The organism is Actinomyces sp. ICM47 (assembly GCF_905369875.1).
Lineage (GTDB): Bacteria > Actinomycetota > Actinomycetes > Actinomycetales > Actinomycetaceae > Pauljensenia.
In genome coordinates, this window is record NZ_CAJPJE010000015.1 from 1 (window position 1) to 41,947 (window position 41,947).

A 41,947-nucleotide genomic window follows, 5' to 3' on the forward strand; every position below is an offset into this window, starting at 1 on the left:
GCGAGTTGCGCGCGAACAGGGGCAGGAGCCGCACGCCCAGGTAGGTGCCCAGCGCGTTCGTGATGACGTCGTCGATGTCGACGACGCGGTACGTGCAGGGCACGAGGCCGAACAGGCCCGTGTACTGCGTAAACTCGATGAGGCACGAGAGCAGCGTGCCGATCAAGAGCCACACGAGCACTCGTTGCGTGGGAATCGCACGCGTCAAGCGCCCGCCGTCATCGGGCAGGCTCTCGGAGGCCTTGCGGGAGCGGCGAATCCGCCAGGCCATCTCGGCAAGAGCGCCGAGCGGCATGAACAGGGCAATATTGAGCACGATTGAGAGTGCATACAGGGTACCGCGCAGGGTCTCGCCATCGCGGAGTTGGTCGGCGACGGCGTTCAGCGATCCGAAGGGCATGTAGTTGTCCCAGTGCAGGATCGCAGCGCATGCGGCCTGCGGGTCCGAGGGGATCGGCAGCAGGACAAAAATGAGCAGGCCCGCCAGGTAGAGGATCCACGCGAGCGGAAGGGCGCGCGGCAGCCTCCACATGGACGAGGCCGTGGCTGAGACAACGGGGATCTCCGCCGTCCTGGGGGTGTCGGGATTCTCCTCACGCTCGAGGAGAGCACCGGTGTCCCGTGAGCGGCGGTAGATGAGGGGCAGCGCTTTAGACACAGTCAGGTGCGAGTGGTCCTGGCCAGACGCCGATGCCGCGTCCGTGGCGGCACGCATGACGTGCGTGCGTGCTTGCAGCCACTTGCGGTCGGCGCGGCGCCCTAGGATCCACCACAGAGTGCACGTGAGCGCGCTGAAGCCCGCGTAGAACCCCAGGTCCATCGCCCAGTTGATTGCTGTGTACATGTCACCTCATTCCTTGAGGCGAACATTACCGGCATTGTTCGGGAACGTGCAGCACGTTGCGGGGTGTTCCACATCGGATGGACACATTCTGAGAAATTGTCTGGGATTCTCCTTGAAATCACTTAGTCAGACGCGCGCACCTGGCATTTGCATGCATGTGTCTATCACGCACATGCAACACTTCTAACAGGCTGACAGTTTCGGACTATCAATCACCCCGAACAGGTCGCCAGCTGGGTCGCCATCGCATCCTGCTCGGACTCGGTGACGCTCAGACCATAGGAGTATTTCACCGCGATCTGCCGTTTCACGTAGTCGCAGCGGAAGCCGGCGTTGGGCGGTAGCCACTGGTCGGCCGACGAAGCGGACTTGTCCCGATTGGCCGCTCCATCGACCGCCAGCAGGTTCTCGGGATCGTTAGCAAACTCCTGACGGCTCTGCTCATCCCACTGCCAGGCACCCGAGCGCCAGGCGTCCGCCAGGGCGACGACGTGGTCGATCTGGACCAGCGACGAGGTCTTGTCCCCCCTCTCAAACTGGATTGTCTTTCCCGTGTAGGGTTCGGCGAGCGTGCCCGTGAGGACGATGCAGTCGTGCGTGCCCGGCTTGAAGGTGGGCCGCGCCAGGTCGCGGGCCAGGATGTCATTGCGGGTGTCGCAGCCATTGTGGTCGACGTCCGCCCATGCCTGTCCGAAGTCCTCGCGGTTGTAATCCGGTATACCGGAGGAATCGTCTGAGGAACGAACGGTAAGCTCTCGCAGCTGGCGGGCCGCCGCGCTGTCCGGCAGGGTGGACAGGGCCTGTCCGCTGCGCGTCGGCGGCCACCCCAGTCGCGAGCGCAGGTCCAGCAGATCCCAGCCGACGCCGGGCGCGAACGCCCACACGAGGGCCACGAGAATCAGTGAGAGAACGATCTGATCTCCGATATTTTTACGGCGACGCCGTCTGCGTGCCATGAGGCCTCCTTCTGCCACGTGCAAGCCCATCCGTCCCATACGGATGGGGGCACCCCGACGCGTCGTCGGGGTGCCCCCATCATGGACCAAGCCGCCTCCATCTGCGTACTCGGCGGCGAATCCATGCGGAACTGTTACTTCCTCGGGCTCACGAGCTGTCGCACGAAGTAGATGCACACGATGATGAGTGTCAGCGCGCCCATCGACACCAGCTGGGCCCGGCCCTCAGCGCTCGTGAGCATGAGGACGGCGATACCAGCCAGGCCCACCAGGACGACCCACGGCAGCCACGGCCATCCGGGCATACGGATCACGAGGGAACCCGAACGCTCCAGCGAGGGATGCAGGCGCATGAGCGAGATGATGATGAAGGTCCACACGATCAGCAGCACCATGCCAATCGCGTTGATGAGTATCGTCAGAATCGAGCCGGGCAGGTACCAGTTGCCCAGGACTGCCAGGAGTGCCAGCACGACAACCAAGCCGACCGCGAACTTCGGGGTGCGACCAGCCGCAATGTCACCCTCCAGCTCGGCGGCCAAGACGGCTTCATCATCCTCGAGGGCGGCTTCGACGACGGCACGCGCGTGCGCCTTCTCAGCGGACGGCGCGCCCAGGAGCCAACGCGGACCCATATCGCGGGCGGCCAACGAGTAGGCCATGCGCGAGGAGGCGTAGATGTTCGCGGAGAACGCGGAGACCAGCGCCATGAAAATGATGACGTTCATGAGCGTGCCGACGGCCGGAACGCCCGCCATCTCAAGGATGGCGGCAAAGGCGTTGCTGCTCATTGCCTCGCTGTCCCACGGCAGCAGAGCGGTCAGGAGGACGACGGAGCCGACGTAGAACACGAGAATGCGGGTGACGACCGAGCGGATCGCGCTCACCATGGCCGCGCGAGGGTCCTCGGCCTCGGCCGCGGCAATCGTCACGATCTCCAGGCCACCGAAGGACGTGATGACGGCCAGGAGCGCCACGGCGATGCCTGACAGGCCGTTGGGTGCCAGGCCGTTGTGTCCCATGACGTTCTGCAGGACACCCTCATGGCCGGGCAGAGGACCCACGATCACAGTGCGCGCCACCAGGAAGACGCCCACGCACAGGAACGCAATGATGGCAACGATCTTCACCATCGACAGCCAGGCCTCGATCTCACCGTACTGCCCGGCAGCCAACAGGTTAATTCCGCCAATTACAACGACAATAACGAGGGCAACAACCCACTGGGGCACCTCCGGGAACCAGCCGACGAAAAACTTCGCCGCGCCCGTGACCTCCAAGCCCGAGACCATGATGAGCATGACCCAATAGAGCCACCCGATCGTAAAGCCGGCCCACCGGCCGATCCCGGCCTCGGCGTAGGACGAGAAGGAACCCGTCGTCGGCAGCGACGACGCCAGTTCCGCCAGCGCCAGCATGACCGACACAACGATGACGGCAGCGACCGCGTAGGACACGAGGACCGCGGGACCCGCCTGGGCAATCGCGGAGCCGGTCCCCAGGAAGAAGCCTGCACCGATCGCGAGGCCCAGGGCCATCATGGACAGGTGCCACGTCTTGAAGTGCTTGCGCGCGGAGATGCCGGGCGTCGACGCAGCGGAGGACGCGGATGGAGGTGTTGCTTTGGGATTCACACGGCCATACTAACGCCTCGTTCTGCGAAGAGCTTTCAACTGCGAATATGTGAGAGTGATGGTCCACTCACGGGTCTGCGGGAGCCTCCACCGACGCCAGTGCGCCATGCCTGTAAAGACCAAACCCACGACGATGGATGCGCCCATGCCAAGAACCGGCTGGCCCATGTACCAAAAGACGACCGTCACGACCGAGCAGGCGAACGCCGGGGTCGCGTACAGGTTGTTGCCGCCGAAGACTCGTGGCACGAGGCCGGCCGAAATATCGCGGATCATGCCACCTCCGACGGCCGTCATGATGCCCAGCAGGATCGCGGGCATGATCGAGAATCCCGCGTCAAGGGTCTTGATCGCACCAGTCGCGCTCCAGCAGCCCAGCACCATGCCGTCCGCGATCACCAGGAGCACCGACCACGCGCGCGAGTCCATGCGGAAGGCCATCGCGACGACCGCGCCAATAATTGCGAACCACAAATAATAGGGGTCGGTGATCGCCACGGGAGCGCCCGTGCGCGTGGTCAGGAGCATGTCGCGGACCATGCCACCCGCGAGCGCCGTCATGATCGCGAGAATACAGAAGCCCACGGCGTCGAAGTTGCGTTCTCGCGCAACCTTTCCGCCAAGAATGCCATTGAGGAGCACGCCCATGAGGTCGATGGCTCGGAAGACCTCAGGCAGTGATTCGTTCAGCGCGTCAAGCAAGTGCATGGCAGTCCGAAACGTCGGTGAGTGTGGGTCGCCCTCATGGTACCGCGTCGCTTCGCTCGGGTGCGCGCAGGTGGACGGGGGCGGCCTCGTCCCGGCACGCTCTATCCCGGCGTGCTCACGTCAGCCTGGCCCCGGCCTCGTCCCGGCGTGCCTACGCCAGCCCCACCGCGTCCCGGCGCGCCTCGCCCACCCGCCCGGGGTGCGACAATGTCCTCATGACCGCTCTCTTTGCCGGGCTGACGACCCTGGATGTGCTGCACCGACTCGACCACGTGCCGGACCCGGGGCTAAAGGTGACGTCCACGGACTTCACGATGGCGGCGGGAGGCCCCGCGACGAACGCGGCGGTCACCTACGCGGCGCTTGAGGCGGCCGCACGCTCGCTCTCCGCCGACGAGGCCGTGGCCAACTCCCCGGATCCCACAACCCGGGCGGACGCTCCGTTACTGCTGACGGCGCTTGGCGAGGGGCCGGTGGCTGCATTCCTGGCGGCCGACCTGGCGGCCGCTGGCGTGAGAGTCCTCGATGCGACGACCCCAGCCCCGGCTATGTCCGACACTCCTGGCCTTCCCGCTTCGGCCGCGTCCTCGCCCGCTGAAGCCGCTGCCCCAGCCGCCCACCCGACCCCGGCCGACGAGCGCGACGCGGCCACGGCCTCGGCCCCGCGCGAGCCGGCCGTGTCCTCGATCATTGAGCATCCAAGCGGTCGCATGGTTGCCTCCACGAACGCGCGGCTGGACGCCGACCCTGAACGCGTCGCGGCGGACCTGCCCGAGCGCGTCGGCGTCGTCCTCATCGACGGGCATAACCCGACGCTGGCGCAGGCGGCGCTGGCGCTGGGCGTGCCCGAGGTGGGCGGGGAGGATCCTTTCGCCCAGCTCGAGGCTCGCCCGCCGCACCTGCGCGTGCTCGACGGGGGGTCGTGGAAGGACTGGCTGACGCCCCTGCTGGGTTTTGTCGACGTCGCCGTCGTGTCGGAGGATTTTGCGCCGCCGCTCCTCGCGTGCGCCGACGGCGAGCAGGTCGCGGGCTTCCTGCGCGGCTTCGGCATCACGCGGGTGGTGCGCACGCGCGGCGAGCGGCCCGTGCAGTACTGGTGGGACAGTGCACACGGCGAGGTTCCCGTGCACGAGGTTCCCAACGCCTCGACGATGGGCGCGGGCGACGCGTTTCACGGGGCGTTCGTGTGGGCGCTCGAGCGCGCGGGGGCCACTGATCCGGAGCGCCTCATCCGTTTCGCGTCGGCGGTGGCGGGGGTGTCGGTATCGTCCTTCGGCACGAGGCAGTGGCTGACGTCCCCGGTCCTGGCTGAGCTGGTGCGAGCCTGGTAGGAGCCTGCGGAAGCCAGCCACCGCCACGAGCCTACGAGCGGACCTAGCTGGGCCACCAGCAGCACCCGGTGCCATCCAAAACCCGACAACGGTGCCCGCTACCTCCCGACGGGCACCCAGCGGGTAGCCCACTGGGTGGCCACGTCGGGCAGGGAAGGAAGGTTGGCGGCCGACGCGGAGGAGGACGCGTGCGCGACGCGTTCCACGGCCTCGTCGCTGACGGGCACGCCCTCGATGGGCGTGTATTCGACGGCGATGCCGACGGGCGGCGCGGTCATGTCGAGGACGGACCCATCGGGCAGCAGGTGGAAGGCGTCGCGGGTGCGGTCAAGCAGCCCGGTTTCCTCGTCGAAGGCGTCGTGCGTGATGAGGACGGGCACGCTCACGCCGCGTAGCACCTTCTCGCTGGAAACCATGGACATGTCGGCGAGGGTTCCCTTGTTGATGGTGAAGTGGCGCCGCACGGACTCGGAGTCGTCGGGCACGGTGGTGGTGCCGTGACGCTCGAGGTCGGAGAGCTGCACGTCGGAGAACACCATGTCCCAGTCGTAGGAGAGGGGGCCGAGCACCGGGGAGACCAGCACGTAGGTCTGCACGGCGGGCGAGTGGGCGCGCAGGACGACGGTAGCGCCGAATTCGTGACCCACGCAGACTTGGCGCGTGAAGCCTTGGTCGGCCAGCCAGCCGGAGGCTGCCCGGAAGTCTTCGATGAGCGGGTCGAAGGTGATGATTTCGTCGCCGGAGCTGCCGTGGCCGGAGTAGTCGAAAGCGAGGGTCGCATACCCGGCGCGGCGCAGCACGCGCCCGAGTGAGTCGAACATGCCCGATGCGTGACGGTCCGACAAAAAGGTGTGAGAAAAGATCACCGCGGCATCGTAGGAATCCACCGGGCGCGTGAATGTTCCGGAGATGGACACTCCCCGAGGGGTCTGAATCGTTATCTGGCTCACGTGTTAAACATAGCGCGTTTGGCACCTCAAAGGAAAGGGGGTGCCCACAGTGTGCGCATGTGTGACAGGGACGAGGCCTGGGCTGGGTCCCGAGAGATATCTCCAGTGGGTGACAGGGGCGTGCGAGCCAGGCCGGGCGACCACTAAGATAAGGGTGAGTATGCGCCGGTGAGAATGCCTGCGCGAGGGCGCCCGTTCTGCCTGCGCGGGCGGCGTCCGGCCCACGCGGGCACCCCACGCAGCGAGAGAAGGACAGTTATGGGTACCAAGAGCGGTCTCCTCATTGGAGTTTGCATCGGATACGTGCTGGGCGCGCGCGCCGGGCGCGAGCGTTACGACCAGATCCGCGCCGCCGCGGCGAAGGTTCGTCGCTTCCCGGTTGTTGCTCGTCCGCTGGATGCGGCCGGCCAGAAGGTATCCGACATCGTGCGCGCGGGCGGCGAGCAGGTAACCGATAAGGTTGCCGACGCCGTCAAGGAGCGCCTGTTCGGTGCCCCCGCCTCGAAGCCCGCCACCGTTGACGGGGAGCTAGCCACGGCACCAACCCAGCATTGAACGCGGTGGGAAACGAGGCCTCGGCAATGAACGCGGATCAGGTGGCCTCCGACCGGGAGCCGACGCGCGCGCAGATTAAGCGCTGGCGCAAGCACTTGGCGGAGGAACGCATGGAGGCACGCACCTACCGCGACCTGTCGGAGCGTCGCACGGGTGAGGAGCGCGCGGTCCTCCTCCAGTTGGAGGAGGCGGAGCGTCGCCACGAGGAGTATTGGCTGGCGCGTCTGGGCGAGAACGCTTTGCCTGCGCCGAAGCCACCGTTGCGTACGCGCACGGCGTCGCTATTGGCGCACCTCTTTGGCACGATTTTCATTCTGGCGATGGCTCAGCGCGCGGAGCAGCGGTCTTCGCGCGACGTGGATGACGATGTGCCGGCACACATGCAGGCGGATGAGCATATTCACGCCGAGGTCATCCGGTCCCTGGCTGCGAAGTCCCGCGAGACCCTGGCGGGCACGTTCCGCGCGGCGGTTTTCGGGGCGAACGACGGCCTCGTGTCGAACTTGGCTCTCGTGCTGGGCGTCGCGGCGTCGGGTATGGAGCCCCACGCCGTTCTCCTGACGGGTGTATCGGGCCTGCTGGCGGGGGCACTGTCGATGGGGGCCGGCGAGTGGGTGAGTGTACACAGTCAGCGTGAGCTGCTGGACGCCTCGATTCCGGACCCGGACGCACATCAGGCAGTCACGGACTTGGACGTGAACGCCAACGAGCTGGCCCTGGTGTTCCGCGCGCGTGGCGAGAGCGAGGAGGAGGCCGAGGCGCACGCCGCGCAGGTTTTCGCAAAGCTCGCCAAGCCCGCGACCGGCGAGTCCGGCGCGATTGCCGTGCGCGCCGCGCTGAGCGGCCAGGAGTCGGACGGCGCGGGCGAGCAGGTGGGTACGCCCATGAACGCGGCCCTGTCGTCATTCTGCTTCTTCGCGACGGGCGCGTTTTTCCCGCTGGTTCCCTACATTCTGGGATTGACTGGCCTGACCGCAATCATTGTCGCGGCCGCGATTGTCGGAGTCGCCCTGCTGTTCACGGGCGGCGTGGTCGGTATCCTGTCGGGCCAGCCTCCGATGCCTCGCGCACTGCGTCAGCTCCTGGTTGGCTTTGGCGCAGCGGGCGTGACCTACCTGCTGGGCTTGCTATTCGGCACGTCGGTGTCCTGACGCTCCGGCTGGGACGGGACGGGACGAGGCCGGGGCCGCCTCGCGCTTCCCCTGACCTCAGAGGATGCGCAAGGCGGCCCAGACCAGCATTCCCGTATCGTCACGCGGTCATATTGGCGCGACTGGTTGTCGCGCGAGAGCGCGTAGGGTGCCGTGTCACCACGGCCAGTAACGCTGATTTTGTGTCGGCCTGGGCTCTACCCTGTGCCCGTGTTCGCCGATGACTTGATCGAAGATGTCGCCGGAGTCGACGATGTCAAATTGCCATCCAATACGACGCCCGTGACCGTCATCGGCATCTGGCTCGAACGTCTCTTCCCACGTGTCCGGCTTGATACGGAAGAGGGCACGCGTGACGCCACGATAGGCGGCAACAACGTACTCAATGCCCTTTTGCTGAATCGAATCCTCACTTAATTTCCACCACGAGCAAGTAGACTCACCGATTTCTCGGTAGTGCTGTTTGCGCACGGAGGACTCGAGCCACTCCCGTTTGTAGCCGTATCCCTGACGGGTTCCTCCTCCTGGAATGTCAGACTCATCGTCCACCCAGTCCCCTAGCGTAATAATGAGCAGCGGCTCATCGTATTCGAGCACGGGAATAGCTTCCTCATCGGCAACCTGTCGAAGAACATCGGGGGATATCTCATCTTTTGTCACGGACATCATTGTTCACCTCTTTCTCTAGGGGAATAGGAGCACTTACAATTTTACAGGTAGGCTACAACCTCCGCTGTGTAAATCGGTGCCGTTTGCGAGGCGGGCAACGCAAGCATGGACCCAGGTGCGTGCGGCCTGTGGCACACTGTGGGCATGGTAGATTTTCTTTCTCGCGCGCGCGGTGCACTGGTGGGCCTGGCGGTTGGCGACGCGCTGGGCACGACGAACGAGTTTCAACCTGCGGGTTCCTTCGAGCCGATCACGGGCATGGTCGGCGGAGGCGTCTTCGGCCTCGAACCATGCCAGTGGACGGACGACACGTCGATGGCGCTGTGCCTGGCGGATTCGCTGCTGGCGCAGGGCCGTTACGATTCGTTTGACGTGATGGAACGCTACGAGCGCTGGCACTCGGAGGGCTACCGCTCGTCGACGGGCGTGTGTTTCGATATCGGCAACCAGGTGTCGCGCGCCCTGTGGGACTTCCGCGCAAACCCGCGCGTGCCCGTGGATGCGGTGCGCACGACCAGCGCGGGCAACGGCGCGATCATGCGCCTGGCACCCGTCGTCATCGCCGGATTCGAGGCGCGCGACCCCCGCGAGATTGTTGCGACCGCTGGCTTGAGCGCCCGCGAGACGCATTTTTCTGCCGAGGCCGAGGCCGCCACCGAGGTCTTCGCCGCCCTCCTCGTGGGCGCGCTACTGGGCTGGGCGCCTGAGCGGATCGTGGACGTCGCGTGGGCCTCAACGGGAGCGGCGTTCGACGACGTGGCCGCGCGTGTGATCAGCGCGGACCCGACCGAGCGCGCCTCGTGGGAGGCACACACCAGCGGTTATATCATTCACGGCTTGCGCCTCGCGGTGCATGGCCTGCTCGATGTCGGTTCTTTCGATGAGGCCGTCCTGGCCATCGCGAACCTGGGTGGGGACGCGGATACGAACGCCGCAATCTACGGGCAGCTCGGCGGCGCGTACTGTGGGGTCGAGGCCATCCCGGCCTCGTGGAGAAACGCCCTGTATGAGGGTGAGCAGATCGACGCGCTGGCTCGCGCGCTGGTGGAATTGCGCCTGGAGGCACCGCTCACGCGCTTCGACGAGGACCTGCAGGACGAGGTCCCCTCCATCTGACCGGCATCCTCCACGGAGCGACGGGCGGGCGCTGGGTGCCGCTCGGCATCCGCCTCTGGCCAGCGACTAGACTGGCACTATCATGCCTGACTCTCGCCCCATGCCTCCGTCCGAGTCCAACGCGCGCGGCCCTCACGCGCACAACGCGGGTCGCCCCTCCAACGGGCGCGACGGCACGCGTCGACGCCAGGGCGGCGCGCGCGGTTCCGAGAAGCGGGCATCCGACGAGCACGCGCAGGGTTCGCGTCAGGCGGGCCGAGGCCTCGGCAGGACCACCGGCAAGAACCGCGCGGACCGTGAGGGCCGGGGCCAGGAGCGCCGGGGCAACAGCCGCGAAACCCGCAGCCGCGAGAGCCGCCGCCGCCCGCAGCGTGAGCACGCGCGCCCCTTCAAGCCCTTCACGCCGGAGCAGCTAGCCGAGCGTGCCGCAGCGATCCCGGTCATCGAATTCCCGGACCTGCCGGTGAGCGCCTGGCGCGACGAGATCGCGCGCGCTATCCGCGACCATCAGGTGGTCATCGTGTCGGGCGAGACCGGCTCGGGTAAGACAACGCAGCTGCCGAAGATCTGCATGCAGCTGGGCCGCGGCGTGGCTGGCATGATCGGGCACACCCAACCGCGCAGGCTCGCGGCGCGTTCGGTCGCGGACCGCATCGCCAACGAGCTGGGACAGACCGTAGGCTGCGAACCCTGCCAGGTGGTCGGCTACCAGGTGCGTTTCACGGACGAGGTCGGCCCCACGACCCTGGTCAAGCTGATGACGGACGGCATCTTGCTGGCGGAGATCCAGTCGGATCCGATGCTGCGCCGCTACGACACGCTCATCATCGACGAGGCCCACGAACGCAGCCTAAACATCGACTTCATCCTGGGGTACGTGGCGCGCCTGCTTCCCGCACGCCCGGACCTGAAGGTCATCATCACGTCGGCGACGATCGATTCGGACCGTTTCGCGCGCCATTTCGGCACGTGGGAGGGCACACCCGGCTCGGGTCGCCTGATCGAGCCGGCGCCGGTCATCGAGGTCTCGGGCCGCACATACCCGGTCGAGATCCGCTACCGCCCCCTCGGCCCGACGACACCCTCGTCATACACGTCCGAGGCCTCGTCAAAGCAGGCGGACGAGGTCATCGAGACCACTGACGTCACCGAGTCCGGCCCCATGCAGCTAGTCCTGGAGGACCCAGACGACGAGCTGGCGACGCTCGGCTACGGCATGGGCGAGGACATCGACGTGGAGACCGCGATCTGCCACGCGGTGGACGAGCTGAGCGCGGAGGGCGACGGCGACATCCTGGTTTTCCTGCCCGGTGAGCGCGACATCCGCGACACGGAGGCGGCCCTCCTCGATCACCTGAAGGGACGAGGCTGGCGCGCGGGAGACGACAAGGGCGCACACCCCGGGGACATCGAGATCCTGCCCCTGTACGCGCGGCTAACAGCAGCTGAGCAGCATCGCGTCTTCGAGCCGCACCGGCTGCGCCGCGTGGTCCTGGCGACGAATGTCGCGGAGACGTCGCTGACAGTGCCGGGCATCCGCTACGTCATCGACCCGGGTTTGGCGCGCATTTCCCGCTATTCCAACAAGACGAAGGTGCAGCGCCTGCCGATCGAGCCGGTCAGCCAGGCCAGCGCGAACCAGCGCGCGGGCCGATGCGGCCGCGTCGCCGAGGGCGTGGCGATCCGCCTGTTCTCCCAGGCCGACTATGTTTCACGCCCGCGTTTCACGGAACCCGAGATCCTGCGCACGTCGCTGGCCAGCGTCATCTTGCAGATGGCGTCCCTGGGCCTGGGCGCGGTCGAGGACTTCCCGTTCCTGGATGCTCCGGATCGGCGGGCGGTGCGCGATGGCGTGGCCCTCCTCGTGGAGATCGGCGCGCTCGCGCAGGACAGCGGTGCTGAGGACGCTGCCCCGGCCTCGTCCCAGTACAGGCTCACCGGCATCGGCCGAGACCTGGCACGCCTGCCGATCGACCCGCGCCTGGGGCGCATGCTGCTGGAGGCCGAGCGCTTGGGCTGCGCGTCCGAGGTCCTCGTCATCGTGGCGGCCCTGTCGATCCAGGACGTGCGCGAGCGCCCGGCCGAGCACCAGGGCACGGCGGACGCCTCGCACGCGCGCCTGGCGGACCCGCATTCGGACTTCATCACCTACCTGAACCTGTGGCGCTACCTGGCGGTGCAGGCGTGCGACCTGTCGGAGTCGGCGTTCCGGCGCTTGTGCCGCGCAGAGTTCTTCCACTACCTGCGCTGGCGCGAGTGGCGCGACGTCGTCGGCCAGCTGCGCCAGATGGCCCGCGCGCTCGGAATCGGCGTGGGGCCTGTGGGCGAGCCGTCGACGGGCGACGTCGTGGAGGCCGCCCGCTTCGGCGGCGCGCAGGATGCGGCTGTGCGCGCGGTTCTGACCTACGGGCAGGGCCCGGCGAGCGTGGACGCGGACCAGGTGCACCGCTCGCTGCTGGTCGGCCTGCTGTCCTACCTGGGGTCGTGGGACGAGACGAAGCGCGACTACGAGGGCGCGCGCGGCACGCACTTCACGATCTGGCCGGGCTCGGGCGTGAGCGGTCACCCCGCCTGGGTGATGACCGCGGAACTCGTGGAGACCTCGCGCCTGTTCGCCCGCACGGTGGCCCGCATCCGCCCGGAGTGGGTGGAGCCGGCGGCGCGCGGCCTACTCAAGCGCTCGTATTCGGAGCCGTTCTGGTCGGTCGGCAAGGGCGCGGCGATGGTCCGCGAGCGCGTGACCCTCTACGGGCTGACGCTGGCGGCGGACCGCGAGGTGCTGCTGGGTCGCTTGGGTGACCTCGTCATCGACGAGGCCGTGGCCGCCTCGCGCTCTCACGCTCCGCGCGCGGGGTCGCTGGAGGCGCTGGCGGCCGGCTTGGTGTCGGCGTCGAAGGACCCCCTGTCGTCCGGGTCGTTTGAGCCGCGTCATTTCGAGGAGCTGGCGGCCGCACGCGAGGGGACGACGGCGCGCGAGCTGGCCCGCGAGATGTTCATTCGCAACGCCCTGGTGGATGGCCAGTGGAGGGAGAGGCACGGTTTCCAGCGCCGAAACGAGGCCCTGGTGGAGCAAGCGCGCGAGGTTGAGCGCCGCAGCCGCACCCACGGCCTCGTCGCGGACGAGCAGGCTCGCTTCCGTTTCTTCGACGACCTGATCCCCGAGCACGTCACCAGCGCGGCGGCATTCAACCGCTGGTGGAAGGACGAGCGCCGCTCTCATCCTGATCTACTCATTTACCCGGCGTCCCTGCTGATGCCGCGCGAGGCGACCTCCGGCGACGGCTTCCCGGATCGGTGGCAGTGCGGCGACCTGTCTCTGACGCTGAGCTACGAGTTCGCGCCGGGCAGCCCGCGCGACGGCGTGTCGATGCACATCCCAATCGAGGTGCTCGAACGCGTCAGCGATAAGGGCACGGACTGGCTGGTGCCGGGCATGCGCGAGGACCTGCTGACCGAGGCGATCCGCGCCCTGCCCAAGGGCGTGCGCCGCCTGCTGGCCCCCGCGCCGGACGTGGCCGCGTCGGTCGCGCGCTGGATCGAGCAGGCGGGCGACGAGCCGATCGAGGCCGTGGCGGCGTCAGCGGACGACCCCGCAGGTCCAGCCCGAACGGGTACCGGGGCGAGCGGCGGGAAGAAGACCGCCCAGTCCGACGAGCCGGACCCGCTGAGCCTGGACGCAGCAATGGGCCGCCTGGCCGCGTGGGGCGCGACGTCGGGCAAGCTGTCGACGCGCAACTCGCCGAAGAAGAACGCCACGAAGGGCGCCAAGAAACAGGCCTCGGCATCCGCGAGCGCGGGCGACGCGACCAGTGCAGGCCCGAGGGGCGCGGCTGCGCAGCCAGGCACGAACCCGGCGACCGCGCCCAACCCGGTCGCCAGCCCTGCGAGTCACGCGGGAGCCGCAGCTTCCGGCGCGACCGGTGCGGATGCCACATCTACCAATGCCCCCGGCACCGCTACCGCAGCTGCCCCCACGCGCCGCGCGCTCACCGACGGCCCCGTCCTGGATGCCCTCGCCCACGCGATGCGCGTCCTGCGCGGCGTGGACCTGAGCGAAGCGGACCTCGCCCACGCGCGCGCCCACCTGCCCGATCACCTGCGCATGACCTTCGTCGTCACCGACGCGTCGGGCAAGGAGCTGGGCGCGGGCAAGGACCTGGCCTACCTGCAGCGTTCCCTCGCACACGATGCGAACAAGGCGGTGCGCACAGCCGTGCGCGCAGCCCTCGAGGAGGCCAGCGAGAAGCAGGCGCACAGAAACAAGCGTGAACGCGGAGGCAAGCGCTCCGCAACCACTGGCACGAACAGCACCACGAGTGGAGCGTCCTCCCCCACCGACAGTTCCGCGGGATCACACAGTGGGGAGAATCCCTCCACCTCGACGAGCGGCACGACCGCGACGGGCAACGGACCCCGCGACGCGGCCCAGGCCTCGTCCCCGGACCCCACCTTCCACGCGGACGCCATCACCGAGATGCCAACCCTGCCTCGCTCGATCACCCAGACCTCGTCCGCGATGACGCTGCGGGCGTTCCCCGCGCTGGTCCCCCAGGGCAGCGCCGCGGCCCCGGCGGCGGGCGTGCGCGTCATGGCCAGCGCCGCCGAGGCCGACCGTGAGCACCGCGCCGGCCTCGCCCGCCTGCTGCTTACCCGCGTCGCCTTGGCGACGAACCGCGTGACCACGCGCTGGACGGGCCGCGAGGCCCTCATGCTGGCGGCCTCCCCCTACGCGGACACGGCGGCCCTGGTCGCGGACGCGCAGCTGGCCTCGGCCCTATCCCTCGTCGACGAGCTAAGCACCCCCGCCGACGTGCGCGACCCCGAGGCCTTCGAGACCCTCGTGGCGGCCGCGCGCGACGCGCACGAGGACCGCGTCTACCAGATCCTCTCCCACGTCGTGCGAGCCCTGGAAGCCAGCGCCGAGGCCGACGCCGCCGTGCGCTCCCACCCCCAGGCGTCGCTGGAAGAAACGACGCGCGACGTCGCTCGCCACGGAAAGACACTGCTCTACGAGGGCTTCGTGTCGGCCACTCCCGCCTTCGCGCTCCCGCACCTGGCCCGCTACCTGCGCGCCGGGGCCGTGCGCATCGAGCGCGCCGCCTCCTCGCCGGGGGCGCTGGGTCGCGACCTGGAGGACATGGACCGCATCCACCAGGCCGAGGCCGACATCGCCGCCGCGCGGCAGGCCCTGGAGCGTCGCCCCTACAAGGCCCGCGCCGCCACCGCGCTCACGCAGGCGCGGTGGATGGCCGAGGAGCTGCGCGTCTCCATGTTCGCCCAGACCCTGGGAACACCCAACAAGGTCTCCATGAAGCGCCTCCTCGGCGTGCTCGCAGGAGCACGATGAAACGGGAGGACGCACGCGCCCTCGCGCGCACCCTGATGGACGCCGCGGGGCTGACCGGCTGGCGTTTCCGTTTCGACAACGCGAGGCGGCGGGCCGGAGCCTGCACGCACGGCGCGCGCACGATCAGCCTGTCCGGGCCGCTCACCGACCTGTATGACGAGGACACGATCCGGGGGGTGATCCTGCACGAGATCGCCCATGCCCTGGTCGGTCCCGCCCACGGGCATGACGCCGCGTGGAAGCGGGCAGCCCGAGCCCTTGGCGCGCCGGATTCCGCTCGACTGTCCTCATCCCTACCCGCACCGGACGCGCCCTGGGTTGGCACGTGCCCGCGCTGCGGGGCCAAGCGCCACCTCTACCGGGCACCTCGCCGCGTCTCCTCGTGCGGGTTGTGTTCGCGCTTTTTCGACCCCGCGCTGATCCTCACGTGGGAGCATCACGGGACCCCGGCCTCGCCCGGGCGCGCCTACGAGCGAGAACTCGCCTCGATCAGCGGCGTGCATCTGCCCACGTCATAGGCCCACGCGCGCGCAAGCGCGCACACACACGCCCGACGGCGATACCCTTGTTCCCAACAACTCCCGAGAGAAGGAAGCCATGGGTACAATCGCCAGCCCCGACGCCACAACCGCTCCCGACCGCGAGGTCCTCACCTGGGAAGGCTTCGGTGGCGCTTCCCGTGAGCTCGCCCAGCAGATCGTCGAATCCGGCTGGATCCCGGACCTGATCGTCGCCATCGCCCGCGGCGGCCTGATCCCTGCGGGCGCGATTGCCTACGCGATGGACGTCAAGGCCATCGGCACGATGAACGTCGAATTCTACTCCGGCATCGGCGAAACCCTCACCGAACCCGTCCTTCTCCCCCCGCTCATGGACGTCTCCGCGATGGACGGCAAGCGCGTCCTCGTTGTCGACGACGTCGCCGACTCCGGCAAGACCCTGAAGATGGTTATGGACCTCATCGACGAGCACGGCCTGTCTCTGGACGGCTCCGCCTCAGTCCGCGTGGAGGCCCGCAGCGCCGTCATCTACAAGAAGCCGGTCTCCATCATCGAGCCGGACTACGTGTGGGCGCACACCGACAAGTGGATTAACTTCCCCTGGTCGACTCTGCCCGTCATTAAGCCGTGAGCGAGGCGCAAGTGGGCACGCAGGCTTCGTCGATCACGACGCGCATCGTCGAGGCCGTGGCTGAGCGCGCTCGCAGCGACGACCCCGTGCGCGTGCTGGGATTGACTGGCCCGCCTGGGACTGGGAAGAGCACGATTGCGGCGCAGCTGGCGGTCGCCCTGCCCGAGGCGGGCATTGCGGTTGCAGGCCTGGTGCCGATGGATGGCTTCCATATGTCGAACGCGCTGCTGGCTGAGCGCGGACTGGCCGACCATAAGGGCGCACCCGATACCTTTGACGTGGGCGGATACGTGGCAATGCTTGGGCGTGTGCGCCGCGCGGACGGCATCGTTCTGGCCCCCGATTACCGGCGCGACCTGCACGAGCCCGTCGCCGCATCCCTGGCCATTGAGGTCGACGGCGTTGTGATTACGGAGGGGAACTACCTGGGGTTGGAGTTGCCCGGGTGGGCGGACGTGCGTGGGCTTGTTGATATGCTCGTCTACATTGATACGCCGTTTGAGGAGTTGGCCTCTCGCCTCATTGATCGGCACATGAGTTTTGGGCGCGACCGCGCGGATGCGGCGCACTGGGTGCGAACGGTGGACGCGGCGAACATGGCGCTCGTGGAGCGCACGAAGGCCCGCGCGGACCTGGTGCTGTCCCTGTAATGTAACGCGCAATTCCCCTGGGGGTGTGCAACAACCCCTCACAATCCGCATGATGTCAACGATCTTGTTTGAGCGTTCGACATGCGCGTGGGGAATTGCATGCGACGTGTGGTATCGAGTCATCACATCTGACGTGTCCATGCGTGTAGCCGTCACGTCGCGCGCTTTTCTCACCTATACCAAGTAAGGTGAACCTATGTTCCTCTTGCTTGGTCTTCTTGGCGGCCTCGTCACGGGTATTTCCCCGTGCATCCTGCCTGTCCTACCCGTTTTGTTCCTCGGTGCCGCGGGTGGCAAGGATTCCGCGGATGCTACCACGGCCTCGTCCTCTGAGAACACGACCAACGCCGTCGATCCCGGCCTCTTCCGCGTCGCGCCCGGCGTGAGCCTGGGCGGGGGCGGCTCCTCCCCCGCTGTCACCGCGAAGAAGGTCGATGACTCCCCGAGTGTCGCTCGCCGTCCCCTCCTGATCGTCGTCGGCCTCGTCACGTCGTTCATGCTGATCACGGTCGCGGGTTCGGCGCTGCTGAGCCTGCTGCACCTGCCGCAGACGGCGATCCGCTGGGCGGGTATCGTGCTGCTCGTGGCCGTAGGCATCGGCATGATCATCCCGAAGGTTATGGAGATCCTCGAGCGGCCCTTCGCGCGCCTGGCACCCCGTACGACGGGCGACAGCGCAGGATTCGGCCTGGGCCTGGTGCTCGGCGCAGCGTTCGTCCCCTGCGCGGGGCCGGTACTGGCCTCAGTCATCGTCGCCTCGAACACGGGCCAGGTGACGTGGCGCATCATCGGTCTGGCGGTCTCCTTCGCGGTCGGCCTGTCGATCCCACTGCTCGCCGTGGCCCTGGCGGGGTCGGGCGTGGCCGCGAGCCTGAAGTCCCGCCAGCGCCCCCTGCGCATCGCCGCCGGCGTCGCCATGATCGCCCTGGCGATCGGCATCGCGACCGACGCGCCGGCCGCCCTGCAGCGCATGATCCCGGACTACACGGCGTCCCTCCAGGCGGATGCGGGCGAAGCGTGCGAGACCGGTGCCTGCGACCCCGAGACCGAGGTCGAGGCCCGCGGCGACTTCGCCCAGTGCGCCCGCGGCACCAGCAAGGACTGCGGTACTCTGCCCGAGATCAACGCCTCCGAGTGGATGAACTCCCTCGGCCAGCCCACCGGCACGGTGACACTCGTGGACTTCTGGTCGAGTTCGTGCACAAACTGCCAGCGTGAAATCCCCGAGCTTGAGCGTATCTATGAGAAGTACAAGAACTACGGCCTGGTCGTGGTCGGGGTCCACTCGCCGCAGCAGCCCCACGACCGTGACCCCTCCGTGGTGAGCGGCGCGATCGAGAAGCTGGGCATCACGTACCCTGTCGCGCTGGACCCGGATTTGGCGGCGTTCCAAACCTACGGCGCGACCGCCTGGCCCACGCACTACATTGCGGGTGCCGACGGCCAGCTGCGCGAGGTCGGCCGCGGCACCAAAGGCGTCGAAGACCAGATCCGCGCCCTCCTCGCCGAGGCCGGGGCAGCTCTTCCGGACTGAACAGTCCTATCGGGGCGTTGCAGTAAGCGGCGCAGCGAACAGCTCACCAGCATCCACGTGGGCGGCTACCGAGGGGTGGCCGCCCGCGTGCTGCACCCTACCGCCGCGACGCGACGCGGATAGGTGACGCGCTTGCGGATAGGTTATTAGCCTATCCGCGTGCCCACAACCTATCCGCGAACACATGCCGACAAGCACAGCCACGGCCTCGCGCACGCAGCTCATGACGCAGGACTCCCGCGCCCGCCGCCGCTCAGCGAGCCAGGGCGATGATCGTCGGCGTGACCCGCTCGATGACCTCAAGAGTGTCCAGGAAGTCCTGGTGCCCGCCGTACCACGGGTCGGGCACGTCGCCGCTGCCCGCGGGATCCAGGTCGCGGTACAGGCAGATGCGTGGCCCCGCGCCCAGGTCCTCCGCAGACGCAGGTGCGCCCTCGTGTTCGACCCCCGCGCGATCAGCGAGGCGCTCCAGGACGCTCAGGTGCCGCGAAGTCATGGCGAGGATCAGGTCCCACTCCCCCAGCTCGGCGGCACGGATCTGGCGCGCGCGGTGGTCAGGCACGGCGTACCCGGCGTCGCGCAGGACGCGGGCGGCGCGACGGTCGATGGGGTTGCCCTGCTCTTCGTCGGAGACGCCAGCGCTGTCGACGACGATGTCCACGCCGACGCGCGCGGCTTCCTGCTGGAGGATCGCGTGCGCCATCGTCGAGCGGCAGATGTTGCCGGTGCACACCATGAGGACGCGGGCGGGTCGGGGCTGGGTCATGGTCGGTTTCCTTCTGGGGCGGGTGGTGGGACGAGGCCTGGGCGCGGCCGCCCGTCCCCGTTTCCTTGCGGCGGTGGGAAGCCCGCAAGCCCTCTTTACAACAGCGTCAGGTAGGCGCGCACGGCTTCGGCGCTGTGGCCGGCGGCGCGCTGCCCGTCCATGTGGAAGGCCTGGTTGGCGCCGGGTCCGCACAGGTCGGAGACAGCGCGCAGGCTGATCCAGTCGACGCTGGAGGACCAGCAGACTTGGGCCATGGCACAGGTTTCCATGTCGGCGCCGATGGCGTCGGGGAAGCGTTCGCGCATGGGGTCGGCGACTTGCTCGGTGCAGAAGGAGTCGGAGGAGACGATGCGGCCTTCGCGCACGGCGTGGGTGATCAGCGCGGGTAGCTCGGCCAGGCGTGCGACGGCGGCGTCGGAGGTGGTGTAGTCAACGGGCATTTGGGGGACTTGGCCCATGGCGTAGCCGAAGGCGGTGGCGTCGGCTTGCCCGTAGATGGCGGTGGTGCCGGCGGCGATGTCGCCGACGTTGATGTCGCGGGCGAGTCCGCCGGTGGTGCCGGCGGCGATGACGATGGGTGCGTCGACGAGGGTGAGGGCGCGCGCGGTGGCGGAGGCGGCGTTGGCCAGGCCGATGCCGGAGGTGACGACGAGGACGGTTTTCCCGTCGAGTTCGCCGAGCGCGTAGCGCTGCGTCTTGTGAGTGCCGGCCAGCAGGGCCTGCGGGGTTTCGTCGTCGCCGATGGGCGTGAGTGCGTGCAGGAGGGGCGCGGCCTCCATGTCCATGGCGGCTTGGATGATGGCGTCGATGCGGATGCGCTCGGGGAAGCTGAGGTTCATGCGTCCATGGTAGGCGACGAGGCATCCTCGGGTCTCGCTCGCCTCGCCCGTGGGGTGCTCCTTGGGGTGTGGGTGGGACGAGGTCGGGGCCTGCTCCTCGCACTCAGTGCGGGGCTGGCGCGGGGCAGGTTCTGTGCGTAGGCTTCAGGTCATTTCACAGTTACTGAATGGCTTGAATGTAGATACGCGCAAGCGCGCGGGTGAGCTTGGTCGCTCACACTCGCGCGCTTACGCATCTTGCGCGGCCCGTGGGACGCCGCGAAAGGAGGGTTCCTCGCTGCGTGGAGGAGTGGGCCATGTGTCCCCTCAGGGTCACCTGACCGGCCCTGAGAGAGAAGGCAGTCCCTTATTCTCGGCCGCGTTCCTCCAGCATCTTGCGCAGGGCCGCAGTGCGCCCCGCGTTGATCTCGTCGTCGGTGATCTGGTCGGCGGAGGTCAGCAGGTCGGGCACGGCGGCGGGAGCCCGACCAGCCGAGGCAGCCCCACCAACCGAAGCAACGCCCGAGGCATCCCCACCAACCGAAGCGGCACCCGCAGCATTGCCCGCTGCACCCGTGCCAGCCACGGCCTCGTCGATCTGCGCGGGTTCTTCGGTGCGGCGCTTGCGCGAGCGCGCCCAGACGATGGCGGAGACTAGGAGGATGATGGCGACGGCGATGAGGATAGCAATCATCCACGGGCGCAGGACGGTTCCCTTGACCTGAGCTGATTCGGCGGCGACGGTTTCTTCGTCCATGGGGACACGCTCTCCGGTGACCAGGAGGCGGTGGGTGTTGACGCCGTAGGGCGTGCAGGTGATGAGGGTGGCCAGGTCCTTGCCTGCGACCTTGTTGAGGGTTTCGGTCTCGTTGGGCAGGACGACGCGGATGTCGTTGATTTGGTATTTGAGGTGACGGCCGGGGACTTCGATGTAGAAGACGTCGCCTTCTTTGAGGCTCGTGAGCTGGTCGAACATGGTGGCGGTGCCCAGGCCTGTGTGTCCGGTGAGGACGGTGTGCGTGGACTCGCCGCCAACGGGCAGGGCGGTGCCGAAGAGGTGGCCGATGCCCTTGTCGAGGGTCGCGCTTTCGGTGCCGTGATAGATGGGCAGGTTGACGTTGATGGCGGGGATCTTGACGGTGGCCATGACGTCGTTGATGTTGAGTTGACTCAGGTATTCCTGGTAGGCCTCGGTGCCAGGGCGCTGCGCGTCCAGCCAGGGGTCGAGGATCGGTGACTCGGCAGCGTTGGCGTTGTACTCGTCGGCGCGGCGCAGGTTTTCGGCGACGGCGTCGGGGCCGGCATCTTCGGCGACGGCGCTGAATTGGGAGGCGATGGATTCCTGGCGATAGTTGTTGTACTGGGTCGCGAAGACCGGGTACAGGAGGACCAGGATGCCGGCGAGCAGCAGGATGGGGGGCGCGATGGTCAGGAGACGCCGCTTGAGGGGTACCTTCTTCTTGTCGGGCGCTTGGGTGCTCACGCTTTCTCCGTTCATTGCCGAGGCCGGGGCAGTTTGTCTGGTTACAGGGTAGTACCGCTGTGGGCGGGTTGCGGGCAACGCGAGGGGGGTGCGGACCTGCGGGTCCACACCCCCCTGTGTGTCGCTAGCTAGCGAGGATCAGGCGTCGGCCTGCTCCTTGCGGCGCTTGTTGGCCAGCGCGATCGCACCGGAGCCGCCCACGAGGAGGGCACCAGCACCGATCAGGACGCCGACGCCGGCAGCACCGGTCAGCGGCAGGTTGAAGCCACCGTTCGTGGGGACGTCCTTGACGGTCGTCGCGAGGGTGTATTCGTTGTCAGCGGTGGAGTTGGTCTGCAGGACCTGGAAGGCGATCGGGCGGGTCTGGAGCTCGAAGCCCTCGGGGGCCTTGGTCTCGACGAGGCAGTACCAGCCGGGGTTGGTGACGGCTTCGTTGTTCTCCCAGTCGTTGTTGCGCAGGCCGTCGATGGTGACCTCACCATTGGCGTCGGTCGTGTAGGTGGTCGTGCCGGCGGGGCTCAGCTTCTTGTCGAGGGTGGCGTCGACGGACTCGAAGTTCGCGGTCGGGGTGGACTGAGGCGTGCACTGGTAGACCTCGAACTCGGCACCCTGAAGCTTGGCGGCGGTGTCCTTGGCGGAGACCTTGGTGATCTTCACCTTGCCGAACTTGGAGACGACCTCGGAGTTCGGGTAGTCCGGCGGGGGAACGGTGCCGGAGCCGGGGGTCCAGCCGTTGGAGGGGGCGTTGGGGAGCAGGATGGCCTTGTTCTTGAACAGACCGTCGTTCTCCACCTTGTCCTTGACAGTGCCGACCAGGTCCATCTGGACCTTGGTGGTGTCGTCCTTACGGTTGTCGAGCAGCTTCTGGCGGCCGGCCGCGGTGAACTCGGCGGTCCAGAACTTGGTCTTGCCGTCGGTGCCGTCGGCGGAGATCAGCTTGTAGTCGGTGTCCTTGACCAGGGCGACCTCGCCGGTCTTGCCGTCGACGATCTTCAGGGTGACGCCGGCTTCGGGCAGCTCGACGCGCTTGTCGTACTGGTCGACGACATCGTAGTAGTCGAGGGCCTCAGCGGCGGGCACGTCGGACTTCAGGGTGTAGGAGATCTCGGAGCCGATGGCCGGGGTGGTATCGTCCTTGACGGTCTTGTCGATGTTAGCCTTCGAGTTCTTCGGGTAGGCGTGGACGTCGTAGACCCACTTGTTGAGGTCGGTCGGGTGCGTCATGGGCACCGTGATGATGAAGGGCTTGGAGCCGACGTAGCCGGGAGGCGTCGCGGTCTCGGTCACGAGGTAGGCACCGACGGTGAGGCCGTCGAAGACAGCCAGGCCGCCACCGGCGGTGGTCTTCGTGATGGCCGCGTCGGTGCCGTCAGCCTTCGCGGTGTCAACGTTGCCGTTGTAGCCAGCGAGCTTCTCCCAGCCGGCCTGCGTGGTGAGGTCGACGTTGGTCAGCTTCTCGACGGTGAAGGTCGCGCCGTCCAGGGGCGTGCCGGTGGCGGTGGCGTCCTCGAGGCCGTTGCCAGCGGTCGTGCCGTTGGTGTCGTCCTTCACCAGCTTGTGGATGGTGATAGAACCGGTCCTGGTGGCGTCGAGGTCGACCAGCGAGGGGGCGCGCTCGGTCGTGGCAGCGAGGCCGAAGGCGGGGGCGGCCTGCGTCGCGGAGGTGGCGGCGGGCAGGGCCAGCGCGCCAGCGGCGACGGCGAAGGCTGCGAGCAGGCTCAGGCTGCGGCGGGTCTTCGTGGTGCTCATAGGTTTTCTTTCTCCTGTGTGTGTGATTTCGGGAGTTTTTTCTGATGGTGGGTCGCCGTGGTCACGGGACCTCATGGGTGGCTCAGGCGTATGCCTTGCGCCTCTTGGTGGTGACCACGGTCATCACCATCGCCCCGCACATGAGCGCCGTTGCGACGCCGATGTAGGGGAAGATTCCGGTGCTGCCGGCCTTGGGCAGCTCGCCAACCTCGGTGTCCTTGACGACCAGGGTGGCCTTGTTGGTGCCGTCGATGACGAAGCCCTGCTCCACGGAGTCAGTGTTCAGTTCGGAGGAGAAGGCCTGGGCGGCACCCTTTGCCCACTTGGCCGAGTCGGTTGCGTCGGCCGCGAGTTCAACCGTCGTTCCGGAGCCGTCGGCTCGGGCGGTCGTCAGCTTGAACTCGAGGGGCTGGGGCAGGAGGGAGTGTCCTGCGGGGGCCTTGGTTTCGACCAGCCAGTAGGGGGTGTCGATATTGAGGTCGCCCACGCTCCAGTAGTATCCGTCGGTCGCGGTGGCCTGGGTCAGGGTCTTGACCGCGGTGGCGTTGGCGTCCGTGTTGGGGTTGGCGTTGTAGATCGCGAACTCTGCGCCCTTGAGGGGGTACATCGCGTCGTTGTTGTCGCCGTAGGTGTACTGGTTCGTCGGGTCGGTGAACGTGGTGCCCGTGTTCTGGGTGCCGGCCTTGAGCACGACGAAGTCGTGGGGGACGGTCGGGCCACAATCCTTGTTGTTGTAGTCGCCGTCGCTGTCCTTACGGTCGTCGACCAAAACCTCGTTGAAGAGGCCCTTGCCGGGGACGCGTACACCATTTCCATCGACGGAACAGGCCAGGTCGGCCTCGTTGTAGCCGGTTGCCGCGGGGTTACGGGTGACCGCGAAGCGGATCCAGTATTCCTTGGAGGCTCCGGCAGCCAGCTCGACGCCGTCCGTCAGCGTGTAGACGCCGTTCGTGGCGGTGGCGTCGGACGCGGTGTCCAGGCCCGCCTGGGTCTCGGCGATCTTCGCGGACTGGATCTCCAGGCCCTTCGCGAAGTCGGGCTTGTCGGTGAGCTTGCCGGTGTTGGCGGCGAGCGTGCCGTCGTTGGTGGCAACGATCTTGTAGTCCACGGTGAAGCTCGTGGCGCCATTCGCACCGCCGTTCGCCTCGATGGTCTTCGCGACGCGCAAGTCGGGGGACTGATACTCGTTGACGAACGTACAGGTGATGGGGGCTGCCTCGTTGGACGCTGCGCCGCCGACGTTCTTGAAGTTGATGCCGCGCTCGGTCTTGGTCACGGCGACGTCTTCACCGATGCCGTTGACACATTGGATGTCCTTGAGGTTCCACTTGTCCTCGCCGCCGGTGCTGATGTCCTTCTCCGTGATGGTGAAGTCGGAGTTACCGACTTCGAAGGGGATGAAGGTCGAGTCGTACTTTGCGTTTGCCGCACCGAAGCCGGTGGGGGTCAGGCTCGCGACCGGGTCGGTTGCGGAGATGTACGAGGTCTTGGCCGGGGCGGACGAGGCCGTGGGCTTCGTGACGGTCACGGTGCCGGTCGTCGCCGGGGTGCGGTCAGTGTTGTCCGCCCAGGTGGAGCCCGTGGTCACCGTGAAGTTAGCGGCGGGGATCGTTGGGTACATGTTCGAGGGGTCCTCGACGGACTTCACGATGCGCACGCTTCGTTCCTCGGTGATGACGCCGTAGAGGCAGCCGTAGTTGACCGAGAGTTCCTGCGCGACGAAGGTGTTCGTACGCGGGGTATCCTCGGGGACACTCGTTGGACATGTTGCCGACGGAACGTTATTGATGTTGTCCGAGGTGACCAGCGTCGATCCATTCGGGACGAAACCCCAAATGCTCAGGCGGTAGGTTCGACCGTTCTTTTCGAAAGTACGAGTGGAAACCGTCTTGTTCAGCTTGATCGTGTCGGCCACGTAGGGTGCCTGGTTGACATTGCCCTTGGCGCCGGGCCACTCGCGCGGGAGAATCGCAGGAGCGTTGGGGTTCAGCGTGCTATAGGGCTGACCCGCGCCAGCATTGTAGTACTGGCTGTATAGGTCGTAGTCGCCGTTACCCTCACCCACGTACTTGACGCAGTACATGCGTCCGGACGAACTTTCAGACTTATTGACGTAGCCCTTTGAGGGATCGCTCGCATCGACGAGGTCCGGCTCGTAGGCGGGACCAATGAACTCGCCATTGGCCGTGTACTTGGGCACACCATACGACCCATCGAGGACTAGGTCACGAGGCCACTTTCCGTTGAGTTGCTGATTCGCAGGCCAGCCGTTAATGCCGAAGTATGTCGAGCACGTACCCGTGCCACGCTGCGCCTCAGTCTTCACGTAGGCACCACCCTTGCGGTACAGGATCGTGGTCGCCAGGGTGTTCGAGGTTTCCTCGTTGACGAAGGGGTACTCCTCGCCCTGATCGTTGGGGAACAGGTTGAGGAACTGAAGCCACAGCGACGAGTGCAGGAAGTGCTGCACCGGGCTCATACCCTGGATAGGCAGGTTGTTGTGGCGGATCTCGCCGATCAGGAAGGTCTCGCCCGGCTGAACGGTGCCCGGGTTGTTCGGCTTGAAGCCGATGGCCGACTGGCCATCCACCCAGATCGTCTTATCTCCGCCGTTCTTCCACAGGTCGTAGTGCTGCTGCATCCAGTCCTTGGAAGCCTGCGTATCACCGGTGCCAGTGTTGTTCGTCTGATCATCCCACTTCCACGGGGCACCACGGGCGATGTAGGTCCACGCGTCATTCGCAGTCGCGTAGTTGCCGCCAAGCCACGTACCGAGCATGTTGTCGTCGCTCTTGATACGGTTCCTCGACATGCCCGTCACGATGCCGTAGCGGATGAAGTTGTTGTACGCAGGGGTCGTCGATGTCGCCGTGTCGTTGGTGACACCCTTTCCCATCTTGACGTAGACCTGGCCAACCTCGATACCGGCGGCAGCGGGCTCCTGGGCGGCCTGGGCCGCCTCGGGGGTGGTGACCTGGGTGGCGACAATCGTTCCGGCGGCGGTAGCAGCGACGGCCAGCGCGGCCAGTGCGCGGGTCAGGAACCCTGTTCGCGTGTGCCGCGCGTGTCCTGCGCGCGCTCGACTCGTTCCCATTGATCATTCTCCTCAGGTCCCTTGCTTCGCTGTGGTGCCGGTGGGATGTTCGGTTCAGTTTTTCCACAACCTTGATGACACCCAGCCTACGACGCGGTTACTGAAAAATGCAACCCGATTTTCACTACCTTCCTCGTGGCTTACGTTACAGAATAACAGTCAAGGTCTATTTCCGCAGGAGTTTGCCGTTTTACCAGATGGTATCAATTTAAATCGGCGCGATATACGTCGTTGCTTTGCCATTTTTAACGGCTGGCAACAAATCAAAATGCGGAACTAGATGCAACTTGACACCCTCGCACAAACAGTGCCGCACGCCCCGTCACCCCACTCCCGAAGGCCCTGGATGCCCACACTGCATCGCACATACACCGCCCTCCACCTCCCACTCACTGCCCCTCCACCTCCCACTCACTACCTTCTCACTCTCCCCACCCCGGCCTCGTCACGCACGAAGAGCCGAGCACCTGCACAATAGGGCGCATGGATCTTCGCCCCGTCGCGCTTGGCGCGCCCGTTACCGCTTACGACCCGTCGCGTCCCACGCCCGCCGCTATCGTCTCGGGTGAGGTCGCCGCGCACGATGCGCCGCACCCGCTGTCGGTGTTCGACATGTTCCGCATCGGTATCGGGCCATCGTCGTCGCATACGGTGGGGCCGATGCGCGCGGGACTGGCGTTCACGACGGAGCTGACGGCGCTGACGCCGCCGTCGCACATCACGATTGACCTGTTCGGCTCGCTGGGCGCAACGGGCCGAGGCCACTCAACGGACCGCGCGGTCCTCCTGGGTTTGGCGGGTTATGACCCGGAGACGGTGGATATCGACACGGTGGAGGCGATTCTGCCGACACTGGCGCGCACGGGTACACTCACACTGCCGAGCGGCACGCGCATTCCCCTGAACATCGCCGAAGACATCCGCTTCGTCCCACGCACGGTCCTCCCCTATCACGTGAACGCGCTGACGCTCACGGCCACCGGCCAGGACGGCGACGTCATCCTCCAGCGCACCTATTACTCGGTAGGCGGTGGCTTCGTCATGCTGCAGACGAACGACGACCCGCAGAATCCCGAGGTCTCCTCTCTCGCCTCCAGCCAGGCCGGCGTCGGCATCGACATTCCGGCACCGCACCCCTTCGCGTCGGCGGCGCAGCTGCTCGCCCAGTGCGACGAGGCTGGCCTGAGCATCGCGGACCTCGTACGCACGAATGAGGAGGCGGTGCGTCCGCGCGACACGCTCAACGCCTACCTGGATCGCATTGCGGACACGATGTTCGACTGCGTGGACGCGGGCACGTCGGCGGCAGGCATCCTCCCGGGCGGCTTGGATGTGCCGCGCCGCGCCCGCGCGCTCGCCGGAAAACTCGCCCAGCGCTTGACGGGCATCCCCGCATCGCCCGTGGAGTCGATGGACGAGGCCGGGGCCGACTCAAGCGCTCGCCGCGCGGCGGGCGCTGCGTGGGCGTCGACGACGGCGGATCCCATGCGAGCGATGGATTGGGTCAACCTGTTCGCCTTGGCTGTGAACGAGGAGAATGCGGCCGGCCACCGCGTGGTGACGGCACCAACGAACGGTGCGGCGGGCGTGATCCCGGCGGTCTTGGGTTACCTGGTGACGCACTGCCCGGAGACGGGTTCGGTGCCTGGCGTGGCGGCGGGTCCTGCCACGGAGGACGGGGCGGTCCAGCCGCTGCGCCACATTCGCATGACGCCCAGTCCTTCTGCCGACTCGCTGGCGGGGTGCACGGATTCCGGCGACGAGGCCACGGCCTCGTCCGTGGAGGAGTGCGCGGCGCGCCGCCGAGCCCTCGTGCACGAGTTCCTGCTGGCCGCCACGGCTATCGGCGCGCTGATCAAGACGAACGCGTCCATCGCGGGTGCCGAGGTCGGCTGCCAGGGCGAGGTCGGGTCGGCCTCGGCGATGGCGGCGGCCGGCCTGGCCCAGGCGCTGGGCGGCACCCCGCAGCAGGTGGAGAACGCGGCCGAGATCGCGATGGAGCACTCGCTGGGGCTGACCTGTGACCCGGTGGCGGGCCTCGTGCAGGTGCCGTGCATCGAGCGCAACGCGATCGCGGCCGTCAAGGCGATCAACGCCGCGCGCATGGCGCTGTGGGGCGACGGGCGACACATGGTGAGCCTGGACGTCGTCATCGAGACGATGCGCCAGACCGGCAACGACATGCTCTCGAAGTACAAGGAGACCTCGGAGGGCGGCCTGGCCGTCAACGTCGTCGAGTGCTAGCCGACCGACCAGGCTCGAGGGTCACAAGCACTACTGACAAGCCTCCAACACTCCCCCGATGGGATGCTGAGCACTCCACATGTCAAACATGTAACACATCCCACAAACGCATAGAAATAGCCCGATAATACTGGTTTTACTGCGACTCCTGACTATCCGATTACTCCAAAAACCACCCTGCTGTGACAAATGTTTGCAGGTGCCCACCGGCACAGATAGCATTGTCATCAGTTAGTTTGGCGATAACCAGCGGGCACAATGACCCGCCGCGACGGAGTAGGCATGGAACTGACAGATACACACGACCGAAACGCCTCGCGGGGCACCACCCCCACGGCGGGCACCCCGGCAGGGAACGATGCCGGTACCCACGTACACCACCGCGCGCCGCGATTCCTGCGCGTCATGGCCGGAACGTGCGCGGCGGTGATGGCGGTGGGAGGCCTCGCGGTCACGACCCCCACCGCGCAGCCCGCACAGGCAGCCCAGGAACCCGAGGGTGCAGCGACCTTCACGATCACGAACGTGGCCTCGATTTTCACGGATTCGGTCGTCAATAATTCTCCGACGGAGCGCACGTACCCGTTCATTGACCCCAGTGACGAGCCGGGCGTGTGGGACTACAACTTCCGCCGCCTGGTCTACTACGGCACGGTCGAAGACACACGCAACCAGGTGGACCGATACGCCTACATGGAGACGAACCGCCCAAACATGTGGTCGCGCGACGGCTGGGTGAAACCCCTGGACCAGTGGGGGCCGTGGCCAGGCGGCTCGCTGCAGGACGGGACGGGCTGGAAGCGGGCCCAGTGGCTGGAATCCTCCCTGGCGTCTCAGGGGTACTGGAGCTACACCACGCGCTCGCTGCCGTGGGGTGAAAACCCGGAGGAGAACGGCATCATTTTCTACAACAACGAGACGACAGTCCAGGGCAAGATCGCGCCGTGGAAGCAGACGGCGATGGGCTTCCAGCCGGCCTCGCCGGGCACGGTCGCGGCCGGACAGCCATTCCTGCTGGGCACGCTGCGCAACAACAACCTGCCGATTTTCAACAACTTGGAACGAGGCACGGGCAGGAACCAGAAAACGCTGACCGATATTGGCCAGCAGCGGTATTTCCACGGGGACCTGAACCTGCGCATCCAGGGCGACGGTTTCGCCATGCAGGGGGCGATCCCGTGGGACATCGAGGAGTCCCAGGACGACACGGAGACGACGGTCGTGCCGCGCGCGGGCGGTGCCTACACCATCGTCGCCAACAGCGTGTGCGACACGAACCCTGACGGATCGGTGGCCGCGAACGGTAGCCGCCGCAAGATCAGGGGCAAGTTCACGGGTCCGGCACGCCTCTACAACCCGGAGGGCCGCAATACCGACCAGTGGCTGACAGGTAAGACCGTGTGCGCCCAGCACGTCGGCGCTGGCAACGGCACGCACGACCTGTACAACAAGGGACAGAAGGGCCACATCAACCAGACCGCGGGCTGGGCGAAAGCGCAGCGCGCGGAGAACGACTGGCCGGACGCCGTCGATATCTCCCTGCGCACCCCGGCCTCAAACGACACGGTCTCCATCTCCACCTCCACACTGCCCGACACGGTGTGGGAGAAGGACGGGATCCGCTACCGCATGACGATCTGGGGCTTCACGGACAACGGCCGCAGCGCCTCGTGCCCGGCCGCTCCCCCGGAGGGCGCGCAGCCCGTCACGTCCATGAGCACACCGGAACTCAACATGAGCTTCGCGTGCCTGTACGCCTCGATCACGCAAGAGCGCTACGTGCGCATCCACAAGGTCATCACCACGGACGGCGGCCGCACGTACGCGACCCAGCCGTCGGCGACCTTCACCTCCACGGCGACCCGGGACGCGGTTGACGCGCCGGCCGGTGCCACGGCCTCGTCGACGACACCGGACGGCACGGCGGTGTCCGGCTGGGTCCAGGACGGCTCCTTCAACCAGACCATCACCCCCACCGGGGTCGGCGCAGACAAGAAGGGGTCCATGGCCTCGTACCAGGCGTTCCTGGTGGGGCACTCGGACTTCACGATCACGGAAAGCGGCGTGACCAGCCCGGACGCGCCGGACGACGAGTGGACGCTTGAGTCGATCTCGTGCGTGAATGGCGCGGGCGAGGACGTGGCAGCGACCGTGGACACCGACACGAAGAGCGTGAATTTCGCGCGCGTCGGGGCGGTGGCGAGCGCGGCCGCGCAGACGATTGACTGCACGTTCACGAACCACGCGAAGAGCGCGGACGTGAGCGTCAAACAGGAACTCGTGGCGAACGGAGGCGAGAACGGGTCCGTGACCTTCGACGTGGATTACAAGGTGACGGCCACGAACAGCGGATCGCTGGACTCGGACACGGGGGCCTTGCAGGTCGCGCCGGGCTTCCCCTCGGGTCTGACCATCAACTCGGTGCGCGTGGCCGCCACACAGGACGGCCTGGACGCCGCGACCGAGCTGAGCGGCGCGGGCGGGCGTTACCAGATTACCGGCGGCGACCCGCTGCCCGCGAACTCGTCGCGCGAGTACTGGGTGCGCATAAACGTGACGCGCTCGGAGGCACCGACCGTCGACGAGTCGCGCTTCTCGTGCCGCTACCTGGGGGCTCCACGCTCGGGGTACGGCCTCTACAGCGAGGTGATCGCCGCGTCGGATCGCGATTCGGACGGCTCAGATAACAACAAGGTGTGCGGCCCGGTCCGCGTGCGCACGGTCATCATCGCGAAGGCCGGCCGCCAGTTCACGAACCTCCAGTGGCCCGAGATCGCCAACGAGTACATGGACGCGCAGGGCTACTCCTACTACCCGCTCGCCGGGTCCGAGTTCGCAATCTACGACGTGGACCCACGCGTCAACGGGTCGGCCACCCCGGTCCTGACGCTGAATGCGTCGAACACCGGCGACTTCCCGTACTACTGGAAGGTGACGACGCTGGCGACGGATAAGAAGTACTGGCTGGTCGAGACGAAGGCCCCCGACGGCCACCTGCTCCTGCCCCAGCCAATCGGCTTCACGCTGAGCGCGCAGTTGGCCGACGGAACAGGCACGAACGTCATGCCCGACACCGAGATCTTCGACCAGAACAAGTGGACGAAGGCCTCCGTCCAGGTCTACAACTCCGGCTACAACGACCTGACGTTGGACGTGCAGGGCATGATCATCGACGGCAAGTTCACGGCCACGATCATGGTCGCCGACAGGGAGGCCCCGACCCTGCCTTATTCGGGTGGGCCGGGACTGTACCCGTACCTGGCTGCCTCGGCGGCCCTGATCGCCTCCGCGCTGGCGACCCGCGCGGCCCGCAGGAGGATCACACGCTGACGCGAAGCGCACGCTGACGCGGGCGGGGCGCTGTGGATCATACCCACAGCGCCCCACCCGTCATTCAACCGGCACTCACTCGGTCGCCAGTGCCTCGGAGGGACTAACCTTCGCGGCCCGACGTCCCGGCAGCCACGAGGCGACCAGAGCGGAGACAATCGCTACGGCGCACACGCCGACCAGCTGCAGCCACGGCACACTCATCACGGGCGTCGCCCCGACGATGGGCAGGCTCATGATGCCGACCCACCCGAAGGCGATGCCCAGGCCAACACCGATCAACGCACCGGTCAGGGACAGGAACAGCGCCTCAAGGGCGAGGAGGCTCTTCATCTGGCGTCGCGTCAGGCCCAGCGCGCGCAGCAGACCGTTCTCGCGGGTGCGTTCGGCCACCGACAGGGACAGGGTGTTGGCGACGCCGACCAGGGACACGACGACGGACACACCGAGCAGTCCGACGAGGACCATCATCATCTGGTCAATGACCTTCGTGTACATCTGGCGCTCCAGGGCGGAGCCGTTGATGCTGAGCTGCGAGTCCTTGAGCAGCGCGCTCTGGACAGCCTCGACGTCGGCCTCATCGGCCAGCTTAATAATGAGCGCCTGCCGCGCGGGTGAAGTCACGATGGACCGCAGGGTCTTCTCGGAGACCCGGGTATCCCCGGCGCTGAGGTCCTTGTCGTACGCGGCGCTCAGGTCCGTGCATGTGTCAGCACACAGGCGCAGCATCTGCCCGGCCAGGGCCTTGTCGCCGACGCGCACCTCATCATCGCCCATCTGAGTGACGGTCGAGTGAGTGACGCCCGTGTAGTCGGGTTCACCGGTGATCATGACGGGCAACGTCATGCCAGGGTCCACCGCGCCGCTACCCTCTGCGGGTTCGAAGGCGGAGGCGCTCGGCGTCAGGGTCAGGACGCCGGGGGCGGCGTACTGGGCAACGGTGGCGGCGACGCCGTCGGTGGACGCGATGGCGGCCTGCTGATCGTCGGTGAGTTCCCCGGTCGTGGACACAGCAATGAGATCGAAGGGACGGGCGTCATTCACGGCATTCGTCAGGGTAGTGCGCACGGAGGCCGCACCCACCATGATGGTGACGACGAGGGTCACACCGATGAGGATCGCCGAGCCAGTCGCGGAGGTGCGACCGGGGTTGCGCATCGTGTTCTCACGGGCCATGGCGGACAGCATGCCAGGGAAGACCACGCCGAACGCCCGAGTAAGAGCGGGCAGCAGGACGGAGACCGCAACCACCGCACCGAGAAGGGCCACGAGCGCTCCGCCGAAGGACAGCATGAACTTCTGGCTGGCACTATCCAAGCGCCACGCGTACGCAACGAGCGCGCTACCCGACGCAGCGACAAGGACTCCGAGGATGAAGCGCAGGGTGTGCTTCTTCCGGGACCCAGCCCCGGCCTCGTTCACGGGCGCGAGGGCCGCGATGGGGGCGACGCGGGAGGCCGCGCGCGCCGGGAAGACACCAACCAGAGTCGTGAACAGGGTCGCACCCAGCCACGTGAGGGCAAGCTGCCAGACGGAGACCCCGACCAAGACCTCGGAGAGGCTAGTGCCCAGGCCGCTTTCCACCACCGCGAGCGCGCCAATCAGCCAGCCGACCACGACGCCAATCGCCGACGAGATCGCTCCGATCGCGAAGGCCTCGCGGGTCACGAGCGAGCGGACCTGACGCCTGGTCGCCCCAAGCGTGCGCAGCAGCGCCAGCTCGCGGGTGCGCTGCGTGAGCACGACGCGGAAGGTCGAGGAGACGACGATAGAGGCCACGAGCGCCGCGATCGCCGGGAAGATCAGCATGATCCCCGTCGTCACCGATGCCCCCAGGCGCGCCTGATCCAGGTCCTTCGTGATCGCCGCGCGCACGCTGGTCACGCTCACGCCCGAAATGTCGCTGAGCGCGGAGTTCGCCTTCGCCACCCACTCGTCCTGGGTGGCCTCCGGAGGGTTTTCGTTGCTGTCCGCATCCGCTCCACTGGTCGCGACAATGAACTGCCCAGACGCGGTGCTCCCAAAGATCGCGGAGAAACCGCCGTCGGTCACGTAGCTGGCGGGAATGCCCATGCTGATCGTGTTCGAGCGCGTGGTGCCGACAATGGTGAGGGTGCGGTAATCGCCCTCGGTGAATCCAGAGCGCACTTTCAGAGTGTCGCCGACCTTCAGCGAGAGGGACGAGGCCGTGGACTCGGGGATGATGATCTGGTCGTCGGCGGTCGGGGCCGTTCCGGCGCTCAGAACCGGCTCGGCGAAGGGTTTGGGGGCGAGCGGCGAGACGTAGAGGCCCCCGCGCGTCGTGTCGGTCTGAGCGACGACGGGCCACTGGGCCATGTGCTTGATGGCAGTGACGCCGTTGGTGTCCTTCAGCGCTTTTTCGGCGCTCTCGATGGCACCCTCAGGCGCATCGTTGTCTTGGGAGACGACGATCGTGCCGCCTTGATACTGGCTGTAGACGCCGGAGGTCAGGCTCGACGTCATCGCCGCCATGACGATAAGGGTGATGACGATGAAGGCTGTGGAAATAGCGACGGCCAGGCCCGTCGAGATGTAACGGCGGCCGTGGGAGCGCAGGTTGGCGCTCAGAAGTGAGTTTGTTGCAGACATGAGGTGAGCCTTGGGAACAGTGTGGGGACGCGTTCAGCGCAGCGCCGCGGTCAGAGTATCGGCGGTGACGTCGCGCAGGTCGGAGACGATGCGGCCGTCGCGGCACACGAGGACGCGGTCCGCGTAGGCGGCGGTGCCAGTGTCGTGGGTGACCATGATGACGCTCTGGCCGAGGTCGTCGACGGCGCGGCGCAGCAGGTCCATGACCTCTGTGGTGGAGTGCGAGTCGAGGTTGCCGGTGGGTTCGTCCGCGACGATGACGGCGGGTCGGCTCATGAGGGCTCGGGCGACGGCGACGCGCTGCTGCTGGCCGCCGGACATTTCAGAGGGGCGGTGATTCAGACGGTCTGCGATGCCCAGGGAGTTGACGATCAGGTCGAACCAGTCCTTGTCGGGGGTCTTTCCTGCGAGGCGCATGGGCAGGAGGATGTTGGATCGGGCATCCAGTGTCGGCACCAGGTTGAAGGACTGGAACACGAAACCGATGCGGTCGCGGCGCAGCTTGGTCAGCGCGGTGTCTTTCAGGGCGGTGATGTCGGTGTCTTCGACGAAGACGTGCCCGGAGGTGGGGGCGTCGAGGCCAGCGAGGATGTGCATCATCGTGGACTTGCCAGAGCCGGAGGGACCCATGATGGCGGTGAATTCGCCGGCACCGAAGCCGACGCTCACGTCGTCGAGGGCGCGCACCTGGGCGTCGCCGCTTCCGTAAATCTTGGAGACGCCCTGGAGTCGGACGATGGACGAGGCCGGGGCCTCTTGGGTGGCCGCGGGGGCCTGCGCGATTGTCGTGTTCGTGTTCATGTATACATACTGCATGGTCAGCTTATGTCTTCGCTACGGAGGATTCCCCTGATTGATCCCCGAGACCACCCGGGGTATCTTCGGGGCATTCCGGGAGCCGGGGCCGACGTGTCCTCCAGGCACGGTGTGAGTCCCACGTTATTCGAGCGCCGTTCAGCGCGACGGAACGAGACTCAGGATCGGTCTACACATACGACACTCCCCCAGAAAAGTCGCGCGTAACTTCCCGTGGCCAGTTTTCATCAACCTCCACAAACGTTGTCATTCCAACGATTCCACCTCAATATTCAAAAGGTTTACGTGAGAATTACATGCGGCATTTGTGGGAAACCATGTCGGGGTCAGGGGACTCAGGGACAGGGACGAAACCAACGCCCTGTCACATCCACACCCACCCCACGACCAGCCACACCCCTCACGCCCAACAGGCACCCCGGCCTCGTCCCCGTCTGTTCTGCCCACATTCACCAATCTGCACGCAACCCACGGGTACACCAAGCTGCCCGGCCCCCACCAGACGCCTCAGCCTCGTCCCCCATCCGATCTACCCAAATCGCCAAAACCCACCGAGGCACATACCAGCCAAACGAACCCAACCGGCCCAGCCACATCCACCCCTACCCCCACGGGCACACCAAGCTGCCCGGCCCCCACCAGACGCCCCGGCCTCGCATCCGCACCACTCATGCGCTCAAAACGCAGACCACCTCGCCCAAAACACTCCAAATTCACTCAATTTCACCGAAGTGGTCTGCACTTTGGGCGCACACCGTACAATTGGAAGCACGTCGAAGGAGACACAATGGATGCGCATACGATCTACACCATTGCGGCGCACGCACACTCCACCACAGGTGCGAACAACACTGAGCGCCGTCGACTCGCTCGGCGTGCTCAGCTGGGCGAGCTGGTGAGGATCGCTCCCGGCTACTACCTCGACACCGAAGCTATCACCGCGCATTCCGAGCCACCCGTCATCGTCGCACTTGCACGGCTGCTCGCCCTGCAGCACAAGCATCCCCACCTCATCGTGTCCGGCCCGACCGCCGCATGGCTCAGGGACCTGCCACTTCTGCACCAGCACCCACTCCACGTCACCACGGTTTCCGACCAGCACCCGCGCCCAATCCCACTTCCGGAGATTCACTCGGGTCCACTCCATATCCCGGCGGTCACGGTGCGCCCACACCGGCCGCGAGGAGGACGATCACCGGCGATGAATCGCTACGACGGGGACATCATGGGCGCGACGCTCGAGGATACGATCATTGACTGCGCGCTAGCACTCGACCGGGAGGAGGCATTTGTCGTCGCATGCGCGGGCTTGCACGAACTGGCGCGATACAGGCGCTTCTACCGGGACGATTCTCGGCAACGCGAGGAGCACAACCGCATGCGCCTGCTGCACATGATCGCGCCCTCAGGTCAGGGGACGAAGCATGTGACTTCCGCGCGCTGGGTGCTCACTCACGCGGACGCGGGGTGCGACAGTGCTGGGGAATCGCGTCTGCTCTACCTGCTGGTGCAAAGCGGCCTGCAGGGTTTGGAAACTCAATACCCAGTGTTGGCCTCGAACAAGTGGTACTTCATCGACGTAGCCATTCCGGAGCACCGGATCGGCATCGAATTTGACGGTCGAGGCAAGTACGGCTCCGACATTGACTCCGTCCACCGCTCCATCGAGGCCGAGGAGCGCCGTCAGCGACTGCTCGAAGCGCAGGGCTGGCGGATCCGCCGTTTCCGATGGGAGGCACTGGCCCACCCCGAGGAAGTCGTCGCGCAGATCCGGGCGCTGCTCGAACACAGCTAGTTCGAGTCGCGCAAGGCTACGTCTCATACTGGCTTCGGGGCTTTGGGGCTTCGGGCGAGGTTACCGAACGTAACCGGGGACGGGATCCGACCCACATCTGTACATCGTCCGTTCTCCCCCGACTTGAAGGTCCCCACAGGTGTCCACCGTTGCCCCGTTCGTCGCAGTCTCAACCACAGTGCGCCCAAATCGCAGACCACCTCGCCCAAAACACCCCAAATTCACTCAATTTCACCGAAGTGGTCTGCACTTTGGGCGCATCCATCCCCAACACCGCCAATATGGAGACAGCAGCAAGGCCTACGGGGATTGCCACAGTGTCCGTGGGCGACGGAGCCTGGCCAGACATCGGAAACGACGCACCGAACCACACGTCAACAACCTGCTCCACCGGCATGGAGGACACCGAAGGACCCGGATGGCCTGGCTACGGTGCCGGTGGGCGGTGGCAGGGCCTGGCCGGGCTTCGAGACGACGCGCCGAGCGACGCTCGCAGCGCGGACGGCTCGCGGGCGGGCCGCCGCCCACGGGCACAGGCACACCAAGCAGCCCGGCTCAGCAAGCGGGCGGGCCGATCCGCATCAATCACCACGACCCCACAGGTGTGGAGGGCACCGGAGGGCACGGGCGGGCTTCGAGGCTCGGCACCGAGCGAAGCGAGGTCGCCTAGCCTCGCGGGCGGCCGGTCCCTCCGGTGCTCGGAACACCCGTGGGGCCTGAAGCGACTACGACTCGGAAACCTCAGTGCTCGCTTCGCCCGCAACGCCCTCGCCGCGCGCTTCGCGCAGGGCCAGGCCGCGGTAGCGGTTGATGACCGCACCCACGTCGATGAGGCGCGGGCGCGCCAGGAACGCCGGGTAGGAGCGGGCGCCGAACTTGCAGACGGCGTCCAGGCCCTCGGAGGCGAGGCGTCGGCCGAGCTTGGCCATGAGGTCGGGCATCGACTGTTTGCCGGCCATTTCTTCGAGGACGCCGCGCACGCACCAGGCGATAGCCTCGGCCTGCCCGGGGTCGACGACGGCGGCGACGTCGGAGATGTCGATGGTTGATCGGTCGATGGTCAGCACGGACGTGCCCGAGGCCTTGGTGCGCGGGCGGTCCACGCGGGCTTTCGCGGCGGGCACGCGGGGTGCTGCCTCCCAGCTGGTGGGGGCGTCGGTGCGGGGACGTGGCAGGTTGGCGACGACCGTGCGTGCGCGGGAGGTGACGTCGAGGCAGTGGTAGTTGTCCATCATGAGGACCCGGTCGGCGGCGTCGAGGAACGCGCCGGAGCCGCCGACGACCATGATGAGGGAGATCCCGGCCTCGGTGAGGGAGGTGACGCGGTCGACGAGGGGCGTGATGGGTTCTTTGTCGGCGGCGACGAGGTCGCGCATGCGGGTGTCGCGGATGAGGAGGTTGGTGGCGGAGGTGTCTTCGTCGATGAGGAGTGTGCGTGCGCCCAGCTCGAGGGATTCGATGATGGAGGCGGCCTGCGAGGTGGACCCGGATGCGTTTTCGGTGGAGAAGGACGTGGTGTCGGCACCGCCGGGCAGGTGGGTGATGAAGGGTGAGATGTCGACGCCGGTGACGGCTCGGCCGTCGGCGGCGCGCACCTTCGTGGCGGTGGGGTCGGTGGCGACGAGTTCGCGTCCGTCGCCGGGCACGTGCGCGTACACGCCTTGGGCGATGGCCTCGAGGAGCGTGGATTTGCCGTGGTAGCCGCCGCCCACGACGAGAGTGAGGCCCGGGGGGATCGCCATGCCGGAAACCTCGCCGGCGTGCGGCAGGGTGACGGTGGCGCGCAGGGACTCGGGGGCGGCAAAGGCGACGACGCCGTCCCCGGCCAGGGGTGCCTCGGAGACGCCGGAGCGTCGCGCGAGCATGGCCTCGTCGGCGACGAAGGACACCCAGCCGCGGTCCTCGAGGATGCCCTGGAGCGCGCGGTAGTCCTCGTAGGCGGCGACGTGGCCGAGGAGGCGCGAGCGCTTGCGGGTCGTGGCCGGGTCTTCGGACACGAAGTCGAAGCAGTCCATGACGATGTTGGGCACGTCCACGTCGAAGAGGCGTGCGGCGCTCTTGCCGAGGATCGTGCGTCCGCGCGCGGGGAGTTTGACCTGGAATCGGACTTCGACGCGGTCGGGCAGGACGGTCGCGTAGGAGCGTTGGAGGATGAGGGCACCGGCGCGGGCGATGGACACGTCGCGCGCTCCGCGGGCGCGGATGGCCTCGTCGAAGGCACGGGCGATGAAGTCCCCGGCGGCGAGGCGCGCGTCGGGCGAGGCCAGGGCGGCCTCGGGCAGGCCCATGGCCTCGGGTCGGGTCCAGGCGCGCAGGGATGAGGGCGGGGCGTAGGGGTCGGCCTGCACGTGGTCGATGGCGAGGGTGAAGTCGCCGTAATCCCAGGCACCGAGGGCGTTCTTGTAGAACCCGTAGGGTCTCCCGTCCGCGTATCGGAGCTGATCGAGCAGGTCAGCGTCGGTTCCGGAAATCGAGCGCGAGGGGGCTTCGTATCGGGGAGTCATACGTCAAGTTTACAGGCGCAGTCCCACGCGCCGGGGTTCGCGCGCGGTAGCCGGGTCATGAGGTTCGGGGACGAGGCCGGGGTGCGGGTTCTTCGGGGACGAGGCCGGGGCTGGTGTGCGCGGTCAGCCGACCAGCCAGACAATGAAGGCGATGAGGGCAGCTAGGTCAACGACGAAGCACGCGAGCACAACATAGAAGGTGGTCCGGGCGAGCTTGATGGCGGACTCGGGGACGCGGTAGTCGACTGCGGCGCGTACCTGCGCCCACGCGGCTGGCAGGCATGCGCCGGACAGGATGATGAAGCAGAAAAAGATACTCAGCAGCGAGATGGTGATCAGGATGACGGAGGAGGTTCGGACCTGGGCATCGTAGGAGTCCCTGACTTGTTCCACCAGTATCTGGCCGTAGGTGACCGGACATCCGTGGCGTGAGGCATGCGCCGGGAGGTGTGGGGGCCGCGAGAACGGGGGATTCCCCGGGGACTGTACTGGAACAGCCGTGTGATCCCAGGCGTGCGCTGAAGTGAGTGTCTGCGCGGCTTTGGGCTGGCGCGCGAAGACGTTGTTGATGTTACTCATGCGCTGCTCCAGATGTGGTTGCCTTCAGATCGCTGCTGCATCCTATCGCAGACACCTGAGGAACAAAACGGGCGGGCCCAGGAACATTCCTGGACCCGCCCGCACAAGGTCATGATTGTGACGCAAGGGCCATCCAAAAGACCACGATGAACAAGACGAAGCTGCTAATTTGCAGGATCGAAATGATCATCGCGGCGAGCCAGCCCGCGCGCGCACGGTCCACAACGTCCTGTGGAGCGCCAATCGACCGTGCCTTCGAGACAAGCGAGTGCCCCCATACCCAGGCGGAAACAGACAGAATAAGCGGGGCAATGAAGAAGCTGATGCCGGCCATGCACATGACGATCATTGCGCTGGAGCGAATCGATTCGTACTCGTAGTTGGCTGGCGACGCATACAGGGGCTGACCATACACGGGCTGGCTGTATCCCGCCTGACCGTAGGGCCCCTGCTGGCCGTATCCCGCTTGACCGTATCCCGCCTGGCCGTAGAGACCCTGCTGACCGTAAGGTGCCTGGCTGTATCCCGCCTGACCGTAAGGACTCTGCTGACCATACGCGACCTGCTGACCGTATCCCGCCTGACCGTACGCTTCCTGCTGGCTATAGGGATCCTGCTGACCGCTCTTCCCTTGCCGTTCGAGGGCCATGTAGTCGTCGGACACCTGCTGCGCAAAGATATTCTCGGGATCGCTCATCCATTACTCCCAGTGACTGTCTCTCATGAATCTGCGACTCATGGTATCGCAGACCGCTGTCGACACTGTAGGCGGACCCAGATACCCACTGGGAATCACTGATCGCTCCGCCACCGCTGCTATAGGTGCCTCTTGTTCCGGGGACAGACCTCGGGAGCCGCGTGGCGCAACGCTCATCAGCGCGAGATCGACACCAACAAGAATCCCCACACCGCCACGATGGCGATGAGGATCACCAGGGCAACGCCGAGGACCACAAGATGAATGATCGAGCACATCTTGGCGGCTGATCGGGCGCTCGCAAGTTCGTTCATAATAGGCATCGGCACGCCCGCGAGTCGGGCTTCCTCGATCAGTTTGTCGGACCAGATCCACATCGCGCCCGACAGCATGAGGCCGCCGAACAGAAAACTCAGGAAGGACAAGATGCGGACCGTCGACGCGTTCGACTGGGCGCGCTGCACCGCGAAAGGCGAAGCCTGGTAGCCGGGGAACCCCTGCGGCCCGTAGCCCGGCCCGTAGCCTGCATCCCCCTGGCCGTAAGGTACCTGCTGCGCGTAGGGGTTGATGGGATCGCTCATGCGTCACTCCACAATCGTTGTCCGGCAGATGCTCGACCGATCCTAACTCGCCAGATGCAAAGCGGCGAGGCCTGGGCTGGCTCAGCCCTCATGCGCGGCCCCGCCACGGACTCGTCCCACGCACGCTACCCGGCCTCGTCCCACACCCACAGCGCACCCAGCTTGCCGCGCCCACGAAGCCCCGCCCCCGCCTCCTCCGCGCCCAAAAAACGGCGCGGGGACCGGTTTCACGACCCCCGCGCCACCCAACGAAGCATCACAGCATGCAGGCCACGCAGCCCTCAACCGCCGTGCCCCCCCAGGCC

Annotated in this window: 29 protein-coding genes; 12 read left to right on the forward strand and 17 right to left on the reverse strand. The window is 66.7% G+C overall.

Annotated features, from left to right (window positions below):
* The 4 genes from QZ149_RS04665 to QZ149_RS04680 form a co-directional block, all read right to left on the reverse strand.
* On the reverse strand, positions 1–844 hold an 844-nt coding region (locus QZ149_RS04665), incomplete at its 3' end, for a VanZ family protein (protein WP_291450107.1).
* Between the two features lie 212 nt (positions 845–1,056).
* Positions 1,057–1,800, reverse strand: coding sequence for an HNH endonuclease family protein (locus tag QZ149_RS04670; RefSeq protein WP_291450108.1), 744 nt, complete (start codon positions 1,798–1,800; stop codon positions 1,057–1,059).
* 134 nt (positions 1,801–1,934) lie between these two features.
* Positions 1,935–3,434 carry an amino acid permease gene (locus tag QZ149_RS04675; RefSeq protein WP_291450109.1) on the reverse strand — a complete coding sequence of 500 codons (1,500 nt, stop codon included), beginning with the start codon at positions 3,432–3,434 and terminating at the stop codon, positions 1,935–1,937.
* A gap of 9 nt (positions 3,435–3,443) precedes the next feature.
* Positions 3,444–4,142: a TRIC cation channel family protein gene (locus tag QZ149_RS04680; protein ID WP_291450110.1), complete on the reverse strand. Its 699-nt coding sequence runs from the start codon at positions 4,140–4,142 to the stop codon at positions 3,444–3,446.
* A 215-nt stretch (positions 4,143–4,357) separates the two neighbouring features.
* On the opposite strand from QZ149_RS04680, the gene QZ149_RS04685 reads away from it, so the two are divergent.
* Complete coding sequence (locus QZ149_RS04685) at positions 4,358–5,473, forward strand: PfkB family carbohydrate kinase (RefSeq protein ID WP_291450111.1); 1,116 nt, start codon at positions 4,358–4,360, stop codon at positions 5,471–5,473.
* 98 nt (positions 5,474–5,571) lie between these two features.
* Here the strand turns inward: QZ149_RS04685 and QZ149_RS04690 are convergent, their stop codons facing one another.
* The gene (locus QZ149_RS04690; RefSeq protein WP_291450112.1) at positions 5,572–6,339 is read right to left on the reverse strand and encodes an alpha/beta fold hydrolase; all 768 of its coding nucleotides are present in this window, start codon (positions 6,337–6,339) and stop codon (positions 5,572–5,574) included.
* Between the two features lie 342 nt (positions 6,340–6,681).
* Between QZ149_RS04690 and QZ149_RS04695 the strand changes: the two genes are divergently transcribed.
* Positions 6,682–6,978 (forward strand): YtxH domain-containing protein, encoded by a 297-nt coding sequence (locus QZ149_RS04695; RefSeq protein WP_291450113.1) that lies wholly within the window; start codon positions 6,682–6,684, stop codon positions 6,976–6,978.
* Between the two features lie 26 nt (positions 6,979–7,004).
* Positions 7,005–8,129: a VIT1/CCC1 transporter family protein gene (locus QZ149_RS04700; protein ID WP_291450114.1), complete on the forward strand. Its 1,125-nt coding sequence runs from the start codon at positions 7,005–7,007 to the stop codon at positions 8,127–8,129.
* Between the two features lie 156 nt (positions 8,130–8,285).
* On the opposite strand, the gene QZ149_RS04705 is transcribed toward QZ149_RS04700, so the two are convergent.
* On the reverse strand, positions 8,286–8,789 hold the full coding sequence (locus QZ149_RS04705; protein ID WP_291450115.1) for a hypothetical protein: 504 nt from the start codon (positions 8,787–8,789) through the stop codon (positions 8,286–8,288).
* A 153-nt stretch (positions 8,790–8,942) separates the two neighbouring features.
* On the opposite strand from QZ149_RS04705, the gene QZ149_RS04710 reads away from it, so the two are divergent.
* The 6 genes from QZ149_RS04710 (at position 8,943) to QZ149_RS04735 (ending at position 18,576) form a co-directional block, all read left to right on the forward strand.
* On the forward strand, positions 8,943–9,914 hold the full coding sequence (locus QZ149_RS04710; RefSeq protein ID WP_291450116.1) for an ADP-ribosylglycohydrolase family protein: 972 nt from the start codon (positions 8,943–8,945) through the stop codon (positions 9,912–9,914).
* An 82-nt stretch (positions 9,915–9,996) separates the two neighbouring features.
* Complete coding sequence (locus QZ149_RS04715) at positions 9,997–15,261, forward strand: DUF3418 domain-containing protein (protein WP_291450117.1); 5,265 nt, start codon at positions 9,997–9,999, stop codon at positions 15,259–15,261.
* Positions 15,258–15,779, forward strand: a complete 522-nt coding sequence (locus QZ149_RS04720; protein WP_291450118.1) for a SprT-like domain-containing protein — start codon at positions 15,258–15,260, stop codon at positions 15,777–15,779. Before QZ149_RS04715 ends, QZ149_RS04720 begins: the two co-directional genes overlap by 4 nt.
* A 79-nt stretch (positions 15,780–15,858) precedes the next feature.
* Positions 15,859–16,392, forward strand: coding sequence for a phosphoribosyltransferase (locus tag QZ149_RS04725; protein ID WP_291450119.1), 534 nt, complete (start codon positions 15,859–15,861; stop codon positions 16,390–16,392).
* Entirely contained in the window at positions 16,389–17,042 is a 654-nt protein-coding gene (locus QZ149_RS04730) for a phosphoribulokinase (protein WP_291450120.1), read from the forward strand. The genes QZ149_RS04725 and QZ149_RS04730 overlap by 4 nt, the downstream gene beginning before the upstream one ends.
* Before the next feature lie 196 nt (positions 17,043–17,238).
* A complete protein-coding gene (locus QZ149_RS04735; protein WP_291450121.1) occupies positions 17,239–18,576 on the forward strand; it encodes a cytochrome c biogenesis protein/redoxin in 1,338 nt (445 codons plus the stop codon).
* A 253-nt stretch (positions 18,577–18,829) separates the two neighbouring features.
* Here QZ149_RS04735 and QZ149_RS04740 read toward each other — a convergent pair whose 3' ends face one another.
* The 5 genes from QZ149_RS04740 to QZ149_RS04760 form a co-directional block, all read right to left on the reverse strand.
* Positions 18,830–19,342 carry a low molecular weight protein-tyrosine-phosphatase gene (locus QZ149_RS04740; RefSeq protein WP_291450122.1) on the reverse strand — a complete coding sequence of 171 codons (513 nt, stop codon included), beginning with the start codon at positions 19,340–19,342 and terminating at the stop codon, positions 18,830–18,832.
* A 95-nt stretch (positions 19,343–19,437) separates the two neighbouring features.
* A complete protein-coding gene (mtnN, locus tag QZ149_RS04745) occupies positions 19,438–20,181 on the reverse strand; it encodes a 5'-methylthioadenosine/S-adenosylhomocysteine nucleosidase (protein ID WP_291450123.1) in 744 nt (247 codons plus the stop codon).
* 346 nt (positions 20,182–20,527) lie between these two features.
* On the reverse strand, positions 20,528–21,643 hold the full coding sequence (locus QZ149_RS04750) for a class C sortase (RefSeq protein WP_291450124.1): 1,116 nt from the start codon (positions 21,641–21,643) through the stop codon (positions 20,528–20,530).
* A 138-nt stretch (positions 21,644–21,781) separates the two neighbouring features.
* Entirely contained in the window at positions 21,782–23,392 is a 1,611-nt protein-coding gene (locus QZ149_RS04755) for a SpaH/EbpB family LPXTG-anchored major pilin (protein ID WP_291450125.1), read from the reverse strand.
* Between the two features lie 82 nt (positions 23,393–23,474).
* Entirely contained in the window at positions 23,475–26,486 is a 3,012-nt protein-coding gene (locus tag QZ149_RS04760; RefSeq protein WP_291450126.1) for a prealbumin-like fold domain-containing protein, read from the reverse strand.
* A 483-nt stretch (positions 26,487–26,969) separates the two neighbouring features.
* Between QZ149_RS04760 and QZ149_RS04765 the strand changes: the two genes are divergently transcribed.
* Together QZ149_RS04765 and QZ149_RS04770 are read left to right on the forward strand one after the other, a co-directional pair.
* Positions 26,970–28,730 (forward strand): L-serine ammonia-lyase, iron-sulfur-dependent, subunit alpha, encoded by a 1,761-nt coding sequence (locus QZ149_RS04765; protein WP_291450127.1) that lies wholly within the window; start codon positions 26,970–26,972, stop codon positions 28,728–28,730.
* A gap of 282 nt (positions 28,731–29,012) precedes the next feature.
* The gene (locus QZ149_RS04770; RefSeq protein ID WP_291450128.1) at positions 29,013–32,060 is read left to right on the forward strand and encodes a prealbumin-like fold domain-containing protein; all 3,048 of its coding nucleotides are present in this window, start codon (positions 29,013–29,015) and stop codon (positions 32,058–32,060) included.
* 75 nt (positions 32,061–32,135) lie between these two features.
* Here QZ149_RS04770 and QZ149_RS04775 read toward each other — a convergent pair whose 3' ends face one another.
* Entirely contained in the window at positions 32,136–34,670 is a 2,535-nt protein-coding gene (locus QZ149_RS04775) for an FtsX-like permease family protein (RefSeq protein WP_291450129.1), read from the reverse strand.
* Between the two features lie 33 nt (positions 34,671–34,703).
* Positions 34,704–35,471, reverse strand: a complete 768-nt coding sequence (locus QZ149_RS04780; RefSeq protein ID WP_291450130.1) for an ABC transporter ATP-binding protein — start codon at positions 35,469–35,471, stop codon at positions 34,704–34,706.
* Between the two features lie 802 nt (positions 35,472–36,273).
* On the opposite strand from QZ149_RS04780, the gene QZ149_RS04785 reads away from it, so the two are divergent.
* Positions 36,274–37,281 carry a DUF559 domain-containing protein gene (locus tag QZ149_RS04785; protein ID WP_291450131.1) on the forward strand — a complete coding sequence of 336 codons (1,008 nt, stop codon included), beginning with the start codon at positions 36,274–36,276 and terminating at the stop codon, positions 37,279–37,281.
* A 725-nt stretch (positions 37,282–38,006) separates the two neighbouring features.
* On the opposite strand, the gene QZ149_RS04790 is transcribed toward QZ149_RS04785, so the two are convergent.
* From QZ149_RS04790 to QZ149_RS04805, 4 genes are all read right to left on the reverse strand, one after another.
* Entirely contained in the window at positions 38,007–39,785 is a 1,779-nt protein-coding gene (locus QZ149_RS04790; RefSeq protein ID WP_291450132.1) for an ABC-ATPase domain-containing protein, read from the reverse strand.
* Positions 39,786–39,908: 123 nt separating this feature from the next.
* On the reverse strand, positions 39,909–40,364 hold the full coding sequence (locus QZ149_RS04795; protein ID WP_291450133.1) for a hypothetical protein: 456 nt from the start codon (positions 40,362–40,364) through the stop codon (positions 39,909–39,911).
* 109 nt (positions 40,365–40,473) lie between these two features.
* Positions 40,474–41,061, reverse strand: a complete 588-nt coding sequence (locus QZ149_RS04800) for a hypothetical protein (protein ID WP_291450134.1) — start codon at positions 41,059–41,061, stop codon at positions 40,474–40,476.
* A 176-nt stretch (positions 41,062–41,237) separates the two neighbouring features.
* Positions 41,238–41,642, reverse strand: a complete 405-nt coding sequence (locus QZ149_RS04805) for a hypothetical protein (RefSeq protein ID WP_291450135.1) — start codon at positions 41,640–41,642, stop codon at positions 41,238–41,240.
* Positions 41,643–41,947 lie beyond the last annotated feature (305 nt).

Coding starts and splice junctions, on each gene's coding strand:
- QZ149_RS04670 (WP_291450108.1), bottom strand. CDS start 1,800: ATGGCACGCAGACGGCGTCGCCGTAAAAATATCGGAGATCAGATCGTT.
- QZ149_RS04680 (WP_291450110.1), bottom strand. CDS start 4,142: ATGCACTTGCTTGACGCGCTGAACGAATCACTGCCTGAGGTCTTCCGA.
- QZ149_RS04685 (WP_291450111.1), top strand. CDS start 4,358: ATGACCGCTCTCTTTGCCGGGCTGACGACCCTGGATGTGCTGCACCGA.
- QZ149_RS04695 (WP_291450113.1), top strand. CDS start 6,682: ATGGGTACCAAGAGCGGTCTCCTCATTGGAGTTTGCATCGGATACGTG.
- QZ149_RS04700 (WP_291450114.1), top strand. CDS start 7,005: ATGAACGCGGATCAGGTGGCCTCCGACCGGGAGCCGACGCGCGCGCAG.
- QZ149_RS04710 (WP_291450116.1), top strand. CDS start 8,943: ATGGTAGATTTTCTTTCTCGCGCGCGCGGTGCACTGGTGGGCCTGGCG.
- QZ149_RS04715 (WP_291450117.1), top strand. CDS start 9,997: ATGCCTGACTCTCGCCCCATGCCTCCGTCCGAGTCCAACGCGCGCGGC.
- QZ149_RS04720 (WP_291450118.1), top strand. CDS start 15,258: ATGAAACGGGAGGACGCACGCGCCCTCGCGCGCACCCTGATGGACGCC.
- QZ149_RS04725 (WP_291450119.1), top strand. CDS start 15,859: ATGGGTACAATCGCCAGCCCCGACGCCACAACCGCTCCCGACCGCGAG.
- QZ149_RS04735 (WP_291450121.1), top strand. CDS start 17,239: ATGTTCCTCTTGCTTGGTCTTCTTGGCGGCCTCGTCACGGGTATTTCC.
- QZ149_RS04740 (WP_291450122.1), bottom strand. CDS start 19,342: ATGACCCAGCCCCGACCCGCCCGCGTCCTCATGGTGTGCACCGGCAAC.
- mtnN (WP_291450123.1), bottom strand. CDS start 20,181: ATGAACCTCAGCTTCCCCGAGCGCATCCGCATCGACGCCATCATCCAA.
- QZ149_RS04755 (WP_291450125.1), bottom strand. CDS start 23,392: ATGAGCACCACGAAGACCCGCCGCAGCCTGAGCCTGCTCGCAGCCTTC.
- QZ149_RS04760 (WP_291450126.1), bottom strand. CDS start 26,486: ATGGGAACGAGTCGAGCGCGCGCAGGACACGCGCGGCACACGCGAACA.
- QZ149_RS04765 (WP_291450127.1), top strand. CDS start 26,970: ATGGATCTTCGCCCCGTCGCGCTTGGCGCGCCCGTTACCGCTTACGAC.
- QZ149_RS04770 (WP_291450128.1), top strand. CDS start 29,013: ATGGAACTGACAGATACACACGACCGAAACGCCTCGCGGGGCACCACC.
- QZ149_RS04775 (WP_291450129.1), bottom strand. CDS start 34,670: ATGTCTGCAACAAACTCACTTCTGAGCGCCAACCTGCGCTCCCACGGC.
- QZ149_RS04780 (WP_291450130.1), bottom strand. CDS start 35,471: ATGAACACGAACACGACAATCGCGCAGGCCCCCGCGGCCACCCAAGAG.
- QZ149_RS04785 (WP_291450131.1), top strand. CDS start 36,274: ATGGATGCGCATACGATCTACACCATTGCGGCGCACGCACACTCCACC.
- QZ149_RS04790 (WP_291450132.1), bottom strand. CDS start 39,785: ATGACTCCCCGATACGAAGCCCCCTCGCGCTCGATTTCCGGAACCGAC.
- QZ149_RS04795 (WP_291450133.1), bottom strand. CDS start 40,364: ATGAGTAACATCAACAACGTCTTCGCGCGCCAGCCCAAAGCCGCGCAG.
- QZ149_RS04800 (WP_291450134.1), bottom strand. CDS start 41,061: ATGAGCGATCCCGAGAATATCTTTGCGCAGCAGGTGTCCGACGACTAC.
- QZ149_RS04805 (WP_291450135.1), bottom strand. CDS start 41,642: ATGAGCGATCCCATCAACCCCTACGCGCAGCAGGTACCTTACGGCCAG.